At 33.3% G+C, this 57,671-nt stretch carries 54 protein-coding genes, 2 tRNA genes, 3 pseudogenes, 1 riboswitch and 1 other annotated feature (2 of these 61 cut by a window edge); of the genes and pseudogenes, 23 read left to right on the top strand and 36 right to left on the bottom strand.

What is annotated here, in order from left to right; all coding sequences use genetic code 11:
* Window positions 1-668, bottom strand: partial view of a hypothetical protein gene (locus tag LQ675_RS13495; protein ID WP_000613217.1) — the 5' portion only. Its footprint begins 382 nt before the window's first position; the window shows 668 of its 1,050 coding nt (coding positions 1-668); its start codon is at window positions 666-668; the stop codon falls past the left edge of the window.
* Window positions 669-804: 136 nt separating this feature from the next.
* On the opposite strand from LQ675_RS13495, the gene ssb reads away from it, so the two are divergent.
* From ssb to LQ675_RS13420, 16 genes and pseudogenes are all read left to right on the top strand, one after another.
* A complete protein-coding gene (gene ssb / locus LQ675_RS13490; RefSeq protein ID WP_000659554.1) occupies window positions 805-1,089 on the top strand; it encodes a cassette chromosome ssDNA-binding protein in 285 nt (94 codons plus the stop codon).
* Window positions 1,089-2,876: a cassette chromosome replicative helicase gene (gene cch1, locus LQ675_RS13485; RefSeq protein ID WP_000181743.1), complete on the top strand. Its 1,788-nt coding sequence runs from the start codon at window positions 1,089-1,091 to the stop codon at window positions 2,874-2,876. The genes ssb and cch1 overlap by 1 nt, the downstream gene beginning before the upstream one ends.
* An 89-nt stretch (window positions 2,877-2,965) precedes the next feature.
* Entirely contained in the window at window positions 2,966-3,241 is a 276-nt protein-coding gene (locus tag LQ675_RS13480) for a hypothetical protein (protein WP_001791132.1), read from the top strand.
* A gap of 192 nt (window positions 3,242-3,433) precedes the next feature.
* On the top strand, window positions 3,434-4,780 hold the full coding sequence (gene ccrA, locus LQ675_RS13475) for a cassette chromosome recombinase CcrA (RefSeq protein ID WP_000816499.1): 1,347 nt from the start codon (window positions 3,434-3,436) through the stop codon (window positions 4,778-4,780).
* A gap of 20 nt (window positions 4,781-4,800) precedes the next feature.
* Window positions 4,801-6,429, top strand: coding sequence for a cassette chromosome recombinase CcrB (ccrB, locus tag LQ675_RS13470; RefSeq protein WP_001186596.1), 1,629 nt, complete (start codon window positions 4,801-4,803; stop codon window positions 6,427-6,429).
* A gap of 470 nt (window positions 6,430-6,899) precedes the next feature.
* On the top strand, window positions 6,900-7,250 hold the full coding sequence (locus LQ675_RS13465) for an SAUGI family uracil-DNA glycosylase inhibitor (RefSeq protein WP_000171449.1): 351 nt from the start codon (window positions 6,900-6,902) through the stop codon (window positions 7,248-7,250).
* Window positions 7,251-7,334: 84 nt separating this feature from the next.
* Complete coding sequence (locus tag LQ675_RS13460) at window positions 7,335-7,646, top strand: DUF960 family protein (RefSeq protein WP_000833212.1); 312 nt, start codon at window positions 7,335-7,337, stop codon at window positions 7,644-7,646.
* Window positions 7,647-7,664: 18 nt separating this feature from the next.
* Window positions 7,665-8,186 (top strand): DUF1643 domain-containing protein, encoded by a 522-nt coding sequence (locus LQ675_RS13455; protein WP_000836008.1) that lies wholly within the window; start codon window positions 7,665-7,667, stop codon window positions 8,184-8,186.
* 1 nt (window position 8,187) lies between these two features.
* The gene (locus tag LQ675_RS13450; protein WP_001077283.1) at window positions 8,188-8,394 is read left to right on the top strand and encodes a hypothetical protein; all 207 of its coding nucleotides are present in this window, start codon (window positions 8,188-8,190) and stop codon (window positions 8,392-8,394) included.
* Entirely contained in the window at window positions 8,387-8,710 is a 324-nt protein-coding gene (locus LQ675_RS13445) for a JAB domain-containing protein (RefSeq protein WP_000088091.1), read from the top strand. The genes LQ675_RS13450 and LQ675_RS13445 overlap by 8 nt, the downstream gene beginning before the upstream one ends.
* A 118-nt stretch (window positions 8,711-8,828) precedes the next feature.
* Window positions 8,829-8,909, top strand: a pseudogene (locus LQ675_RS15095) (site-specific integrase); the annotation flags it as partial.
* The gene (locus LQ675_RS13440) at window positions 8,905-10,797 is read left to right on the top strand and encodes a site-specific integrase (protein ID WP_002485298.1); all 1,893 of its coding nucleotides are present in this window, start codon (window positions 8,905-8,907) and stop codon (window positions 10,795-10,797) included. The pseudogene LQ675_RS15095 and the gene LQ675_RS13440, both read left to right, overlap by 5 nt.
* Window positions 10,798-10,803: 6 nt before the next feature.
* Window positions 10,804-11,181 (top strand): DUF6262 family protein, encoded by a 378-nt coding sequence (locus LQ675_RS13435; RefSeq protein WP_002485300.1) that lies wholly within the window; start codon window positions 10,804-10,806, stop codon window positions 11,179-11,181.
* Window positions 11,182-11,418: 237 nt separating this feature from the next.
* Complete coding sequence (locus LQ675_RS13430) at window positions 11,419-11,784, top strand: ArsR/SmtB family transcription factor (protein ID WP_000159127.1); 366 nt, start codon at window positions 11,419-11,421, stop codon at window positions 11,782-11,784.
* The gene (locus LQ675_RS13425) at window positions 11,777-14,191 is read left to right on the top strand and encodes a cadmium-translocating P-type ATPase CadA (protein WP_000378485.1); all 2,415 of its coding nucleotides are present in this window, start codon (window positions 11,777-11,779) and stop codon (window positions 14,189-14,191) included. Before LQ675_RS13430 ends, LQ675_RS13425 begins: the two co-directional genes overlap by 8 nt.
* 80 nt (window positions 14,192-14,271) lie before the next feature.
* A complete protein-coding gene (locus LQ675_RS13420; protein ID WP_000562107.1) occupies window positions 14,272-14,889 on the top strand; it encodes a CadD family cadmium resistance transporter in 618 nt (205 codons plus the stop codon).
* 273 nt (window positions 14,890-15,162) lie between these two features.
* Here the strand turns inward: LQ675_RS13420 and LQ675_RS13410 are convergent.
* Window positions 15,163-15,800: pseudogene (locus LQ675_RS13410) on the bottom strand (sulfite exporter TauE/SafE family protein); the annotation flags it as partial.
* Complete coding sequence (cstR, locus tag LQ675_RS13405) at window positions 15,800-16,060, bottom strand: persulfide-sensing transcriptional repressor CstR (protein ID WP_000220507.1); 261 nt, start codon at window positions 16,058-16,060, stop codon at window positions 15,800-15,802. The pseudogene LQ675_RS13410 and the gene cstR, both read right to left, overlap by 1 nt.
* A gap of 135 nt (window positions 16,061-16,195) precedes the next feature.
* On the opposite strand from cstR, the gene LQ675_RS13400 reads away from it, so the two are divergent.
* Window positions 16,196-17,260, top strand: a complete 1,065-nt coding sequence (locus LQ675_RS13400) for a DsrE/DsrF/DrsH-like family protein (protein ID WP_000438836.1) — start codon at window positions 16,196-16,198, stop codon at window positions 17,258-17,260.
* A gap of 32 nt (window positions 17,261-17,292) precedes the next feature.
* Window positions 17,293-18,627 (top strand): annotated as a pseudogene (cstB, locus tag LQ675_RS13395) (persulfide dioxygenase-sulfurtransferase CstB).
* A 113-nt stretch (window positions 18,628-18,740) separates the two neighbouring features.
* Here the strand turns inward: cstB and LQ675_RS13390 are convergent.
* Complete coding sequence (locus tag LQ675_RS13390; protein ID WP_000427807.1) at window positions 18,741-19,889, bottom strand: ROK family transcriptional regulator; 1,149 nt, start codon at window positions 19,887-19,889, stop codon at window positions 18,741-18,743.
* Window positions 19,890-20,208: 319 nt separating this feature from the next.
* Here LQ675_RS13390 and psm-mec point away from each other — a divergent pair, with 319 nt between their 5' ends.
* Window positions 20,209-20,277, top strand: coding sequence for a phenol-soluble modulin PSM-mec (psm-mec, locus tag LQ675_RS13385; protein ID WP_014532405.1), 69 nt, complete (start codon window positions 20,209-20,211; stop codon window positions 20,275-20,277).
* An 84-nt stretch (window positions 20,278-20,361) separates the two neighbouring features.
* Here psm-mec and mecI read toward each other — a convergent pair whose 3' ends face one another.
* Together mecI and mecR1 are read right to left on the bottom strand one after the other, a co-directional pair.
* Entirely contained in the window at window positions 20,362-20,733 is a 372-nt protein-coding gene (gene mecI / locus LQ675_RS13380) for a mecA-type methicillin resistance repressor MecI (protein ID WP_000369214.1), read from the bottom strand.
* Complete coding sequence (gene mecR1, locus LQ675_RS13375) at window positions 20,733-22,490, bottom strand: beta-lactam sensor/signal transducer MecR1 (RefSeq protein ID WP_000952923.1); 1,758 nt, start codon at window positions 22,488-22,490, stop codon at window positions 20,733-20,735. Before mecR1 ends, mecI begins: the two co-directional genes overlap by 1 nt.
* A 96-nt stretch (window positions 22,491-22,586) precedes the next feature.
* On the opposite strand from mecR1, the gene mecA reads away from it, so the two are divergent.
* Window positions 22,587-24,596 carry a PBP2a family beta-lactam-resistant peptidoglycan transpeptidase MecA gene (gene mecA, locus LQ675_RS13370; protein ID WP_063852655.1) on the top strand — a complete coding sequence of 670 codons (2,010 nt, stop codon included), beginning with the start codon at window positions 22,587-22,589 and terminating at the stop codon, window positions 24,594-24,596.
* A 45-nt stretch (window positions 24,597-24,641) separates the two neighbouring features.
* On the opposite strand, the gene LQ675_RS13365 is transcribed toward mecA, so the two are convergent.
* The 3 genes from LQ675_RS13365 to LQ675_RS13355 all read right to left on the bottom strand — a co-directional run bounded on the left by LQ675_RS13365 (window position 24,642) and on the right by LQ675_RS13355 (window position 27,216).
* Window positions 24,642-25,070 carry a MaoC family dehydratase gene (locus tag LQ675_RS13365; protein ID WP_000872606.1) on the bottom strand — a complete coding sequence of 143 codons (429 nt, stop codon included), beginning with the start codon at window positions 25,068-25,070 and terminating at the stop codon, window positions 24,642-24,644.
* 96 nt (window positions 25,071-25,166) lie between these two features.
* Window positions 25,167-25,910, bottom strand: a complete 744-nt coding sequence (locus LQ675_RS13360) for a glycerophosphoryl diester phosphodiesterase (RefSeq protein ID WP_000958858.1) — start codon at window positions 25,908-25,910, stop codon at window positions 25,167-25,169.
* A 916-nt stretch (window positions 25,911-26,826) separates the two neighbouring features.
* A complete protein-coding gene (locus LQ675_RS13355; protein ID WP_020444595.1) occupies window positions 26,827-27,216 on the bottom strand; it encodes a hydroxymethylglutaryl-CoA synthase in 390 nt (129 codons plus the stop codon).
* 35 nt (window positions 27,217-27,251) lie between these two features.
* Here LQ675_RS13355 and LQ675_RS13350 point away from each other — a divergent pair, with 35 nt between their 5' ends.
* Window positions 27,252-27,926, top strand: a complete 675-nt coding sequence (locus LQ675_RS13350) for an IS6-like element IS257 family transposase (protein WP_001106057.1) — start codon at window positions 27,252-27,254, stop codon at window positions 27,924-27,926.
* A gap of 31 nt (window positions 27,927-27,957) precedes the next feature.
* Here LQ675_RS13350 and LQ675_RS13345 read toward each other — a convergent pair whose 3' ends face one another.
* The 10 genes from LQ675_RS13345 to LQ675_RS13300 all read right to left on the bottom strand — a co-directional run bounded on the left by LQ675_RS13345 (window position 27,958) and on the right by LQ675_RS13300 (window position 36,780).
* A complete protein-coding gene (locus tag LQ675_RS13345; RefSeq protein WP_001282728.1) occupies window positions 27,958-28,197 on the bottom strand; it encodes a hypothetical protein in 240 nt (79 codons plus the stop codon).
* 414 nt (window positions 28,198-28,611) lie between these two features.
* Complete coding sequence (locus tag LQ675_RS13340; RefSeq protein ID WP_000566670.1) at window positions 28,612-29,868, bottom strand: MrcB family domain-containing protein; 1,257 nt, start codon at window positions 29,866-29,868, stop codon at window positions 28,612-28,614.
* A 321-nt stretch (window positions 29,869-30,189) separates the two neighbouring features.
* A complete protein-coding gene (gene rlmH, locus LQ675_RS13335; RefSeq protein WP_025906271.1) occupies window positions 30,190-30,669 on the bottom strand; it encodes a 23S rRNA (pseudouridine(1915)-N(3))-methyltransferase RlmH in 480 nt (159 codons plus the stop codon).
* Between the two features lie 296 nt (window positions 30,670-30,965).
* The gene (locus LQ675_RS13330) at window positions 30,966-31,748 is read right to left on the bottom strand and encodes an MBL fold metallo-hydrolase (RefSeq protein ID WP_078354894.1); all 783 of its coding nucleotides are present in this window, start codon (window positions 31,746-31,748) and stop codon (window positions 30,966-30,968) included.
* Between the two features lie 40 nt (window positions 31,749-31,788).
* Window positions 31,789-32,580, bottom strand: coding sequence for a two-component system regulatory protein YycI (locus tag LQ675_RS13325; RefSeq protein WP_048542836.1), 792 nt, complete (start codon window positions 32,578-32,580; stop codon window positions 31,789-31,791).
* Window positions 32,580-33,902, bottom strand: coding sequence for a YycH family regulatory protein (locus LQ675_RS13320; protein ID WP_058590705.1), 1,323 nt, complete (start codon window positions 33,900-33,902; stop codon window positions 32,580-32,582). Before LQ675_RS13320 ends, LQ675_RS13325 begins: the two co-directional genes overlap by 1 nt.
* Window positions 33,895-35,736, bottom strand: a complete 1,842-nt coding sequence (gene walK / locus LQ675_RS13315) for a cell wall metabolism sensor histidine kinase WalK (RefSeq protein ID WP_048542839.1) — start codon at window positions 35,734-35,736, stop codon at window positions 33,895-33,897. Before walK ends, LQ675_RS13320 begins: the two co-directional genes overlap by 8 nt.
* Before the next feature lie 9 nt (window positions 35,737-35,745).
* Window positions 35,746-36,447 (bottom strand): response regulator YycF, encoded by a 702-nt coding sequence (gene yycF / locus LQ675_RS13310; protein ID WP_025906262.1) that lies wholly within the window; start codon window positions 36,445-36,447, stop codon window positions 35,746-35,748.
* A gap of 167 nt (window positions 36,448-36,614) precedes the next feature.
* Window positions 36,615-36,687: transfer RNA gene (locus LQ675_RS13305), tRNA-Asp, on the bottom strand.
* A gap of 18 nt (window positions 36,688-36,705) precedes the next feature.
* Window positions 36,706-36,780, bottom strand: a tRNA-Glu gene (locus LQ675_RS13300).
* Window positions 36,781-36,887: 107 nt separating this feature from the next.
* Between LQ675_RS13300 and LQ675_RS13295 the strand changes: the two genes are divergently transcribed.
* A complete protein-coding gene (locus LQ675_RS13295) occupies window positions 36,888-37,772 on the top strand; it encodes a YitT family protein (RefSeq protein WP_048542842.1) in 885 nt (294 codons plus the stop codon).
* 716 nt (window positions 37,773-38,488) lie between these two features.
* Here the strand turns inward: LQ675_RS13295 and LQ675_RS13290 are convergent.
* The 16 genes from LQ675_RS13290 to hutP form a co-directional block, all read right to left on the bottom strand.
* Window positions 38,489-38,626, bottom strand: a complete 138-nt coding sequence (locus LQ675_RS13290) for a hypothetical protein (protein WP_153654248.1) — start codon at window positions 38,624-38,626, stop codon at window positions 38,489-38,491.
* Between the two features lie 313 nt (window positions 38,627-38,939).
* Window positions 38,940-40,226 (bottom strand): adenylosuccinate synthase, encoded by a 1,287-nt coding sequence (locus LQ675_RS13285; protein WP_058590706.1) that lies wholly within the window; start codon window positions 40,224-40,226, stop codon window positions 38,940-38,942.
* Window positions 40,227-40,512: 286 nt separating this feature from the next.
* Window positions 40,513-41,913 (bottom strand): replicative DNA helicase, encoded by a 1,401-nt coding sequence (dnaB, locus tag LQ675_RS13280; RefSeq protein ID WP_025906258.1) that lies wholly within the window; start codon window positions 41,911-41,913, stop codon window positions 40,513-40,515.
* A gap of 100 nt (window positions 41,914-42,013) precedes the next feature.
* A complete protein-coding gene (rplI, locus tag LQ675_RS13275) occupies window positions 42,014-42,460 on the bottom strand; it encodes a 50S ribosomal protein L9 (RefSeq protein ID WP_088592633.1) in 447 nt (148 codons plus the stop codon).
* Entirely contained in the window at window positions 42,460-44,424 is a 1,965-nt protein-coding gene (locus LQ675_RS13270; protein WP_048542851.1) for a DHH family phosphoesterase, read from the bottom strand. Before LQ675_RS13270 ends, rplI begins: the two co-directional genes overlap by 1 nt.
* Window positions 44,425-44,438: 14 nt before the next feature.
* Window positions 44,439-45,356: a DUF2232 domain-containing protein gene (locus LQ675_RS13265; protein ID WP_232179695.1), complete on the bottom strand. Its 918-nt coding sequence runs from the start codon at window positions 45,354-45,356 to the stop codon at window positions 44,439-44,441.
* An 81-nt stretch (window positions 45,357-45,437) separates the two neighbouring features.
* Window positions 45,438-46,406 carry a homoserine O-acetyltransferase MetX gene (gene metX / locus LQ675_RS13260; RefSeq protein WP_058590792.1) on the bottom strand — a complete coding sequence of 323 codons (969 nt, stop codon included), beginning with the start codon at window positions 46,404-46,406 and terminating at the stop codon, window positions 45,438-45,440.
* 71 nt (window positions 46,407-46,477) lie between these two features.
* A riboswitch (SAM riboswitch) is annotated at window positions 46,478-46,579 on the bottom strand.
* Window positions 46,580-46,645: 66 nt separating this feature from the next.
* A complete protein-coding gene (locus LQ675_RS13255) occupies window positions 46,646-46,972 on the bottom strand; it encodes an AzlD domain-containing protein (protein WP_058590709.1) in 327 nt (108 codons plus the stop codon).
* Entirely contained in the window at window positions 46,969-47,613 is a 645-nt protein-coding gene (locus LQ675_RS13250; protein WP_058590793.1) for an AzlC family ABC transporter permease, read from the bottom strand. Before LQ675_RS13250 ends, LQ675_RS13255 begins: the two co-directional genes overlap by 4 nt.
* 412 nt (window positions 47,614-48,025) lie before the next feature.
* A complete protein-coding gene (locus tag LQ675_RS13245; RefSeq protein WP_048542856.1) occupies window positions 48,026-48,541 on the bottom strand; it encodes a YceI family protein in 516 nt (171 codons plus the stop codon).
* Window positions 48,542-48,665: 124 nt separating this feature from the next.
* The gene (gene serS, locus LQ675_RS13240) at window positions 48,666-49,943 is read right to left on the bottom strand and encodes a serine--tRNA ligase (RefSeq protein WP_078354847.1); all 1,278 of its coding nucleotides are present in this window, start codon (window positions 49,941-49,943) and stop codon (window positions 48,666-48,668) included.
* 63 nt (window positions 49,944-50,006) lie between these two features.
* Window positions 50,007-50,202, bottom strand: a binding site (T-box leader).
* Window positions 50,203-50,250: 48 nt separating this feature from the next.
* Window positions 50,251-51,492, bottom strand: a complete 1,242-nt coding sequence (hutI, locus tag LQ675_RS13235) for an imidazolonepropionase (protein WP_058590711.1) — start codon at window positions 51,490-51,492, stop codon at window positions 50,251-50,253.
* On the bottom strand, window positions 51,485-53,152 hold the full coding sequence (gene hutU / locus LQ675_RS13230) for a urocanate hydratase (protein ID WP_058590712.1): 1,668 nt from the start codon (window positions 53,150-53,152) through the stop codon (window positions 51,485-51,487). Before hutU ends, hutI begins: the two co-directional genes overlap by 8 nt.
* A 17-nt stretch (window positions 53,153-53,169) precedes the next feature.
* Window positions 53,170-54,480 carry a YjiH family protein gene (locus LQ675_RS13225; protein WP_078354849.1) on the bottom strand — a complete coding sequence of 437 codons (1,311 nt, stop codon included), beginning with the start codon at window positions 54,478-54,480 and terminating at the stop codon, window positions 53,170-53,172.
* Between the two features lie 27 nt (window positions 54,481-54,507).
* A complete protein-coding gene (gene hutH / locus LQ675_RS13220; RefSeq protein ID WP_048542867.1) occupies window positions 54,508-55,992 on the bottom strand; it encodes a histidine ammonia-lyase in 1,485 nt (494 codons plus the stop codon).
* A gap of 93 nt (window positions 55,993-56,085) precedes the next feature.
* The gene (hutP, locus tag LQ675_RS13215; protein ID WP_078354850.1) at window positions 56,086-56,523 is read right to left on the bottom strand and encodes a hut operon transcriptional regulator HutP; all 438 of its coding nucleotides are present in this window, start codon (window positions 56,521-56,523) and stop codon (window positions 56,086-56,088) included.
* Window positions 56,524-56,745: 222 nt separating this feature from the next.
* On the opposite strand from hutP, the gene LQ675_RS13210 reads away from it, so the two are divergent.
* Window positions 56,746-57,555, top strand: a complete 810-nt coding sequence (locus LQ675_RS13210) for an NAD(P)H-hydrate dehydratase (RefSeq protein ID WP_048542870.1) — start codon at window positions 56,746-56,748, stop codon at window positions 57,553-57,555.
* Window positions 57,556-57,627: 72 nt separating this feature from the next.
* On the opposite strand, the gene gyrA is transcribed toward LQ675_RS13210, so the two are convergent.
* Window positions 57,628-57,671, bottom strand: partial view of a DNA gyrase subunit A gene (gene gyrA, locus LQ675_RS13205; RefSeq protein ID WP_078354851.1) — the end only. 2,557 nt of this gene lie beyond the right edge of the window; 44 of the gene's 2,601 nt are visible here — the last part of the coding sequence; its start codon lies beyond the right edge, outside the window; its stop codon occupies window positions 57,628-57,630.

Here is a 57,671-nt window from a genome sequence, read left to right as displayed (position 1 = left end):
TGGCCAGTTTTCTTTTGTCCTTTAAATGCCTTCAAATATAATTCTATTAAATAAAATAATTCATTTAAAAAAGCCCATGCATATTCCTTTTCTAAAGCAACATAACTAATTAATTGATTAGTAAGATTATAATACTGAATCTCATTATGTAAATATTCCCAATGCTTCTCCATCTTTGTATATGATATTTTTCCTCCTAACCGTACATACTCATTTTCTTTTTTGGATCGATTATAGAGAATATTTGGCTTTGTAACCAATCTTTTTTGCGTCTTGTTTATATCTGCTAATGCTTTTGAGGTAATAGATGGGTCATAACTCAAATGTTCATCTACTTTCTTTATCGCAAGTAGTGATTTTAATTGTTCTTCATTTATAAATGGTTTAAGTTTAAATTCATTGTTTTGACTATTGATATACGTCATAGTATTTAAATTTCTATAAATTTTATTCATACTTCTAAATTCTGAGTCATCTAACAAATAATCAAAATTAGGGTTAAAGTGTTTTTGTATAAATGAAACTCTATGCATCTTTTGGTGTTCATTTAAATCGCTTAAACTTCTTAATAACAATAAGTCTTCATAAACCTCACCTGATATATCAAACTTTAGACAATCTACTAAACTGCCATACTTGTCAATAATTTCTTCTATCGTAGGTATCATATATACCCCCCTCCCTATTTTTTGTTCCGCGTCTAATTAAAATGCTTCATTTATGCTTATTATAGCAATCAACCATTGAGGTGTTAAGCATCTACAGTATTGATTGACTAATAAGACTTATTTGGAGGAACTTATGATGAAAGAAAAAGAATTTTATACACTAAAACGTGCTGTTACAAGCATCGCATTTAATTTACCTGTAGGCACCATGTTTATGTATCACGATTTGAATGTGAGGGCTAATGTTTTGTGCTCGACTGAAATTCAACAAGATGTTGGTCGTTGGTTTGCACATTTTGTAAAATATACACCTAACCTTCCATTCATTGTAGTTGGAAAAAAAGGTTCATCTTTGCTCTACCTTAAAACTGCACCAAATCCGATGAATCATCAAAATAACTGGAAAGGTGGTAACAACTAATGACTAACATCATCTTTAGTGAATATCCATACTGGCTTACTGAAGATTCATGGTATGAAGTTATACCACCGAAAGGTAAAAATGATCAGCAAAAGTCCATACGCTTATCTAGTCCAATTTTAATTAAAAACAAGTTTCTTGACCCCAAATCTGGGGTTGAGAAACTAGTTATTTCCAACGGACAAAATATTGAACGTATTGAAACATCAGATATTTTAACATCGCAAAAGTTACCTTCACTAATCATGTATGGCTTCAGCATCAATGAGAAGTACATTAAATCATTAAGCAATGCACTACAATTAATGCGCCAATCACTGCCTCTGTCATCGTTGTATACGGGTGTCGGTGTGTTAAATACTGATAAAGGTGTCGTCATTTCATTAGATGAACCATATCTTTCAAAAGAAATTACACAGTCGCAGGCGGATGAAATCATTTGTGAAACACAGTACGATCTACAACCTAAAGGCACTTTTGAAGACTGGTGGCAAATGTATCTTGATGAAGTAAAAGGAAACTTGTTACTCGAACTTGCTGTAGTGTTTGGTATTTCTTCATTAGTAACTGCGTTTTTAAAAACAAAACATGAGGTTGAATTCGCAGGTACGATTTTCTCATTTACGGGAAATTCAAGCACGGGTAAATCAACTGCAGCGGCTTTAGGAGTCTCAATAACCGGCAACCCTACTAAAGGTAGTAATACGCTGTTTAGATCATGGAATGGCACTAGAAACGCGCTTGAAGGATATCTAAGTAACAACTATGGTGTACCTATTGTATTGGACGAACTGTCATCTGCAACCTTTAAAGATACAACTGGTTTGCTCTATTCAATTGCCGAAGGTCAAGGAAGACAACGTTCTAATATACACGGAGAAGTCAAGTCACTAAAAAACTGGGGAACCTCAGTAATTAGTACTGCCGAACACAGTATTTTCAATAATAGTGCACGTAATGATGGTTTGAATGTACGTACCATTGAAATATCTGAAGCTTTTACAACTAACGCTGACAACGCAGATACTATTAAAAAAGCAACATCAGCTAATTATGGTCATATCATGCCATTAGTAGCTGAATATCTACTCAATCGTGAACAAGAAGTCATTAAATGGTTCCAAAATGAGCACCTAAGGTTCAAAACTCAACTAGAAAAGGAAACCAGCAATACAGGAATTCGGATGTTCAAACGCTATGCAACCATTACAACATCAGCACGTATATTGGAACGTGTCATTGCCACACCTGTTGATTTGAATGCTGTAAGGGACTATCTTATTAACTATCATTTAGATTCTGTTAGTGAGCGAAGCCTAGCTGATAAAGCAATTGAAGTCATTGTCCAATTTGTAGCACAAAATCGTGGTAAGTTTTCTGACGACACTAGGTTATCAACGCTTATTGAAAATTATGGAATGATTTCACTTGAAGATGATCATATCCAGGTGAAAATGATTGCCTCGGTTTTTAAAAATATGTTAAAAGAACATAATTTCCAAGATACAAATAATGTCATTGATGCACTGAGGGATAAAGATTACATCCAGTCAGACGCCAATCGTAAAACAACAAAACGTAGTGTCAAAGACAAAGAAGGCAAACCAAAAACCATCGTATTTTATCATCTTAAGCTTGATAAATCATACGCTCCTATTTTTGGTCTATCTGAAAAAAGTAAATTCAATATACCCTTATCATTTATCTCTGAACACCAACATCCAATACTACGAGACATGATTTCAAAAGCAAGAGAATGGGATAAAAACGGTGATATTGACTTTTAAAGCTTAAAATATGTTATTAAATAAATTTGCTACAACACCTATTTAAAGGTGTTGTAGCACAAATATTAAATCAATGGAGGAATTGTACTATGAATACAGTAGCACTAGCTCACGAAATTGAAGATGAAAGATTTGAATACTTAGAAAGCACACCCCTAGATACTGTGAAGGAATGCTGTAAACAAGAAGGTCGTCAAATAAGTAACACTTACACTGAGGAGTACAAGTTAATAAATGACATTTTGGAGAAAGTAATCAAACCTACGTCCATTGTTGCATATGGAGAATATGAAGATTACATTCATTTAAAAAAATTTGCTCAAAGAAGAATATCGAATTCGTTACTACTTTTGAGATGCAACTAAAGAATTGTTGTTAATACTATGAATAATGAGGTGATATACATGGACGAATTAATCATACTATTAGCCGATCTGGTTATTGAAGAAATCAATCACGCTGATGACTAATAATACCGCCCAACACCCGACTGGTGTTGGGCTTATCTATAATTTCGTTCATAAATATATATTATCTCTTTGAAAGGAGGAAATACTATGAAACGAGCCATTGGTTATTTGCGCCAAAGTACAACGAAACAACAATCACTCCCAGCTCAAAAGCAAGCAATAGAATTATTAGCTCCAAAGCACAATATTCAAAATATCCAATACATTAGTGATAAGCAATCAGGCAGAACAGATAATCGAACAGGCTATCAACAAGTCACCGAACGCATCCAACAAAGACAATGTGACGTATTATGTTGTTATCGCTTGAATCGACTTCATCGCAACTTGAAAAATGCATTAAAACTCATGAAACTCTGTCAAAAATATCATGTTCATATTCTAAGTGTTCATGATGGCTATTTTGATATGGATAAAGCGTTTGATCGCCTAAAACTCAATATATTCATGAGTCTGGCTGAACTTGAATCCGATAATATTGGAGAACAAGTCAAAAATGGACTTAGAGAAAAGGCAAAACAAGGTAAACTCATAACGACCCATGCGCCTTTCGGTTATCACTATCAAAATGGTACTTTCATCATTAATAATGATGAATCACCTACCGTCAAAGCTGTATTCAATTATTATCTTCAAGGATATGGCTACAAGAAGATTGCACAATATTTAGAAGACGATAATAAACTTATTACCCGCAAGCCTTATCAGGTACGAAATATAATTATGAACCCAAATTATTGTGGTCGTGTCATCAATCAATATGGTCAATATAACAATATGGTACCACCTATTGTTTCGGCAACGAAATATGAACATGCTCAAGCAATCCGTAATAAGAAGCAACTTCACTGTATACCTTCAGAGAATCAGCTGAAACAAAAGATCAAATGTCCTTGTTGTGACTCAACACTGACAAATATGACAATAAGAAAAAAACATACATTGCGATATTATATTTGTCCTAAAAATATGAATGAATCTCGCTTTGTCTGTTCATTCAAAGGAATAAATGCACAAAAATTAGAAGTTCAAGTCTTAGCTACATGTCAGAACTTCTTTCAAAACCAACAGCTCTATTCAAAAATTAATAATGCAATTCATCAACGCCTCAAAAAACAAAGAGTGATAGAAGCTAAAAGTACGCTAACTCAAGAACAACTGATAGATAAACTTGCCAAAGGTATGATTGATGCTGAATCATTCAGAAAACAGACTCATTTGATGAATCAAAAGCACAAAACCATATCCTCCATAAGTGATAATCAGTTACAAACATCACTACAAAAGGTTATACAGAAAAGTTTCACGTTAAACATGCTGCATCCCTATATTGATGAAATTCGCATTACAAAAAATAAAGCCCTTGTTGGGATCTATTTCAAAAATGAACCATTGAACATTGTGAACCAAACCTCGCAATCATCGATTGCTTAATCAGAAAGGATGAAAAAATCATGCAACAACTCAAACAAAAACGTGTCGGTATCTATGTTCGTGTATCAACGGAAATCCAAAGTACTGAAGGCTATAGTATCGATGGACAAATCAATCAAATTCGAGAATATTGTGATTTCAATAACTTTGTTGTTGTAGATGTATACGCGGATAGAGGTATCTCTGGAAAATCTATGAACCGACCAGAACTACAACGTTTGTTAAAAGATGCGAACGAAGGTCAGATTGATTCTGTTATGGTCTACAAAACAAACCGACTAGCACGTAACACTTCTGACTTACTCAAAATTGTTGAAGACCTTCATCGTCAAAATGTCGAATTCTTCAGCTTATCTGAGCGTATGGAAGTCAATACAAGCAGTGGTAAATTGATGCTACAAATTCTAGCGAGTTTTTCAGAATTTGAAAGAAATAATATTGTCGAAAATGTATTCATGGGTCAAACCCGACGCGCTCAAGAAGGCTATTATCAAGGCAATTTGCCGCTGGGCTATGACAAAATACCGGATAGCAAGCATGAACTCATGATAAACCAACATGAAGCGAATATTGTCAAATATATATTTGAGTCATATGCTAAAGGCCACGGATATCGTAAAATTGCGAATGCACTCAATCACAAAGGATACGTGACTAAAAAAGGAAAGCCTTTCAGTATTGGTTCAGTGACCTATATCTTATCTAATCCATTCTATGTTGGTAAAATTCAATTCGCAAAGTACAAAGATTGGAATGAAAAGCGTCGTAAAGGGCTGAATGATAAACCAATAATAGCTGAAGGTAAGCATTCCCCTATTATTATTCAAGACTTATGGGATAAAGTCCAATTACGTAAAAAACAAGTCAGTCAAAAACCTCAAGTCCACGGTAAAGGAACTAATCTATTAACAGGTATCGTTCATTGTCCACAATGTGGTGCACCAATGGCAGCTAGTAACACAACGAACACATTGAAAGATGGTACCAAGAAGCGAATACGTTATTATTCTTGCAGTAACTTCCGAAACAAAGGCTCAAAAGTATGTTCTGCGAATAGCGTTAGAGCTGATGTGATTGAGAAATACGTCATGGATCAAATACTCGAAATTGTCAAAAGTGATAAAGTCATTAACCAAGTCTTAGAACGTGTCAATCAAGAAAATAAAGTCGATATTGGTGCATTGAACCACGATATCGCTTATAAACAACAACAATACGATGAAGTCAGCGGGAAACTCCATAATTTAGTTAAAACCATTGAAGATAATCCGGACCTAACATCTGCATTGAAAGCAACTATTCATCAATATGAAACACAACTCAATGACATTACAAATCAAATGAATCAACTCAAACAGCAACAAAATCAAGAGAAACTATCTTATGATACGAAACAAATCGCTGCCCTATTACAACGAATATTTCAAAATATAGAATCAATGGATAAAGCACAACTCAAAGCATTATATCTTACAGTCATTGACCGTATTGATATTCGTAAAGACGGTAATCATAAAAAACAGTTCTACGTTACACTAAAACTCAATAATGAAATTATTAAACAACTTTTCAATAATACCCCTCTCGACGAAGTGCTCCTCAGCACTTCGTCTTTATTTTTGCCTCAAACGCTCTTTCTTCAAATCTAATATCTATGTACTGTCCTTTCGTCATTCAATAACACCCATCTAACGAATCTTTTCAACATACTAACAAGTCACAACTCAATGTGAAGCTTATATTGTATGACGAAAGAACATCCCAAAATAAAATATGAACGGGATAGCAATGGGATTTGATAAATACATGTAGGATAAGGATTACGCAAGCGTAATCCCGAAATCCCATTATTATTTATAAATAAATAATATAAAAAGAAAAAGTAAGTCGTACTGACACCACCAAATCCAAATGATATATAAATATATCGCTATATTTCCTGAGAAATGAGCGGGATAATGGGATTTCCTTGTCATATCAACAATTGTGATAATTTTCTATTGGGATATTTTCTTAATAACAATGGGATTCACAAACGAAACAAAATTTTTTTGAAGCATATATTATCTATATGGTGTATTACATGTATACATCAAAAACATTATAGGAGGTCATAACCATGACACTAGAAAAACAACTCAAAGAGTATATAACTAACTTATTCAATCTGCCAAAGGACGAAAAATGGGAATGTGAATCTATCGAGGAAGTGGCAGATAATATCCTTCCTGATCAATATATCAGACTTGGTCCGCTTACCAACAAAATCCTTCATACGTATACTTACTACTCTGACACACTTCATGAAAGGCATATATACCCCTTTATCCTCTACTATCAAAAACAACTTATTGCGATTGGTTATATTGATGAAACAAACGATATGGACTTCTTATATCTTCATAACACAGTTATGCCACTACTAGATCAAAGACACTTACTTGAAAAGGAGAATTATAATAATGAATAAATGGATACACATAGCTCAGATAAGCGTCACAGTCATTACAGAAGTTATTACAATAATGAAAGATATAGAAAAGGAGAAATGAGCATGAAACGTTATATTACACGTAGTATTGCCAATTACTTGCCAGCAATGTTGCAGCAACAGTTATGGAAACTTGTAGCGCAACGCGAAAACGAACAATTCAAGGAACTAGAAGAGATTGATTACTTTCATATATTCCAGTTCAATATGCATAATAGTCAATTATATATCAAACATAAGCAAGAACGTCCAGAGTACGTAAAAATTCATAAGGCAAATTATTCAAAAGCTATCAATATTAATAAGGTCTACATTATCCGAGAAGATGATGTAGACCTTTCTTATTACGTCATGTTGTTACCTGAAGAATATTAAATAAAGGAGTTAGATAAAATGAAATCAATCAAAAGTGTATTAGAAACTGAAGCGATATTTAGTCAGGATAAAATGCATCGTTATCTTCTCAAGAAAACTTGGGATATTGATAAAGAAGTACTTACAATTATAACGATGTATCCTCATTATGATGGTGTTATCAACGTTGACCTTACAACACAACTTATTGTCAATAAAGTAGCTGAAAAAGATGAATATGGTGGCGTTAATTTTATAAATCTTTTTTCAAATATTGATACCCCCATTAATTTAAAACATATCGAAAACAGCCATGACAAGCACACGGATATTCACATTATGAAAGCTGTCAAAGAAGCCGATAGTGTTTTATTGGCTTGGGGTTCCTACGGAAAAAAACCTCTTGTGGAAAATCGAGTGAATGAAGTATTAGACATGTTAAAACCTCACAGTAAGAAAATCAGTATATTAACAAATCCTCAAACAAATGAAATCATGCATCCATTAAATCCATACGCTAGAAAGGCATGGACAATTAAACCATTAAAGGAGACTAAATAGAATGAATCAAACATGGAAAGAAGTATACCAATATTTAATGCATCAACCACACATCGATGTTATTAAAGGCATTATCGCCTTTTCATCAAACAAAAAAAATAATTCAGAATTAGATGAGCTATATTCCATTTATATGAATGATGATTCTATCACATCCATTGTTCACCCTGACTTAATAGAAAGTATAGAGCTTATCCATAATGAGTAGAAAAAGAATAGATGTTGTCAAAGTCCAAATGGTTAAAGAAGATACACTTTGGTATTTAAAAAGACGTATTGAAGAACCAAAAGACGCTGCTGATATTATGCGTGACTTCATAGGAAATGCTGACCGAGAACACTTCATTTTAATTTGCTTGAATAGCAAAAATGAACCTACACATATTGAAACCGTCTCTATAGGAACCATTAATTTTGCGGTTATACATCCTCGAGAAATATTTAAAACAGCCATATTAAGTAACGCAACGGGTATGATTATTGGCCATAACCACCCAAGTGGAGACATATTAACCATAGTATAATAAATAATAGTAGTTAAAGTAGTTCAGGAGGAGATGTTAAAGGGAGATTTTACTTTAAATAAAAATTAACAAGGTTTATAATTTGTAGTACTTAAAGTGTTTAAAGAGGGGGGCGCGTGTGAGGGTTCAAAGGATAGAAGTGGAGAATAAGCCGTATCCATTGTATTTATTACTAGATAAAGAATACCAGCTAAATGAATGCTTCTAGTAAAAGGAAAATTATCAGTCAGAGTGAGATCAGCAAAAAAATAGCTGTAATGAATGAAGAAATGCAAGGGTTTTGGGCTAATAATAGTTGGGATATAAGAAAATGTCCACATCCTTCTGCCATAGAATTAAGTAAGAATCCTGCTTTAAGAAATCGTTGGGTTCGTTTTGAACGTGTTAAAAATCTGTGGTTAAGAACAGAATTGAAATATTTTTATTTTTACCATTTAAACAATGGAATATGGAATGCAAAAACTGTCTGGATTAGAAAAGGAACAGTAATTAATAAAATGTTGGATTTTTTAGATTTAAAGTATCCCAGCATTACTTCAATTACTGAAGTTCCTATTGATAAAGCAATGACGGAGTATAGAACATATTTGACAAAACAGGGTGTTAGAATTACCACCACTAATTATAAGATTACTGCTAATCAAGAAAAAACACCTGTAAAAGCTAATTCTTACTATGTTACTAATCTTAAACAATTTATTGAGTTTTATGAGGATTTTTATTTTGATGGAGAGGAGTGGGATAAAGACGTTTGGGATAGACGAAACTTACCTTTGCCAGATGATAAGGTTAACCCAACACAATATGAATATACAATTAACTTTAAAGGGTTTCGGAATACATATTTTAAACAGCTTGTAAAAAGATATTGTAAGTTAAGATTGAACATGGATAGCTTTTCCTATGTAAGTGATATTGCCCAAAAACTTAAAGAGTTCTTTAATTTTCTGGACATAAAGTTTAAACACGTTCAGAGAGTACACCAATTAACGAGAGTGGAAATTGAAGCATATTTAAGTGAACTAAACATGATGGGGATAAAACCTAGTACAATAACTGGGAGGATCTCTATATTGGAAGGACTATTTAGTACCCTTCATAGGCTAGAATGGGATGATGTTCCTTCCAAATTATTAATTTATCCCGAGGACTATCCGAAAATACCAAGAGCAAAACCTCGCTTTATAGACGAATTCGTTCTAGAGCAATTGAACAGTCATCTTGATAAATTACCCGAATATATAGCTACGATGACTATGATTGTTCAAGAATGTGGAATGAGGATAAGTGAATTGTGCACCTTGAAAAAAGGCTGTTTATTAGAGGACAAAGATGGAGATTACTTTTTAAAGTATTATCAATGGAAAATGAAAAAGGAGCATATAGTTCCAATATCTAAAGAGGTAGTTTTACTTATTAAAGTTCGGGAAGATAAAGTTTCAGAGGAATTTCCAGATAGTGAATACCTCTTTCCAAGAAAAGATGGATCGCCATTAAAACAAGAAACATTTAGAGGCGAATTAAATAAATTAGCTTATGAGCAAAATATAGTGGATAAATTAGGCGAGATTTATAGATTCCATGCCCATGCCTTTCGCCATTCAGTAGGAACAAGAATGATTAACAACGGGGTGCCCCAGCATATTGTGCAGAAATTTTTGGGACATGAAAGCCCAGAAATGACAAGCAGATACGCTCATATCTTTGATGAAACTCTAAAAAATGAATTTACTAAATTTCAAGAAAAACTGGTTACCAATAATGGAGATGTGCTCAATCTAGATGATGATAGTGAAGTCGATGATGTAGAGCTTCAATGGTTCAAGAAAAATATAAATGCACAAGTGCTTCCAAATGGTTATTGTAGATTGCCAGTAATAGCAGGTGGTTGTCCACATGCGAATGCATGCTTAGATTGCACTCACTTCTGTACCAGTAAGCAATTCTTACCACAGCACGAAGAACAGTTAGAGCGTACAGAAGAGTTATTAACCATAGCAAAGGATAAACAATGGCAAAGACAAATAGAGACTAATAGCCGTGTTAAAGAGCGTTTAGAACAAATCATTGGAAGTTTAACGGGGTAATTATCAATGAATAAACAAGTTAGAAATACAACAGAAATTGTACGTTTGGCGAAGCAGAAATCACAAAAGACAAGAGAAAAAGTAGACAAAGCGATTTCTAAATTTTCGATTGAAGGTAAAGCTATTAATTTTAATTCAATAGCAAAGGAAGTTAATGTTTCTAAATCATGGCTTTATAAGGAACACGATATTAGGCAAAGAATCGAATCCCTTCGTGAGCGTCAAATAACATCAAATGTAGTCTCAAAACCCAAGAAAAGTTCTCGTTCGGAGGAAATCCTTATAAAAACCTTAAAAAGAAGAGTTATGGAATTAGAAAAAGAAAATAAAAAATTACAGAACCAAATTCAAAAATTATATGGAGATCTGTATAATAAAGAGTAGTTTTTATTATTAATCTGTAGACAGATTGTGAAAGGATGCACTTAAACTAACGGGGCAGTTATGTTTAAGATACTTTAAAATTTGGTTAAAATCTCCGAAAGGATTGGTTTCTAACATTAGAAACCAATCCTTTTTAATATTAATTATATATCATTCAAACAATCATTTGACTATTTGTTTATAGTGGGATATATTATAATCATCAAACAAACAGTCATTTGAATAAGGAGGGTAATTATGACAAAAGATATGTGTGAAGTTACCTATATTCATGAAGATAAGGTAAACAGGGCTAAAAAAGACCTTGCTAAACAGAATCCTATGGATGTAGCGAAAGTTTTTAAGGCTCTATCAGATGATACAAGAGTTAAAATTGCTTATGTTTTGTCTTTAGAGGGAGAGTTATGTGTTTGTGATGTAGCTAATATCATTGAATCTTCAACGGCTACGGCATCCCATCATTTAAGATTATTGAAAAATTTAGGTATAGCAAAATACCGTAAAGAAGGAAAATTAGTCTATTATTCACTAGATGATGAGCATGTTAAACAGCTTGTAGAAAAAGCTTTCTTGCATCAAAGGGAGGTTGCTAGTATTGGATAGTTCAACAAAAACATTAACAGAAGATAAACAGGTTTACCGTGTGGAGGGTTTCTCGTGTGCGAATTGTGCTGGGAAGTTTGAAAAAAATGTAAAAGAACTATCAGGGGTGCATGATGCTAAAGTCAATTTCGGAGCTTCCAAAATTGATGTCTTTGGCAGTGCAACCGTTGAAGATCTGGAAAAGGCTGGTGCTTTCGAGAATCTTAAAGTGGCACCAGAGAAGGCTAGAAGAAGGGTCGAACCAGTGGTAACAGAAGATAAAAATGTTTACCGTGTGGAGGGATTTTCTTGCGCAAACTGTGCTGGGAAGTTTGAAAAAAATGTAAAACAACTAGCTGGAGTTCAGGATGCAAAAGTGAACTTTGGCGCTTCTAAAATTGATGTATATGGAAACGCATCGGTTGAAGAGCTTGAAAAAGCAGGTGCTTTCGAGAATCTTAAGGTAATTCCTGAAAAACTGGCGAATCCATCGATACAAGCGGTCAAAGAAGACACTAAGGCTCCTAAAGAAGAGAAAATACCGTTTTATAAAAAACACAGCACATTGCTGTTTGCCACATTACTGATTGCTTTTGGTTACCTTTCTCACTTTGTAAATGGAGAAGATAACCTTGTAACGTCCATGTTATTTGTAAGTTCGATTGTAATTGGCGGATATTCACTATTTAAAGTTGGTTTTCAAAATTTGATACGCTTTGATTTCGACATGAAAACCCTGATGACCGTTGCAGTTATTGGAGCTGCCATCATTGGTGAATGGGCAGAGGCATCCATTGTTGTCATTCTCTTTGCAATCAGTGAAGCACTTGAACGTTTTTCTATGGATAGAGCAAGACAGTCCATTCGTTCATTGATGGATATTGCCCCAAAAGAAGCACTTGTTAGGCGGAATGGTCAGGAAATAATGATCCATGTGGACGATATTGCCGTGGGTGATATTATGATCGTCAAACCAGGGGAGAAAATTGCCATGGATGGGATCATTATAAATGGTGTGTCGGCTGTCAACCAGGCTGCTATAACAGGAGAATCTGTCCCTGTTGCCAAAACGGTAGATGATGAAGTATTTGCAGGCACGCTTAACGAAGAGGGACTACTTGAAGTAAAAATCACCAAATACGTAGAGGATACAACTATCTCCAAGATTATTCATCTGGTTGAGGAAGCACAAGGGGAGCGCGCTCCAGCGCAAGCATTCGTAGATAAATTTGCGAAATATTATACGCCGATCATTATGGTTATTGCGGCGCTCGTTGCAGTCGTTCCACCTTTATTCTTTGGTGGAAGTTGGGATACTTGGGTTTATCAAGGATTAGCGGTACTTGTAGTTGGATGTCCGTGTGCATTAGTTATTACTACTCCAATCTCGATTGTCTCGGCAATTGGAAATGCAGCTAAAAAAGGTGTGTTGATTAAAGGCGGTGTCTATCTAGAGGAATTAGGAGCCATTAAGGCAATCGCATTTGATAAAACAGGAACACTGACAAAAGGTGTACCAGTGGTAACAGATTTTAAAGTGTTAAATGATCAAGTGGAAGAAAAAGAGCTGTTTTCCATTATTACAGCTTTAGAATATCGATCACAACATCCACTTGCTTCAGCAATAATGAAGAAAGCAGAGCAAGATAATATTACTTATTCCGATGTTAGAGTGAAGGACTTCACTTCTATTACAGGTCGGGGCATTCAAGGGAATATAGATGGAACAACCTATTACATTGGCAGTCCAAGGCTTTTTAAAGAATTAAATGTTTCCGATTTTAGCCTTGAGTTTGAAAATAAAGTGAAAGTTTTACAAAACCAAGGGAAAACGGCCATGATTATTGGAACGGACCAAACAATCCTCGGCGTGATTGCTGTAGCAGATGAGGTCCGCGAAACAAGTAAAAATGTGATTCTAAAACTTCATCAGTTAGGAATCAAGCAAACAATTATGCTGACAGGTGATAATCAAGGTACCGCAGAAGCAATCGGTGCTCATGTAGGCGTTTCTGATATTCAGTCCGAATTGTTGCCACAGGATAAGTTGGACTATATTAAAAAAATGAAAGCCGAGCATGGTAATGTAGCTATGATTGGCGATGGCGTCAATGATGCTCCTGCACTTGCTGCATCCACTGTTGGCATTGCAATGGGCGGTGCTGGAACAGATACTGCCATCGAGACAGCTGATATTGCATTAATGGGAGATGATTTAAGTAAGCTTCCATTTGCAGTAAGACTTAGCAGGAAAACGCTAAATATCATCAAAGCGAACATCACGTTTGCCATCGGAATTAAGATAATTGCCTTACTATTGGTTATTCCAGGCTGGCTAACCCTTTGGATTGCGATTCTTTCCGATATGGGAGCCACTATTTTGGTAGCATTAAATAGTTTGCGACTGATGAGAGTGAAGGATAAATAGGTACTATATGTGTGCAATTTACGGAAGGACTTTTCATTTTGAAGAAAAGTCCTATCCCTAAAATATTTGGAGATGATAAAATGATCGCGACGATACTGACGGCTACTGCGGTATATGTAGCAACAGGAATTGATTATCTCGTCATATTAATTCTTTTGTTTTCGCAAGTAAAAAAAGGTCAGGTAAAACATATTTGGATAGGACAATATATAGGGACTGCAATTGTGATAGGAGCAAGTCTTTTAGTTGCACAGGGGGTTGTAAATTTAATTCCTCAGCAATGGGTTATCGGACTACTTGGACTTTTACCACTTTACCTAGGCGTGAAAATATGGATTAAAGGAGAAGAGGATGAAGATGAAAGTAGCATTTTATCTTTATTCTCCTCTGGAAAATTTAATCAGTTATTTTTGACGATGATTTTCATCGTATTGGCTTCCAGTGCGGATGACTTTTCCATTTATATACCGTACTTCACGACCTTAAGTATGTCTGAAATCTTTATTGTCACTATTGTCTTTCTAATTATGGTTGGAGTTTTGTGCTATGTCAGTTACCGTCTAGCTTCCTTCGATTTTATATCGGAAACAATTGAGAAATATGAACGTTGGATTGTACCAATTGTATTCATTGGGCTAGGTATTTATATATTGTTTGAAAATGGAACATTCAATGCTCTGATTTCATTTCTTCTTTGAAGTGGCGAATCCAAACCATAAAGTAAAGTATAAAGAGGTTATCCTATTGATTGGGATAACCTTTTTATATTTAACTAATTATCATTTACGTTAAACACATGTACTTAAAGTAAGAACATTGATTTAAACCATTTTTTTCATAATTTACTCTTGATAAGATCCGACACCTTCTCCAGGAGATATCAAAATAACTCAGAGAATAAAAGAGATTAGTGAAATGATGGGCATTATATTATATGACCACATAATATTTTCAGAAAATGATCATCATTCAATTATCAAAAAAATTGCACTTTCTACTGGTATATATCCTTGCATTAATTTTATAAAAAATGCCCCTACTGAAGATATAAAAGCAATTGCTATGCTATTGTTCACTACCGTATTCATTGGTAATTTAAATAATGCTAATAATACAGGAATGATGATAAATGCTCCACCTGCACCCACAATTCCCGAAATTACACCAATTCCAAATCCAACTATAATAAATAGCAAAGGTTTAGATTTCGTCTCTTGTGTAGTAGGTTTAACTTTAATAAACATCAATATTAAAGCAAGTATGGCGATTATTACATATACCGTATTTACAAAAGTAGCATTAAACAAACTAGCTAAAATTGCCCCTAACATGCTTCCAATCAACATACCCCTCCCATATATATAACAAGTTTAGGAGAGAAAGCTGGTTGTTTTCTTGCATTTAATGATCCACTAAGTGTACTGAAAAATACTTGACTAGAGGTAAGTCCCGAAGCAATATATGCACTATACGCAGGTATACCTATTAATGGTGGCAATATAAGAATAGCTGGGTAAATAATAATTGCGCCCCCAATACCTATTAATCCAGATATAAATCCACCCAGTACGCCAATTAGCAACATAATAGTCATATTTGCTATATCCATTATTTACTTTTAACTAATAAATTAACTGCTTCATTAATTAATTCTTGAGAACTTTCATTATTTTCTTCTGCTGTTTTAACGCATTCTATTAAATTTTCACTAATTATAATCCCCATTAAACGTTGTATAGAACCTTTAGATGCACTAAGTTGCGTAATTATATCTTTGCAATCTTTTTCTTCTTCCATCATTTTTACGACACCATTTAATTGACCTTGTATTCTATTTATACGATTAATCATTTTTTTATCATAAGTCATATTCATTTCCTCCACATAAATTGATTAAGTTAATAATAATAAATTAAAACAAAATTGTCAAATACCCCTATAGGTATTTGGCAAATGATTCTATCCGTTTTATTATACCCTCATAGGTATTTATAGGAGGTAAGTATGGAACAATACAAAGAAGTACACATTAATTCATTAAACAAAGAAGAATTAGAAAAATTGGCAAAAATGGGTCAATTGATTGATGTTAGAACAAAAGAAGAATATGAATTAGGACACATTAACGGTTCAACTTTACACCCAGTAGAAGAGATTAAATCATTCAATAAGAATAGCAACAAAACGTATTATATACATTGTAAAAGCGGTAACCGAAGCACTAAAGCTTGCGATTATTTAGCCAAACAAGGTTATGATGTCGTGAATTTAAAGGGTGGATATAAAGATTATGAAGCAAAGAACTTCAATAGTGCTCCTTTAATAGAAAAAGATATTGAAATCAAAGAGAATCGTAAACAATTTGATTTTAGAGGTCTTCAGTGCCCTGGACCTATTGTTAATATCAGTAAAGAAATTAACAATATTTCAACGGGTGAGCAAATCGAGGTAACAGTTACAGATCCTGGTTTCAATAGTGATATTAAAAGTTGGGCGAAACAAACAGGGAATACCCTTGTAAATCTTACTGAAGAAGCAAATGTAATTAATGCAATTATTCAAAAAGAAAAGCCAAAAGAATTTGAAATCAATGACACTGCTACAGGTACAACAATTGTTTTATTTAGCGGTGAGTTAGATAAGGCAGTAGCAGCAATGATCATCGCAAATGGCGCTAAAGCAGCAGGTAAAGATGTAACTATTTTCTTTACTTTTTGGGGCCTCAACGCATTAAAAAAAGCGCAATCAACTCGCGTTAAAAAGAAAGGTATTTCCAAAATGTTTGACCTTATGTTACCTAAGGATCCAATACATATGCCATTATCAAAAATGAATATGTTTGGACTAGGTAATATTATGATGCGTTATGTAATGAACAAGAAAAATGTTGATTCTTTATACTCACTTATCGATCAAGCAATCGATCAAGATATAAAGTTAATTGCTTGTACCATGAGTATGGATGTTATGGGAATTTCAAAAGAAGAATTAAGAGATGAAGTCGATTATGGTGGCGTAGGTACTTATATTGGACATACTGAGCAAGCAAATCATAACTTATTTATCTAATCAATAAAATCTATTTTAAAAAGGAGTTTTTTTTGTTTTTCAAACAATTTTATGAAGACAATTTTTCACAAGCATCTTATTTAATTGGATGTCAACGTACAGGAGAAGCAATGATTATTGACCCTATACGAGATTTAACAAAATATTTAAAAGTTGCAGATAAAGAAGGATTCACAATTACTAAAGCTGCAGAAACACATATTCATGCTGATTTTGCTTCAGGTATTAGAGATGTGGCAAATAAATTGAATGCAAGTATATACGTATCTGATGAAGGTAAAGATGAATTTAATTATAAAAATATGCCTAAACAAACACATTTCGTTAAGCATCAAGATATTATCTATTTAGGAAAGATTAAATTAGAAGTCTTACACACTCCAGGCCATCCCCCTGAGAGTATTAGTTTTTTACTTACTGACGAAGGTGGGGGTTCCAGTATACCAATGGGATTATTTAGCGGTGACTTCATCTTTGTTGGTGATGTAGGTAGACCAGATCTATTAGAAAAAGCTGTAAATGTTGAAGGTTCTACAAAAATCGGAGCAAAACAAATGTATCAGTCCATACAATTTGCTGCAACATTACCAGACTATATTCAAATTTGGCCAGGTCATGGTGCAGGGAGTCCTTGTGGTAAAGCGCTAGGTTCATTACCTACAACTACTTTGGGTTATGAGAAAATAAACAACTGGGCTTTTAATGTTAAAGATGAAACTTCATTTATCGAAACTTTAACACTCAATCAGCCAGCTCCACCACACCATTTTTCACAAATGAAAAAAATAAATCAATTTGGTATGCAAATGTACCAACCATATAATGTTTACCCTAGTTCAAGCAATACACAAACTGCTTTTGATCTTCGAAGTAAAGAAGCATTCCATGGTGGTCATATGCATGGAACTATCAATATTCCTTTTAATAAAACTTTTATAAATCAAATTGGTTGGTATTTAGATTATGACTAAGATATTGAATTAATTGGCGATAAATCTACCGTTCAACAAGCTATTCATGCTTTACAATTAATTGGTTTTGAAAATGTAAAAAGTTACCGTTTGCCACAAACAAATATCGTCACATCATCTATTCATAGTTCTGAAATGACTGGTGAAGAACATAATGTATTAGATGTTCGTAATGATGATGAATGGCGTAAAGGTCATTTAAAACAAGCAATTCATATTCCTCACGGTAAACTTTTAAATGAAGATATACCTTTCGATAAAAATGACCTAATTTATGTACATTGTCAATCAGGTGTTAGAAGTTCAATAGCGGTAGGAATATTAGAATATAAAGGATTTACGAATATTGTTAACGTTAGAGGTGGCTATCAACATTTACCAGCATTTTTAAAATAGTTTTCTTCTGCAATAGAACTATAAAAATCCCTCAATCCGAAAATTCAATTCGGATTGAGGGATTTTTTTATAAAGACAATTACGAACTTTGATTATTCATTTGAATTAGTTTTTTATGCTTTTATATCTAAGTAAATATCATTAATCTGTAGTACTTTTTGGATAATTGCTAATGTACCACCTAGCAAAGTTGCAAATTTGACATTAGATGTTAACTTTATTTGAATTTCGTTACGTGAATATTGTTTGAACTGGTTCTTAATTGCTTCTAATATTTCAGGCATTTCATTGAACAATGGACAGTTAATGTAAATTGCATTCGGATTAAACTGGGTGTTTAAATTATGTATTAAAACAGCAATTTTATTTATAAATTGTTCCATTTCTTCAACTACGACTGGATTTTTTTCATTATAAAATTGAATTAATTTGCTAAGCGTCATCTTCTCATTTAGTTGATTACTTAAATTATGCAGTAAAGCTTCTTGTGAAAAAATATCTTCAATCTTATGAAAGATCTCCACATTATCGCTAACTTTTGAGACAAGTGTTTTTCCAATTTCACCCGCTTCCCCATTTGCACCACGATACAATTGATTATTAATAATAAGCCCAGCACCAATACCTTTATGTATACTTAAAGCAATAAGATTATTGTAGGATAAATTATGATTAAAATTACGTTCATATAACGCTGAAAGATTCGCTTCATTTTCAACTACGACTGGAACATTAGTAATTTCTTTTATTTTCTTAGCAATTGAAATTCCTTCAGTTTCATGGAATGGTAAATATGTCACATGCTGCTCATTATCCACAACTCCATGTATAGAAACAGACACACCTAATAGTCCGTTATAAGTATCAAGTTTCTCCTGAATATCAATATGTTTTTTTATTATGCTTAATATACTACTAACCTTTTCATCAGGTAAATCATAAGATTCATGCTTAATGACATTACCATCAAAATAATTGTACATCACTTCAACAGAACTATAAGTTAAATCCAAAGAAATAAAATAACCATAAAGATGATTAACCTTCAGAAGAATAGGTTTTCTACCACCACTCTTCGTGCTATCACCCTCACCAACCTCATTAACAAGAGATTTATACTTTAACTTATTCAAAATACTAGAAATCGTTGCCTTATTAATCTCAAGATTTTTAGATATTTGAGTACGCGAAATATTATGATGGTTATAAATTTCCCTTAGCACTCTTTTTTCATTATCATTTATATTTAAAATATTTTCCATAATTGCCTACCCCATAAGTTATTTTGAATTTAGTTTATAGTTTATCATGTATTTTTATACCAACTATTTTAACATAAATTAAATTAAACCTTAGAACAACTTAAAACCTCACTTAGGTTATCATCTTCGTTCTTTTATTTTTTTTATTATTTCAATAAATTACGTATTTCCAATATGACGATTTTTTATGCAAAGTCGTTGTATGTTTTTCAAATTTTTGACATTTATGCAATCTAAATAGCCAATTAGGGAATTTTTAACATTTTTTATTTGTTTGATATTATACTTAATGTATCTTAAATAGAAAGAGGGTATGCATATGGATTTCACTGGTGTTATTACAAGCATTATTGATTTAATCAAGACTTGCATTCAGGCTTTCGGTTAATTTTTTCAACTAAAAAACAGAGGAAATATTCAACGACTTGATTGTTTCCTCTGTTTTCTATGTATTGTTGTAAACACAACAATTTTATTTTTTATTCAATATATTTCTCAATTCTTCTATTTCATCTTGTGATAGATCTTCTTTTTCTACAAAGTTTAAGACAAGTGAATTGAAACCGCCTTTGTATACTTTATTGATAAAGTTTTTAGATGTTTTATATTTTATATCACTTTCTTCTACAAGAGAGTAATATTGAAAAATTTTATTGTCTTTTTTACGATCTATAAATCCCTTTTTATACAATCTCGTTATAAGTGTACGAATGGTTTTTGGACTCCAGTCCTTTTGCATTTGTATTTCTTCTATTATATTATTCGCACTTGCATATTTTTTCATCCAAATGATATTCATAACTTCCCATTCTGCAGATGATATTTCATACGTTTTATTATCCATTATATTAACTCCATTTCTTTTAAAATACGCTCAGAAATTTGTTGTGCTTTTTCGCCATTCGCATTGTCTTCGCCTTTTAAATGTGTAGCAAAATAATACGTATTATCTTTCGTTTCAACATAACCTACGAACCATCCATTTGCTTCTTTGTGATTCACGATTCCTGTTCCAGTTTTACCTACATATTTATAAGTATCTTTTTGTTTCAAAGTCATACTATTTTCAACTTTTTCAATAGCCTTATTATCAAAATGCATGTTATGTTGTTTCATATTTTTCAACAAATTAACCTGTTCTATTGCAGAAATTTTTAATGAAGATTCATTCCAATAATTTTCATTCCCTGATATTTCTTCATTACCATATTCAATTAGATCTAAATAAGATTTAACCTCATCTTGTCTTAAATGTTTGTTTAAATTTTCGTAATACCAATTTACTGAATATTTCATTGAAGAATTTAAATTTTGATCTTGGTTCCATTCTTTAAATGGATATTGATGTTTATCCCATTGTTGTTCAGTATGATTTAATGAGAGTAAATTTTGGTCGAATGCCATTAACGCTAAATAAATTTTGTAAGTAGAATTAGGTGAATATCGTTGTTTACTTTCTGGTTCATTATAAATAGAATAAGCTTGCTCCCGTTCATTATAAAGCACAAAACTTCCATCAAATCCTTTGAAATACGGAGCTAGTTGATTTAATTTTTTATATGATACATTTGTTTCATATTTGTCTTGTTGAACATGTGCAGATAGTAACGGTGCTTGTATTAAAAGCGATATACTACATACAATATACGCAACAATACGCTTGTTTCGATTAGGTTTAGGCATTGAATCATAAAGTGCAATATACTTAACACGTTCTTTAATATTTGAATTAAAACCTAGTAAATATTGTGCTGCCACATTATTTATGTGCTGAGATTTTAAAATAGAGCATTTTAATATCGATTCACCATAACGTATATGTTCATGGCGATTCAAAATTTTTAAAACGTTTCTATCACATACTTTTTCACAGTCATTGTCCATCATTGTTTTACTTATATATAGTGCAGGATTAAACCAGAATATCATTTTAAAAACAACATAAAGCTGGTTGAATATTAAGTCATGACTTTTCACATGTGATAGTTCATGTAGAATAATATATTCAATTTCTTTGTCATTCATGGTTTCGACTACGACAGTTGGTAGTACAATTTGGGATTTCACTAAACCAAATACCATCGGATTATCAATGTTTGAACTATAACTAATTGTTATATGCTTTTTGTAGAACTGCATCTTACTTTGACATACTTTAAGTCGTTCATTAAGATATGACGATTCCAATGACGAACTTTTAATAACATCAATTTGTCGGAATGCCTTAATCATATAAAATAAGCACAACAAACTACCAAATACCCATATCAAAAGAATCATATACGTTATATTTGAGGTCTCAAACTGATTAACATTAATTGCTAAGTCTTTCGTAACAGATGATTGTTGACCATCTAACATATGACTAACCGAAGAAGTCGTGTCAGATACATTTCGATTCATCATATCTTTTGAAAATGTAAAATTCGATATTTTGTAAAATGGTATTAATGGAATTAACGTGGAGACGAGCACTAATAACCAAATCTTATGTGACATAATATTTTGAGTATATTTTATATAGAGCATTCTCACTAAAAAAATTACACATATCGTGAGCAATGAACTGATTATACTTAACATTAAAAAAGATGATAACACCTTCTACACCTCCATATCACAAAAATTATAACATTATTTTGACATAAATACTACATTTGTAATATACTACAAATGTAGTCTTATATAAGGAGGATATTGATGAAAAAGATAAAAATTGTTCCACTTATTTTAATAGTTGTAGTTGTCGGGTTTGGTATATATTTTTATGCTTCAAAAGATAAAGAAATTAATAATACTATTGATGCAATTGAAGATAAAAATTTCAAACAAGTTTATAAAGATAGCAGTTATATTTCTAAAAGCGATAATGGTGAAGTAGAAATGACTGAACGTCCGATAAAAATATATAATAGTTTAGGCGTTAAAGATATAAACATTCAGGATCGTAAAATAAAAAAAGTATCTAAAAATAAAAAACGAGTAGATGCTCAATATAAAATTAAAACAAACTACGGTAACATTGATCGCAACGTTCAATTTAATTTTGTTAAAGAAGATGGTATGTGGAAGTTAGATTGGGATCATAGCGTCATTATTCCAGGAATGCAGAAAGACCAAAGCATACATATTGAAAATTTAAAATCAGAACGTGGTAAAATTTTAGACCGAAACAATGTGGAATTGGCCAATACAGGAACAGCATATGAGATAGGCATCGTTCCAAAGAATGTATCTAAAAAAGATTATAAAGCAATCGCTAAAGAACTAAGTATTTCTGAAGACTATATCAAACAACAAATGGATCAAAATTGGGTACAAGATGATACCTTCGTTCCACTTAAAACCGTTAAAAAAATGGATGAATATTTAAGTGATTTCGCAAAAAAATTTCATCTTACAACTAATGAAACAGAAAGTCGTAACTATCCTCTAGAAAAAGCGACTTCACATCTATTAGGTTATGTTGGTCCCATTAACTCTGAAGAATTAAAACAAAAAGAATATAAAGGCTATAAAGATGATGCAGTTATTGGTAAAAAGGGACTCGAAAAACTTTACGATAAAAAGCTCCAACATGAAGATGGCTATCGTGTCACAATCGTTGACGATAATAGCAATACAATCGCACATACATTAATAGAGAAAAAGAAAAAAGATGGCAAAGATATTCAACTAACTATTGATGCTAAAGTTCAAAAGAGTATTTATAACAACATGAAAAATGATTATGGCTCAGGTACTGCTATCCACCCTCAAACAGGTGAATTATTAGCACTTGTAAGCACACCTTCATATGACGTCTATCCATTTATGTATGGCATGAGTAACGAAGAATATAATAAATTAACCGAAGATAAAAAAGAACCTCTGCTCAACAAGTTCCAGATTACAACTTCACCAGGTTCAACTCAAAAAATATTAACAGCAATGATTGGGTTAAATAACAAAACATTAGACGATAAAACAAGTTATAAAATCGATGGTAAAGGTTGGCAAAAAGATAAATCTTGGGGTGGTTACAACGTTACAAGATATGAAGTGGTAAATGGTAATATCGACTTAAAACAAGCAATAGAATCATCAGATAACATTTTCTTTGCTAGAGTAGCACTCGAATTAGGCAGTAAGAAATTTGAAAAAGGCATGAAAAAACTAGGTGTTGGTGAAGATATACCAAGTGATTATCCATTTTATAATGCTCAAATTTCAAACAAAAATTTAGATAATGAAATATTATTAGCTGATTCAGGTTACGGACAAGGTGAAATACTGATTAACCCAGTACAGATCCTTTCAATCTATAGCGCATTAGAAAATAATGGCAATATTAACGCACCTCACTTATTAAAAGACACGAAAAACAAAGTTTGGAAGAAAAATATTATTTCCAAAGAAAATATCAATCTATTAACTGATGGTATGCAACAAGTCGTAAATAAAACACATAAAGAAGATATTTATAGATCTTATGCAAACTTAATTGGCAAATCCGGTACTGCAGAACTCAAAATGAAACAAGGAGAAACTGGCAGACAAATTGGGTGGTTTATATCATATGATAAAGATAATCCAAACATGATGATGGCTATTAATGTTAAAGATGTACAAGATAAAGGAATGGCTAGCTACAATGCCAAAATCTCAGGTAAAGTGTATGATGAGCTATATGAGAACGGTAATAAAAAATACGATATAGATGAATAACAAAACAGTGAAGCAATCCGTAACGATGGTTGCTTCACTGTTTTATTATGAATTATTAATAAGTGCTGTTACTTCTCCCTTAAATACAATTTCTTCATTTTCATTGTATGTTGAAAGTGACACTGTAACGAGTCCATTTTCTTTTTTTATGGATTTCTTATTTGTAATTTCAGCGATAACGTACAATGTATTACCTGGGTATACAGGTTTAATAAATTTAACGTTATTCATTTGTGTTCCTGCTACAACTTCTTCTCCGTATTTACCTTCTTCTACCCATAATTTAAATGATATTGAAAGTGTATGCATGCCAGATGCAATGATACCTTTAAATCTACTTTGTTCTGCTTTTTCTTTATCTATATGCATATATTGAGGATCAAAAGTTGTTGCAAATTGGATAATTTCTTCTTCTGTAATATGAAGGCTTTTTGTTTTGAATGTTTCTCCTACTATAAAATCATCGTATTTCATATATGTCTCTCTTTCTTATTCAAATTAATTTTTTAGTATGTAACATGTTAAAGGTAAGTCTACCGTCACTGAAACGTAAGACTCACCTCTAACTTTCTATTGAGACAAATGCACCATTTTATCTGCATTGTCTGTAAAGATACCATCAACTCCCCAATTAGCAAGTTGGTTTGCACGTGCTGGTTTGTTTACAGTCCATACGTTCAATTCATAACCCGCTTCTTTTACCATTTTTACTTTTGCTTTAGTAAGTTTGGCATCTTCAGTGTTTACTATTTTAGCATTACAGTAATCTAAAAGTGTTCTCCAGTCTTCACGAAACGAAGTTGTATGGAATATAACTGCTCTGTTATATTGTGGCATGATTTCTTCTGCAAGTTTAACAAGCACAACATTAAAGCTTGAAATGAGCACTTCTTGATTCTGATTTAAGTTTGTTAATTGTTCTTCCACTTGCTTAACCATACTTTTAGAAAGTGCTAGTCCATTCGGTCCAGTAATACCTTTTAATTCTACATTTAAATTCATATTATATTCATTTGCTATTTTTACTACATCATCGAAAGTTGGCAAATGTTCATCTTTGAATTTTTCACCAAACCAAGATCCTGCAGAAGCATCTTTAATTTCATCATAATTCAATTCAGTTATTTCCCCGGACATATTTGTAGTCCGTTCTAAATAATCATCATGAATGATAATCAGTTGTTCATCTTTTGTAATTGCAACATCTAACTCCAACCAGTTTATACCTTCTACTTCTGAAGCAGCTTTAAATGATGCAATTGTATTTTCCGGAGCTTTACTAGGTAATCCTCTATGTCCATATACAGTTAGCATATTACCTCTCCTTGCATTTTTATTTTTTTAATTAACGTAACTGTATTATCACATTAATCGCACTTTTATTTCCATTAAAAAGAGATGAATATCATAAATAAAGAAGTCGATAGATTCGTATTGATTATGGAGTTAATCTACGTCTCATCTCATTTTTAAAAAATCATTTATGTCCCAAGCTCCATTTTGTAATCAAGTCTAGTTTTTCTGTACCCCTTATCTGCAATTTTACTTAGGATTGCTTTTAACTTACCTCTTATCTGCAATTTTACTTAGGATTGCTTTTAACTTACCCCTTATCAGCAATTTTACTGAGAACTGCTTTTAACGCACCTCTTATCTGCAATTTTGCCTAGAACTGCTTTTAACTTACCTCTTATCTGCAATTTTACTGAGAACTGCTTTTAACTTACCCCTTATCAGCAATTTTGCATGGAATTGCTTTTAACGTACCTCTTATCTGCAATTTTACTTAGAACTGCTTTTAACAAACCTCTTATCTGCAATTTTACTTAGAACTGCTTTTAACGTACCTCTTATCTGTAATTTTACTGAGAACTGCTTTTAACAAACCTCTTATCTGCAATTTTACTTAGAACTGCTTTTAACAAACCTCTTATCTGCAATTTTACTTAGAATTGCTTTTACTATTCCTCTTATTAGTATAATCTCAGTAAGAATGCGTATAAAAATGAAAATTACAACCGATTTTGTAAGTGCTGACGCCTGAGGGAATAGTATGTGCGAGAGACTAATGGCTCGAGCCATACCCCTAGGCAAGCATGCACGTACAAAATCGTAAGATAAAAAAATAAGCATATCACTGTAAACTTTAAAAATTCAGTTTAGTGATATGCTTATTTATTTCGAGTTAGGATTTATGTCCCAAGCTCATCAAGCACAATCGGCCACTAGTTTATTTCTCTATCTTATATGTTCTGATATGGTCTTCTATACTGTATAAGTATACTTTTGAATATGGATCTTGTGTCAATTCACGTTCGAAATCAAATTCTTGATTATCAAATCTGTTAAAGAATGTTTCGTATTCTTCGACTGATAATTGCTCTCTAGATTCTAGCATATTTAAGTGTTTCTCTTTATCTAATGCTTTGTCATATCCTTTAACGATTGAACCACTAAAGATTTCTCCTACTGCTCCTGAACCATAACTAAATAGACATACTTTCTCTTCTGGTTGGAATGTGTGGTTCTGTAATAACGAAATTAAACTTAAGTATAATGATCCTGTATAAATGTTACCAACATCTCTATTCCATAATACGGTTCTGTTGCAAAGTTGAATTTATAGTATAATTTTAACAAAAAGGAGTCTTCTGTATGAACTATTTCAGATATAAACAATTTAACAAGGATGTTATCACTGTAGCCGTTGGCTACTATCTAAGATATACATTGAGTTATCGTGATATATCTGAAATATTAAGGGAACGTGGTGTAAACGTTCATCATTCAACGGTCTACCGTTGGGTTCAAGAATATGCCCCAATTTTGTATCAAATTTGGAAGAAAAAGCATAAAAAAGCTTATTACAAATGGCGTATTGATGAGACGTACATCAAAATAAAAGGAAAATGGAGCTATTTATATCGTGCCATTGATGCAGAGGGACATACATTAGATATTTGGTTGCGTAAGCAACGAGATAATCATTCAGCATATGCGTTTATCAAACGTCTCATTAAACAATTTGGTAAACCTCAAAAGGTAATTACAGATCAGGCACCTTCAACGAAGGTAGCAATGGCTAAAGTAATTAAAGCTTTTAAACTTAAACCTGACTGTCATTGTACATCGAAATATCTGAATAACCTCATTGAGCAAGATCACCGTCATATTAAAGTAAGAAAGACAAGGTATCAAAGTATCAATACAGCAAAGAATACTTTAAAAGGTATTGAATGTATTTACGCTCTATATAAAAAGAACCGCAGGTCTCTTCAGATCTACGGATTTTCGCCATGCCACGAAATTAGCATCATGCTAGCAAGTTAAGCGAACACTGACATGATAAATTAGTGGTTAGCTATATTTTTTTACTTTGCAACAGAACCGAAAATAATCTCTTCAATTTATTTTTATATGAATCCTGTGACTCAATGATTGTAATATCTAAAGATTTCAGTTCATCATAGACAATGTTCTTTTCAACATTTTTTATAGCAAATTGATTAAATAAATTCTCTAATTTCTCCCGTTTGATTTCACTACCATAGATTATATTATCATTGATATAGTCAATGAATAATGACAAATTATCACTCATAACAGTCCCAACCCCTTTATTTTGATAGACTAATTATCTTCATCATTGTAAAACAAATTACACCCTTTAAATTTAACTCAACTTAAATATCGACAAATTAAAAAACAATAAAATTACTTGAATATTATTCATAATATATTAACAACTTTATTATACTGCTCTTTATATATAAAATCATTAATAATTAAACAAGCCTTAAAATATTTAACTTTTTTGTGATTATTACACATTATCTTATCTGCTCTTTATCACCATAAAAATAGAAAAAACAAGATTCCTAAAGAATATAGGAATCTTGTTTCAGACTGTGGACAAACTGATTTTTTATCAGTTAGCTTATTTAGAAAGTTTTATTTAAATTACAGTTTCTATTTTTATTAGATCACAATTTTATTTTAGCTCTTGTTCAAGTAATCATTTTTCGCCAAAAACTTTATACTGAATAGCTTCTACATTAAATACTTTGTCAATGAGATCATCTACATCTTTAAATTCAGAATAATTTGCATATGGATCTATAAAATAAAATTGTGGTTCTTTACCGGAAACATTAAATATTCTTAATATTAAATATTTCTGCTTATATTCTTTCATAGCAAACATTTCATTTAGCGACATAAAAAATGGTTCCTCAATACTAGAAGATGTAGATGTTTTAATTTCAATAAATTTTTCTACAGCTTTATCTGTATTTGTTGGATCAAAAGCTACTAAATCATAGCCATGACCGTGTTGAGAGCCTGGATTATCATTTAAAATATTCCTAAACTGTTCTTTCTTATCTTCGTCTATTTTATTATCAATTAGCTCATTAAAGTAATTTAGCGCTAATTTTTCTCCAACTTTACCGGTTAATTTATTCTCTTTATTTGATTTTTCAATTTCTGAATCATTTTTAGTAGTCTTTGATACACCTTTTTTATATTTTGGAATTATTCCTTTAGGTGCTTCCACTTCCTTGAGTGTCTTATCTTTTTGTGCTGTTCTAATTTCTTCAATTTCGCTGTCTTCCTGTATTTCGTCTATGCTATTGACCAAGCTATCATAGGATGTTTTTGTAACTTTTGAAGCTAATTCATTAAATAGTTCTAAAAATTTCTTTAAATCCTCTAGCATATCTTCTTCTGTGAATCCTTCATTCAAATCATAATATTTGAATCTTATTGATCCATGAGAATATCCTGATGGATAATCATTTTTTAAATCATAAGATGAATCTTTATTTTCTGCGTAATAAAATCTTCCAGTATTAAATTCATTTGATGTAATATATTTATTGAGTTCGGAAGATAAAGTTAATGCTCTTTGTTTTGCAGCATTTTTATCCCGCGGAAACATATCACTTATCTTTGACCATCCTTGATTCAAAGATAAGTATATGCCTTCTCCTTCCGGATGAAAAAGATATACCAAATAATATCCATCCTTTGTTTCTTTTGTTATATTCTCATCATATATTGAAATCCAAGGAACTTTACTATAGTTCCCAGTAGCAACCTTCCCTACAACTGAATATTTATCTTCTTTTATATGCACTTTTAACTGCTTGGGTAACTTATCATGGACTAAAGTTTTATATAGATCACCTTTATCCCAATCAGATTTTTTAACTACATTATTGGTACGTTTCTCTTTAATTAATTTAAGGACCTGCATAAAGTTGTCTATCATTTGAAATTCCCTCCTATTATAAAATATATTATGTCTCATTTTCTTCAATATGTACTTATTTATATTTTACCGTAATTTACTATATTTAGTTGCAGAAAGAATTTTCTCAAAGCTAGAACTTTGCTTCACTATAAGTATTCAGTATAAAGAATATTTCGCTATTATTTACTTGAAATGAAAGACTGCGGAGGCTAACTATGTCAAAAATCATGAACCTCATTACTTATGATAACCTTCTTAAAAACATAACAGCAATTCACATAAACCTCATATGTTCTGATACATTCAAAATCCCTTTATGAAGCGGCTGAAAAAACCGCATCATTTATGATATGCTTCCCCACGCATTATTTTAAACGCTCTATACACTTGTTCCATCAGGATGACTTTCATCATTTGGTGTGGGAAGGTCATTTTGCTGAATGATAGGGCGTAGTTGCTGCGTTGTAATACTTTTTGATGCAGTCCGTTTGATCCGCCGATGATAAATGTGATGTGTGAATTGCCTCTTGTCATGAGGTTATCGATTTCTTTACTGAGTCCTTCGCTTGTTAACATTTTTCCTTGTATTTCCAGGGTAATAACGTAACTGTCTTGTTTGATTTTAGACATGATTCTATCCGCTTCTTTTTCTTTCACAATCTCTATATCTTTATCGCTCATATTATCAGGTGCTTTTTCATCTGCTACTTCGATGAGTTCTGTCTTTGTATATGCACCTAAGCGTTTGTTATATTCATCTACGGCTTGTTTCCAGTATTTCTCTTTTAGTTTTCCTACCGTTATGATTGTTATCTTCATTTTTATCCACCTTTATTCATCTTGTTAAAAGTTATCCACATGTTATTAACTTATACACAGTTTTCTTTATTATTATATCAACAATTTTAATTTTTTGTACGATTTCTAAATATTAAGTCGTTTATTTTTATACATTTTATTATGATTTATCCACGGATTTATATACATTGTGGATAAAACGGTGGATAACTACCTATATTATTCACAGTTTGTGGACATTTGTGTATAACTGTGGGTATATATGTGCACAAACTAAAAAGATATCCCCAACTCAATAATTGGGGATATCTTTTTTTTTAAATATAGTATATTGGTGTTGCTTTTTCTTTATCTGTATCACATAAAATGACTTCTTTATTTGTATCAATATCATGTTCGTTTAATACTTGACCGACACTCATTCTTGCTAAATCTTTCATGTTGTTGTCTTGGCTTAAGTGTGACAGATAGATACGTTTCGTGCTACCTGTTATAACATCACACATTGCATGTGCTGCATCTTCGTTAGATACGTGACCCATGTCGCTTAATATACGTTGTTTCGTCTTCCATGGATATTTGCCCATTCTTAACATATCCACATCGTGATTACTTTCGAATACAAAGGCATCACTTCCGTGTATCATGCCTTTCATGCGATCTGACACATAACCTGTATCTGTAATCATCGTTAACTTTTTATAGTCGTTATTAAAGATATAGAACTGTGGGTCTATTGCGTCATGTGACACGCTAAATGATTCGATATCCATACCTGCTAAAGTCTTTGTTTCATAAGGTTCAAAGTGAAATTTTTGATCTAGTGGTATATTTTTATCTTTAACTTCTATCATTTGCCATGTCTTTTTGTTCGCATAGATAGGTAGTTTATACTTTCTTGCGAGTACACCTAACCCTTTTATGTGATCGATATGTTCGTGGGTTACTAAAATACCTTCTAAGTCGCTGATGTTACGGTCAATTTGTTGAAAAAGACCTTCTATTTTCTTTCCTGTTAAGCCAGCATCGACAAGTAGGCTTCCTTTATCTGATTCTATATAAGTGGCATTTCCTGTACTGCCACTTGCGAGTACGCTCATTGCGATCACAAGTGTTCATCTCCTTTAATTACTGCTTCTCTTACGATTCTTCTAATATGGTAGATTCTGGTTTAATAGCATCGATATACAATGTCTTCGTATCTGTTTTACCGTCTTTTTCGGATTTAATTTTAACTTCCCATGACGGTACAAGTACTTGTCCACCTATTTCTTTAACGACACTGTAGTAACCTAACCTTACAGACTCTACTTTATCACCTTTTTTAAGGTATGTGTTGTAATACAATGTCTCTAAAGCTGTCTTCGCATCTGCTATTTTGCGTTTATTATTGTTGTCGCCATTTCCTGGTTTAAGTTTGTCTAAATACGTTTGTGTATATGACTTAGCTTTATCATTATCCATATCTATGACGATTTGTCCTTTGTTGTTGTTGAGTATTGGTAAATCTTCATAGTTTTGTTCATAGACGACTTTGTTTTTATCTGTGTTGTTCTTTTTATATTCGTAATCTTTACCTTTAAAAGCATCTTTGTTAATAAAGCTCTTAAATGATGTTTGTTTACTATCTTTATCTAAATCTGCACTGACGTCTTTGTTGATTTTCGTGTCTTTTTCACTTAATGAATAAACACCTTCAAGTTCATCTGAATCGAATGATTTACTACTACCTGTTATGGCTTGCATCTTCTTATCTCGATATTCTGGTAACTGCGGGATGTCTATGCCTTCTTTAGCAAAATTAACATCTGATTGTGCGTTTGATTCTTGAACAATAGAATTATTTACTTTATTAAAGTATACAACGACTAATCCTATATTAATGAGAATAAACACAATGATGAAGAGTGACTTAGCATGTTTCCAATCCATTAAGAAAGCCCTCCATTCTCGTACCGTTTCCATTCACCGTCATATTTTACATACCATTTCGGTGTAAATTCAATCGTGTCTTGTAAGTTATTAATTTCGTCTTTTGGTAATGATAAATCATAACCAATTGCTAAATTCGTAACTTTGTTAAAATCAATCGAACCATTTGAAGCTAGGTTAAATCTAACTTCTTCTGATGAAGGTAATCCATCCGCTTCTTTTTTAGACGGTACGGCTACTCCTGTTGTAATAAGACCGCGATTATATTCATTAATCGTATCTCTACCCCACACCGCTTCTATTGAAGATAACTTATCATCATTAAACACTGGATAATTATTTAAGAACATTTGATAGTCTATTTTACCAGACTTTTGATCCGTACTAAATAGACGGAATTCATCTGTATATCCTGCATGTTCATTAATAAATTTAAATGAATTTGTAATCGATTTTGACATATCTTTTTGACGATTTTCATCTTCTGATAAATTCGTATAACGATATGTTTGTTTCTCTTCATTCACGGTAGAAATCCCCGTATTGTTATTATAAGTTGAGACGTTATGTTCATTACTACGCGCAATCACCGAATCACCGAGAATAACGTCATTTAATTCAGATACGGATATTTTGTTAGAAACGTAACGGTAAATATTCATATTATCCGCATTCTCTGGTGCATAAATTTGATTGATTTCATTCGTAGTCGTCTCATTTGTAATCATGCCTGTATAAGGTTTCAAATCAGGTGCTGCTTCTTTATTCACCTTATCAAATTGCGTGCTTTTAATATTTGTCTGTAGTTTAACAGCCTTTTGTTTATTCTCACTTAAAAGATACACAACAGCTTCTTTCGTTGATTTCGTATCTACAAGTATTCGGTCAAAATTAATATTAGGATAATAGTTCATATTCATGCCTAATACTTGGTTCAAATACATTTCACTCGGAATGCTATCGGGGAAGTCTAAAATCGTATATCGTTCAGATAAATCTTCAAGTTGAACAACTGACTCACTGCTTAAAATATCAACTTTCTTCACTTCTTTACTCAACAATTGATCAGTAATCTTCTTGATATCTTTCACGTTAGACGTCCCTTTCACGTCCGTGCCATTTCGATTAATCATTCTAAATGGCATAATCACACTATCAATAGGCTTACTAATTTTAGGTCCAATAGAAGGTGTTTCTGTATTCACATCTGTTTCTAAATCTGTCAGTTCAGGTGTAAATGTCCATACACGGTATGTCATAAACACACTGATAAGCACAAGGATTATGAGGATAGTAGATTTAATCAGTTCTCTATTACGCATCCCAATCACCAAACTCATCTTCCATGACTTCACATGGTAATGTTATATAGATGGATGTACCTTGACCTTCTTTACTGCTGGCCCATATTCTACCTTTATGTGCTTCTACGATTTCTTTAGTGATGGCTAAACCTAAACCTGTACCACCCATTTTACGTGCTCTCGCTTTATCTACTCTGTAGAAACGATCAAAGATTTTATCTACTTTATTCACCGGGATACCAATACCATTATCTTTAATTTGTATTGTCATTCGGTTATATAAAGTATTTTGTTTCACATGAAACTCTACACGTTTATGAGATTCTTGTGAGTATTTAATCGCATTTGTAATAACGTTATCAAACACTTGTGTCATCTTATCTGGATCAATTTCAACGAATAAACCTTTAACAGGTATGTCTCTAATAAATGTCACGTTCTTACCTTGTGTCATTTCATGTCTATTAATGATTTTGTTAATAAACATATTAAAATCAATCAATTCAGAGTTCATTTGATCACTTGAACTGTCCATTTTAGAAAGTTGTAATAAGTCATTAACAAGACGAATCATACGGTCTGTTTCTTCACGTGTAACATTTAAGAATGTTGGTGCAACTTCGGGATCTCGCCATGCTCCTTCTTCTAATGCTTCTATATAACTTCTCATAGATGTTAGTGGCGTACGCAATTCATGTGAAACATTCGCAACGAATTCACGTCGTTCATTTTCTAAAATGTGCTGCTCCGTAACGTCATGTAATACGGCAATATAACCATTGATAAATCCTGTATCTTGAATAATTGTACTGAAGTTAACACGCGCGATAATACCTTCTTCACTATTAATATCAATAATGAAACTATCATTATTCTCTTGTAAGTCATCTAATGAATAATCATCATCAATATTTAGAATATCTAATATATGTTTCGCTTCTACATCGGCACGTTCTAGACCTAACATTTTAAGCGCCATTTCATTAATAATACGTACGCGACCGCGTCTATCAGTAGCAAGGACACCATCGCTCATATGTGTGATAACCGAGTCTAGACGACGCTTTTCACTTTCAGTATTAGCTTGTGCTTCTTGTACACGTTTAGATAAGTTGTTAAATGACAGCGCAAGTTCACCGATTTCGTCATTTCCGTATATCTTAACGCGCTGCGTATAGTTACCTTTAGACATCTCTAACGTTTGGTTACGCATATCTGATATAGGTTTCGTAATGGTTCTCGCAATGAAGAAACCGAGCACGATTGTGATCAATAATGAGATTGCTGTACCGATGATGAAGATTTGGTTAATGTTGTTTAACTGTTCGTAAACAGAATCAATATCTGATTCAACATATATATCTCCGACGACTTCACCTTCGTATTCAACAGGTTTATTTTTGATCCATACTCTATTACTATCGGATGAATCATTTTTTAATACGATTTTATCATTAGCTTTTCCTAAAGATAACGCCTTTTGTACAGAGCTATCGTTTACTTTTTGATTGACGGTATTTTGATTAGTAGCTTTAGATGTCGCCACAATAATTTGATCTTGATCAATAAACTTAATCTCATCAATTTCAGTTCTATTGGCATAATCATCTAATATACTTTGTATTTCTTTTTGGAAGTTCCGATTTGGATCTTCTGAGTTGTACGTTTTCTTTATGTTGTAATTAATCTGTTTCACGTGCTGTTCAATATTTGTCTTGAAGTTACGTGTCAGTTCTTTCTCAAGACTATTTGTAAAATATAATCCAATAATTTGCATACCAATAATGATTAATAAAACATAAATAACGACAAGTTTAATGTGTAAGGACTGAAACTTCTTTAGCCAATTCATAATATCAGCCTACTCTTGTGTTTGTAGGAAATAACCCACACCTCTACGCGTCACAATATATTCTGGGTGTGATGCATCGTCTTCGATTTTTTCACGTAGACGACGTATCGTAACATCAACTGTACGTACATCTCCAAAATAATCATAACCCCATACAGTTTGGAGTAAGTGTTCACGCGTCATAACTTGTCCAATATGTTTTGCTAAATAATGAAACAATTCAAATTCACGGTGTGTCAATTCGATATCGACACCACGTTTTTTAATTGAATATGCATCAGGATATACGGTAATATCTTTAATGACGATTTCATTTGTTTCTTCGTCTTCTGTTTGCGTTGGTTGAGAATAATGTCTACGTAAGTTTGCTTTCACACGCGCGATTAATTCACGTGTTGAAAAAGGCTTCGTCACATAATCATCTGCACCTAACTCTAACCCTAGAACTTTATCAATTTCTGAGTCTTTTGCTGTTAACATAATGATTGGCATTTCAAATTTCTTACGAACCTCTCTACAAACTTCCATACCATCTCTACCAGGTAGCATAATATCTAGTAATACGATGTCTGGTTCTTCTGCATATATCAAATCTACTGCGTCATTACCGTCATATGCGCAATAAACATCATAACCTTCTTTTTTTAAATTAAATTCAAGTATATCTGCAATTGGTTTTTCATCATCAACGACTACTATTTTTCTAGCCATACATTTACCTCATTTCTTTTTGAAAATAAGTATCTCTAAGCACACAATTGTGCATGATATCCTATACTATAATTTAACACTATTTGTCTATTAATTCTATTGTTTGACGTTAATCTATGATTGAACAACAAAAAAATGCTTATCGTTATTACGATAAGCATTAAAAGCGGTCCCGACGGGAATCGAACCCGCGATCTCCTGCGTGACAGGCAGGCATGTTAACCGCTACACCACGGGACCTTATGTATAAAATTGAGATGGTGACCCCTACGGGATTCGAACCCGTGTTACCGCCGTGAAAGGGCGGTGTCTTAACCGCTTGACCAAGGGGCCTCTATTTAACACAAGATTGATTATAGCATGACTAATATACAGAAGACAAGATTTTATTTTAAATTTTTTATATAATAAATATAGAAGTATTAAAAAGGGATGATAATATGGAACAAGCACAAGCTATTAGAAAAGGACATCGTAAATTACGTAAAGGAGAAATCCTCAAACGATTCATATTTATCACCATCGGCAGTATATTAATGGGGGTAGGGTTAGAATTATTTTTAGTTCCTAACAATCTACTAGATGGTGGCATTGTCGGTATCGCAATTATTTTGAGTCATCTCACCAATTTAAAGCTTGGAATATTTATCTTTCTACTAAATATTCCGTTTTTCTTTTTAGGATACAAGCAGATTGGTAAGACATTCACGATTTCTACAATTTACGCAATTACAATATTATCTATTACAACAGCCTACTTACATCATTTTGATCCTTTTATTAAAGAAGCGTTTTTAGTAACGATCTTTGGAGGCGCAATTATTGGTTTAGGCGTAGGTCTCGTAATACGATATGGAGGATCTTTAGACGGATCTGAAATCAGTGCTATCTTAATCAGTAGTAAAGCACCATTTTCAGTAGGCGAAATTGTCATGTTGATTAACTTCTTCATATTTACAGCTGCAGGATTTGTATTCACTTGGGAATCAGCGATGTTTTCCGTTATTGCTTATTTTATAGCTGCTAAGATGATTGATGTAACCGTTCAAGGATTTGATGAATCAAAAGCCGTATGGATCATCAGCGATACATATAGAGATATCGGAGAAGCCATCAATGACCGACTTGGTAGAGGTGTGACATATCTGAATGGAGAAGGCGCATATACAGGCGAAGATAAAAAAGTCGTATTCTGTGTCATCACACGATTAGAAGAATCCAAACTAAAAGATATCGTAACAGAAATAGATAACACCGCATTCCTATCAATTGGTGATGTGAGCGAAGTAAAAGGTGGACGCTTTAAGAAAAGAGAAATACATTAAATCACAGTAAAATGCATAAGAATTTATGATTTCAAAGTATAGATAGACGTCTATGATTGCGGACAGTCTTAATTAGGAAGCCTGATTAAGTTAGTGTCTAGAGCGCAGTTGGTAGACAACCTTGAAATGATAAGTTTTTATGCTTTTTTTGTTGGGGGTGGATGTATGGTGAGAGTCGGGCGATGTATGAGGGACGACGGGTTAGGATTGAGTTGGGTCAAGGTGAGGTTGATTTAGGGTTCGCGGAGAATCTCTTGGCTTTATTGGGAAGTTAAGCTAAGACTTGGATGATCTCTTGGCTTTATTCAGAAGTTAAGCTATGACTTGAGCGATCTCTTGGCTTTACTCGGGAGTTAAGCTATGACTTGGGCAATCTCTTGGCTTTACTCAGGACTTAAGCTAAGACTTGGACGATCTCTTGGCTTTATTCGGGAGTTAAGCTATGACTTGGGCAATCTCTTGGCTTTATTCAGAAGTTAAGCTATGACTTGAGCGATCTCTTGGCTTTACTCAGGACTTAAGCTAAGACTTGGATGATCTCTTGGCTTTACTCAGGACTTAAGCTAAGACTTGGATGATCTCTTGGCTTTACTCAGGACTTAAGCTAAGACTTTGAACAGAACTCAAAAATATAAAACTTAATGAGTCTATTATATGTTTCATGTAGTCCCTTAATGACCTTTATTTTTTCTGATTGTTGCTTCCATATATATCGGTCAAGGCCTGTAACTTTTTTGATAGGCTATACCTGCCTTTAACGTCTCATTTTCATTTCTAAGTCTTTCAAGTTCTTCGCGTTCATTTTCATTTAAAGGTAAATTTTTATTATTTGATTTAGTTCGTTTTTTAGCCATAGTTTAAGATCCTCCTTTTGTTTATTATCTTGTCTAAATTTTAAAACAGATAATTTAAATTCGCTAGTATAAACAGTATTTCTACTTTTTACACTCCCAAACAATCAATTATGTACATTTTTACATTGACATTTAACTCACATGTTCATCAATCTCGTGAGTTTATTTCACCTTTAACTCACATCTGCCCCCAATCTCGTCCGTTTCCCTAAACACCCCCAACAACTCAACTCACTCCAAACCTTACAACACCTTTTCCCAATATGAAAAAACCAGCAGATACGCTACATATCTGCTGGTTTCTCTTTATTTATTAGTCCCATAAGTTTTCTAGTAGGTTTGTTTGGTTTCTATCTGGTCCTACTGAGAAGATAGAAATTTTAACATTACATAATTCAGAGATGCGTTCTAAATAACGACGTGCGTTATCTGGTAATTCTTCTAGTGAACGGCATCCTGTGATGTCTTCTTCCCAACCTGGTAGTTCTTCAAAGATTGGTTTACAACGTTCTAATTCGTTTAAGTTTGCTGGATATTCAGTGATTTCAACACCATCAATTTCGTATGCTGTACAGATTTTAACTGTTTTTAATCCTGTTAATACGTCAATTGAGTTGATTGATAAATCTGTAATACCACTTACACGGCGTGAGTGACGTAGAACTACTGAGTCAAACCAACCTACACGACGTGGTCTTCCAGTTGTTGTACCGTATTCACGACCTACTTCACGGATATGGTGACCATCTTCATCAAATAATTCTGTTGGGAATGGACCGTCTCCTACACGAGATGTATAAGCTTTACATACACCAATTACTTTAGATACGTATGTTGGACCAACACCGCCACCTACTGTAACGTTACCTGCAATTGGATTACTTGAAGTAACGAATGGATATGTACCGTGGTCGATATCTAACATAACACCTTGAGCACCTTCGAATAATACTTTTTCATTGTTTACGAAAGCATCATCTAATAATTTAGCTGTGTCTGTTACATAATCTTTCAAACGTTGTCCTGCTACATAGTAAGTTTCAAAAATTTCTTCAAAAGTGAAACCTTCAGCGTTGAACATTTTTTCGAATAATTCATTTTTATATTCAAGATTTTCTTTTAAGCGTTTTTCAAATGTTTCTTTATCTAATAAATCAGCCATACGGATACCGATACGTTGTGCTTTATCTACATAAGCTGGACCGATACCTTTTTTAGTTGTACCAATTTTGTTATCACCGCGTTTTTCTTCTTCTAATTCATCTTGTTTAAGATGATATGGTAAGATGACTTGCGCACGGTTTGAAATTCTTAAATTGTCTGTTGCAACTCCGCGTTCATTTAAAGCATCTAATTCTTTCAATAAAGCTACTGGATCAACAACTACACCGTTACCGATAACACTTGATTTCTCTTGATAAAAAATACCTGATGGTACTAAATGTAATTTATAAGTTTCCCCATCAAATTTAATTGTGTGACCTGCATTGTTACCACCTGAAAAACGTGCAATAACGTTTGCATCCTCTGCTAAGAAATCTGTGATTTTACCTTTACCTTCGTCTCCCCATTGCGTCCCAACGACTACGATTGATGACATGTGAGCACCTCCGTTTTTTCTCATTAACCATTAAGTATTCTATCAGTACTATCCTTAAATTGCAAACTAAAAACGAACATTGATTACGAGTGTCAAATTACAATTCTTATTCATACCGGAATTGCTAAAAAACACCTTAACCACAGTATTTAAAAGGATTATAATCGTTTTATTCATTTTCAAAAACACAAACTTAAGCACATAAGTGTTACTTTACACAAAACAAAAGACGTACATTTTTGCTTAATATGCAATAAATGTACGTCTTTTAGCTCAAAAACTTTTTTTATCCAAATTCCATTCCAGCATGTTGATAGTCAATATCGGTGAATTTGTTATATTGTTTCATGAAGTGTAGTTTAACGGTTCCTGTTGGGCCGTTACGTTGTTTAGCGATAATGATTTCAATTTCACCATTCTCGTCTTGTGCACCCGCATCGACCGCTTCTCCGTCTTCATCTTCGCCACCTCTTGAATAATAATCATCTCTATATAAGAAAGCAACAATATCCGCATCTTGCTCAATCGAACCAGATTCACGAATATCACTCATCATTGGTCTCTTATCTTGTCGTTGTTCAACACCACGAGATAACTGACTTAACGCAATAACAGGACATTCTAATTCTCTTGCGATTGCTTTAAGCATACGAGAAATTTCTGATACTTCTTGTTGTCTATTATCTGAGCTACGAGAACCACTACCTTGAATTAATTGTAAGTAGTCAATCATGATCATATCTAATCCATGTTCTTGTTTGAGCCTACGACATTTAGCACGAATATCCGTAATTCGGATACCTGGTGTATCATCGATAAATATTTTCGTTCTTGATAGTTTACCTACTGCAACTGTAAACCTGCTCCAGTCTTCCTCGGTCATTGAACCTGTACGTAATCTATTTGAATCTACATTTCCCGTACTACATATCATACGTGTAGCAAGTTGATCAGCACCCATCTCTAAAGAGAAAATACCAACTGAATACAAATCTTGGTGTGTTGCAACTTGTTGTGCGATATTTAATGCGAAGGCAGTCTTACCTACTGATGGACGTGCTGCAATAATGATTAAATCATTTCGGTTAAACCCTGCTGTCATTTGGTCTAAATCTCGATAACCAGTTGGTATACCTGGTGTTTGTCCATTATTTTGATCGAGCTGTTCGGCATTATCAAACACAATACTTAATACATCTTTAATATCTTTGAAGCCTTCCGTACCTCTTGAAGCAGAAATCTCTAAAATTCTCTTTTCTGCATCTCCTAACAATGATTCTAAATCAAGCTCAGGATTATACCCATCTTCAGCAATACTATCCGCCACACGAATGAGTTGGCGTTTCACTGCATGTTTAAACACAATATCTATGTAGAAATGTATGTTTCTTGTTGTTGGGACATTATTTGCTAATTCTGCTAAATAGGCTGGACCGCCCGCTTCTTCTAATAATGATTCTGCTGCTAACTGATCCATCAATGTAACAGAGTCAATTTCTTTATTCTGTTCATTTAGCATTAACATCGCTCTAAATATGTGTTGATGATTTGCACGATAGAAAGCTTCAGGTATTAATGTTTCACCTGTTGAGTTAATCAGTTCAGGATCAATCAAGATTGCACCGATAACAGATTGTTCAGCCTCTATACTATGGGGCATTTGTTTTGGGTTCATCATATTATCCATACCATCCATACTGATTACTCCTTTCCATTTTTTAATAATTTTTATTATAACGCATTAAAATAGGTCGGTAAATCAAATACCGACCATTTTATTGATGCCTTTATTGTTCAACAACATGTACTTTTAATGTGCCAGAAACTTTATTGTGTAGTTTAATTGGTACATTTGTATAACCTAAACTGTGAATACCATTTGGTAAGTCCATTTTACGTTTATCAACTTTGATTTGGTGTTGTTTATCTAATGCTTGCGTAATTTGTTTCGTACTTACTGACCCAAATAATTTACCGCCTTCACCTGTTTTAGCCGGAATTTTAACTTCTAATTCTTTAAGTTTTTCCGCAAGTGCTTTAGCATCTTCTATTTCTTGTTGTTTGATTTCTTCTTGACGTTTGTTTTGTTGTTCTAATTGTTTTAGGTTTCCAGGTGTCGCTTCTACAGCATAATTATTTTTGATTAAATAGTTTTGGCCATATCCTACTGGTACGTCTTTCACTTCACCTTTTTTACCTTTACCTTTAACATCTTGTGTGAAAATAACTTTCATTATTCTTCCACTCCTTTTTCATCTGATTCAACAACCTGAATTAATGACTCGATTGCTTTTTCTACTGTTGTATTTTTAATTTGTGTTGCAGCATTGGATAAGTGGCCGCCTCCACCAAGCGCTTCCATCGTTAATTGTACGTTAACTTCTCCTAATGAACGGGCAGAAATACCAATTGTATCTTCTGACCTTCTTGCTACTACATAAGATGCTTCTACACCTTCTAAGCCAAGCAACTCATCTGCTGCTTGTGCAACTGTAACGGGGTGATACGTTTCATGATCTTCACCATGCGCAATTGCGACACCACCGTGGAATAATTTAACCGTCTTAATTAAGTCTGAACGTTTAATATACGTATCGATATCGTCTTTTAAGAAGTGCTGGCAAAGAATGGTATCTGCACCATGACTTCTTAAAAAGCTCGCAGCATCAAATGTTCTTGATCCTGTTCTTAATGTGAAATTACGTGTATCCACAATAATACCGGCTAACATAATCGTTGATTCGATTCTCGTTAAACGATGTTCTGTTGGTTGATATTCTAACAACTCTGTAACAAGCTCAGCTGTTGAACTTGCATAAGGTTCCATATAAACAAGTAATGGACTTGAGATGATACTTTCGCCTCGACGATGGTGGTCAATAACGACTTTTCTATTTGCTTTATTAAGCAAGTTCTCATCAATTACAAGTTCAGGTTTATGTGTATCCACGACAACGAGTGTTGTACGAGGTGTCATTTCATGCCAAGCTTCTTCTGATGTAATAAATCTTTCTTTCAAATCAGGCTTCTCGTCTATTTCAGCCATCACACGTTCTAATGTACTATCAATATCCGAATCGTTTAATACAATATATGACTCAAGATTATTCATCTTCGCAATACGTGATACACCGATTGCTGCACCGATTGCGTCCATATCTGGTGATTTATGACCCATAATGATCACTTTGTCGCCTTCAATTAAGATATCTCGTAACGCATGGGATATCACACGCGCACGTACTCTCGTTCTTTTTTCCATCGGGTCAGTCTTACCGCCGTAGAATCTCACGTTACCATTACTATTTTTAATGGCTACTTGGTCACCACCACGGCCGAGTGCTAAGTCTAAACTTGATTGTGAAAGTTCACCTAGCTCAATTAAGTTCTCACTACCTTCACCAATACCGATACTCAGTGTTAATTGGTGACCGATGTCTCTTGTCTTATCTCTTAAATCATCTAATAAGTTGAATTTCAACGTTTCGATATCTTCTAATATACTCTTGTTTAATAACGCTATAAATTGATCAGCACTATAACGTTTAATAAACAATTGATAACGTGATGACCAGTCATCTATAACACTTGTAATCAGACTATTGATTTCTGAACGTTGAGAGTCATTCATGTTCTGTGTAATTTCATCAAAGTTATCTAAGAAAATAGTTGCTATGATTGGTTTTTCATTTTCATATAATTCATATACACGGGAAGATTCAGTAATATCAAACAGATAAATAGACTGTTCATCTTCAGTATAAGTGACTTTATATTTGTATGATCCTTCTTCAATCTCTACTTCTGAAGTATTTTCTAATCTTTTTAAGATATTCGGAAATACTTCGTTAATTGGTTCGTCTAAAACGTCTCGTTCTAATCGTTTATTAACAAAATTATTAATCCATTCGATATGGTCATTTTTGTCTAATAATATGACGCCTATTGGTAAGTCACTGACTGCACTTGTTTTACTTTTCGTAATTCTACCGGCTAAACTCCCAATATATAAATCTAATTTCAAAAAGCTCTGTCTAACAAAAAATATGCTTACTGCAATTAGAATTATCGTAGCAACCGTCGAAATAATCGCCCAAAATATTGAATTAAAAAAACTGAATACGACTAGCACCAAAGCTAATATCATCATAATAATGTACGGAAATATTAGGGCTTTTTTAACAGATTGACGGTTCATAAACTCACCTCAATTTACTTTTTTATACGTTGTTTCAAGTTAAACCAAATATCCATTAATCCGAATAAGTACGCAAATGGTTTAAATATAAATGCCAATACAAAGATGATGACACCTACTATAATTGGTAATTTTTTAACTTTTACAAATAAATGGAACAACGATAATGCTTGTATAAATATAACCCATTCTAACACAAATTGTAAGTTAGTGACTATGCCATACGCCACTACATTATCTTTCGTGACAAACAAGCTCACAAGTACTGTAATCACAAAAACGAATGCAACGCTTCTGTTGATTTGCCACATAAATAATGGTCTGAACACAGGTGTTGCGACTTTGAATTTTCTTAAAATCGGAAACGTCACAACTAAATTCACAAGCACAAATAAGAATACCCATAATACTATATACCCAGGAATGCTCGCTTGTAATATTTCTAATGAAACTTGTAAAGATTCTTCAATTTCAGTTGTTATATTACCACCCATTTGAAAATACGACACTAATACATCATGGTACTGATTAAAGAACTTGCTCGTTAAAGGTAAGTTTCCCGTAATTTGTAAAATTAACACACTACCTATCGTTAAAATACTCATAAATGTTGTCACTAAGTACAAAATACGTTCTTTAGATGTACGCTCAATAAGTAACTGCCCAATAAATACACTCATAAAAATAACAAGTGTCATGGCAGTTAATAAGAATACATGATTAAATAACACAGTTGCACATAACGTTATGACAACCGTCACAAAAAAGGACGGTTTAGAGCGATACCAAAGAATCGTTCCTGGTATCGTAATAAATGGTATGATCAATATTGCTAATAATGGTACAAAGTTTATAATAGCGGCACTTAGAACTAGTATAAGTGTTGCTATGATTGTCGCTTTTATATCGACTTTAAAAGACAAATTTTTCACTTCCCAATCTAAATTAAACATCTTTCTCTATTTTACAGATTTTTATCCTTTAAAACAATGTAGGTGACTTTTAAGTTGATATCAGCGTGCTTTAAATTTATATAATTTTAAGAAATGATAAACGTTAGGTGCCCAATCTCCAAAATTCAATAAAAACCCATCATGGCCCACGTTGTCTGGCACATAGAAATGTCTATGATACTTAAAGAATCGACCTAAAGCTCTCACTTGGTCATCTGGATATAATAAATCATCCGCAAATCCTAATGTTAATACTTTCGTTTCTAGTTGAAGTAGACGTTCCTCAACATCATCTCGTCCTCTAAATATGTCGTGACTGTCTAAAACATCTAACAATGTTAAATAGCAGTCTTTGTTAAATACTTCTTTAAATTTATTGCCTTGATATTTTTGGTAGCTTACAACATCATCTGCAGAAAATCTTGATTCGTAATCTTTACTTGAACGATACGTTAAAAAGCCAAGTTGTCTTGCGATGCTTAAACCATCTTGTCCGTTCATATGAATGACTTGTCTTGCAATCTCATTAAACGCTCTACTATATGATGAAGTCTTCTCTGTAGCAGCTAATATGACTGCTTTTTTCACTTCAATCGAACCGTCATAAAGCATTTCTAACGTTTGCATACCACCTAAAGAGCCACCAATTAATACATCAATTTTTTCATAGCCAAATTGTTTCAATCCTAATATGTTTGCTTTCGCAACATCTCTCATCGTCAAATGTTCCGGGAAATTTGGAGTATTCAATCTTGAACTTGATCCATAAGGACTGCCAATTACATTAAATGTTATAAATTGATAATCATTAATTGAAAGGTAACCGCCATCTATAATTTCACGCCACCAACCTGCATGCTCATCATCACCATATGTTAAATGGTTGCCTGTTAGCGCATGACAAACTACAACGAGTGGCTGGCCTTTATAACCCACATACTCATATTGAAGTTTCAAGTTATCAATCACTTCACCAGATTCTGTTTCAAAATGTCCAAGATCTACTATGCCTGTTTCTCGAGAAATAATCACATTAAAACCCCCCTCTTATTTAAATTGAAAGACTTCTTACTCGTCAAAGAAGTAAGAAGTCCTCATCATCCTTATTATGCGAGTATACTCGTTGGTAGTAGCACCGTATCTATTATGACCGGTTGCTGAAGTGTCGTCGGGCCAATTCCCTCAACTTCTCTGAATAAGCTTTGCTATGTAATTTATATTAAGAATACTAGAAATGAGCATTTCTTTCAATAAGTTAACGAATGAAATTAAAAGACTAATCTCACAATCGCCATAATAAACATACCAGCTATAACTGTAATCGTTAAACTTTTAAATATGAGTGCTATTAGAATTGTTGGTATCGCGACTATAATACTCTCAAAATTTAACGTAAACCCCGCATTGCCTTCTTGATTTAACATGCCTTCTAGTATTAATGCCGTAAAGAGACATACCGGCACATATTGTAACCACTTGATCACACTTTCAGGTAAGTCCGCTTTTGATAACAATACAAATGGAGAAACACGGATAATCCAAGTTAAAACAAAACAACTTATCGTAATTAAAATTAAATACATCGATATACTCATTTATCAAACACCACCCCTACGACAGAAGCAATAATTGTCGACACAATAATGGATAAATAAGTTGGCATAAATAATGTCAGAATAAGCATGCATACAATCGTTAATAATATTAAATAAAGATATACTAAGACTTTGCTTTTATGTATCGTTTCAAACTGAGCAATTAATAAAAATATAAACATCGCTGTTAAAGCATAATCGAGGCCAAACATTTCAGGTTTAGGTATTAAGTTACCGACTAAACCGCCAATAATAGATGTGACAATCCATAATAAATAAGCTGAAATATTTAAACCATGCATCCAAGTCGCATTGAGCGATTTCTCTTTCACATATTTCGTAATCGCAACACCGAATGACTCATCCGTTACAAGTGTGCCTATTCCTATATTCGACCAAAAACCATTTCCTTTAAATGCTGGGACTAAAGCCAAACTTTGAAGAAACATTCTTGAGTTAACAAAAAATACCGTCAATAGAATTGCTGAAATAGGGGAGTGGATGGCGACCAACGCACATATAATAAATTGAGCAGCACCCGCATAGACAAAAATAGACAACAATGCAATTTCCAAAATAGATAAACCAGATGAAATACCGACGATACCAAAAGCTAATGCAACACTAAAGTATCCAAGCATAGTTGGTATACAATCTTTAACACCTTGAAGGAACAAACCTTTATTCGTAATACTCGTACTTGTCACAACGATGCCTCCAATCTACAGTTAAAGGTAAGTCTAACGTTTGTCTAACCTCAATCTTACTTACCTCTAAAGAATTTTAATATGTATTAGTTTTATCATACCTATATTACTTTATCAATAACACTTGATTAAATATTCGGAAAATAATTAATCAATTTGATACTGGATTAATCATTTGGGCTTAGATGGCCATAGATGATCAAGTCTTCGTGCGTTATACCTTGATTTTGTACCTTAGCGCACGATATCTCTCAGTCTTCGTGCACTTATATTTATATCTCAAACCATATAAAAAACAGCAGAAATTCAATTGAATGAATTTCTACTGTTTGATTATCTATATAAATTATTCACTTAAACCGAATTCTGCACTTGCCTCGAATTTAACATCTCTACCGATCATCACGCCACCAGTTTCTAATGCTTGGTTAAATGATACGCCGTATTTTTCGCGGTCGATTTTACCAGTTACTGCGAAACCTGTTACTGTTTCACCATTTAATGGGTTTTTACTTACGCCGTTGAAATCAACGTCAAATGTTTCTTCGTGTGTTACGCCAGCGATTGTTAAATCACCTGTAATTGAATCTTCACTGATTGATTTTGATTCAAATGTAATATTTGGATTTTCATCTGCACTAAAGAAGTCAGCTGATTTTAAGTGAGCGTCACGGTCAGCGTTTTTAGTATTGATTGAATCTGCTTTTATTGTAACTGTTGCTTTTAATGTAGAAAGGTCATTAATATCTCCTGATACTTCTACGTTATAATCTTCAAAAGTACCTTTAACGCGAGATACCATTAAATGTTTTACTGTAAATTCTAAACTACTGTGTGCTTTGTCGAAATTGAAATTAGTCATCTGTCAAAACTCCCTTTATTTATTTTGTATACTTAGTATATCAAATATAAAAAGTATATTCAAGCATTAAATCAAAAAAAGAGTAACCAATATATGATTACCCTTTTTGTGAGATTTAACTCACTTATAATTCAATTGTTTTTAAGCCGCCCATAAATGGTACTAATACTTCAGGTACAGTGATTGTACCGTCTTCATTTTGGTAGTTTTCAACGATTGCAGCAAATGTACGACCTACTGCTAATCCACTTCCGTTTAGTGTGTGTACGTATTCTGGTTTCGCATCTTTGCTTCGTTTAAATCTTATATTTGCTCTTCGTGCTTGGAAATCTGTCATATTTGAACATGAACTGATTTCTTTATAATCGTTGTAACTTGGTAGCCATACTTCTATATCATATGTTTTAGAACTTCCAAATCCAATATCCCCTGTACATAAGTTCACAGTTCTGTATGGTAATTCTAAAGCTTGTAAAATATTTTCAGCGTGTTGAGTTAATTCTTCTAGTGCTTTAAATGAATCTTCAGGTCTTTCATATCTCACCATTTCAACTTTATTAAATTGGTGTAATCTAATTAAACCTCTTGTATCTCTACCTGCTGATCCAGCTTCGCTTCTGAAACATGCAGATTGCCCTGTAAATTTAATTGGGAATTGTTCATCTTGTAACACTTCATCACGATAGAAGTTTGTTAAAGGTACTTCAGCAGTTGGAATTGTATATAATCCTTCTTTTTCTACTTTAAATAAATCTTCTTCAAATTTAGGCAATTGGCTAGTACCAAACATAGAATCTGCGTTTACAAGTTGAGGCACCATCATTTCAGTATAACCATGTTGCGTTGTATGCATTGTTACCATGAAGTTCATAAGTGCTCTTTCAAGTTGTGCACCTTTGCCTGTTAAGAATACGAAGCGTGCACCTGATACTTTAGCAGCTCTTTCAAAGTCTGCCATCTTAAGATTTTCAACTAAATCCCAGTGCGCTTTAGATTCAAAATCAAATTGACGTGGTGTACCCCATTTACGTACTTCTACATTATCATCTTCATCTTTACCGACTGGTGTTTCATCACTAATTAAATTAGGAATTCTTACTAATCTGTACGTAACATCTTCATTTAATTGATTTAAATTTTGGTCGATTTCTTTAATTTGATCGCCAACTTGACGCATTTCTAAAATAACATCGTCTGCATTTTCTTTATTGCGTTTCTTCTGCGCAATTTCACCGCTTACTTTATTACGACGTGATTTAAGTTCTTCTGTTTGAGCAATGAGTTCACGGCGTTTTTTGTCTAATTCTAAAATTTCATCGATGACCTTTGGATCGTCACCTCTTTTGGCTACTTTATCTTTAACAAATTCCGGTTCAGACCTAATTAATCTTATGTCTAACATAATATTTCCTCCCTCTTATACTATAATTGTTTAAGAAAAAAGCACCACGTTCCTCGTTGTTACACAAGGGACGTGGTGCTTACGCGTTGCCACCCTATTTAACAGTTATTAAAAACTGCACTCTAAGTCATATAACGGTTTCTACCGATTGTTCTTCTTAAAAGGATAGATTCGTTTAAGTTTCATGACTTGTTTACACCAACCACAAGCTCTCTATACATGTACGCTTAAATTACTTATTCCTAAACAATATAGTTATTAAATTAACATAAATATATCAAATTGATATCATATTTTCAAGCTATACTTATGATTCAGTCAAGAGACCTGTGTTTTCATAGACTTTTTTGCCGTTAATGATGACTGTTTCGGCATGATTTACACCGTAATGATATGGTAAATATTCATGGTTTGGAATATCCCATACAACTACATCAGCTTGATCGCCAACTTCAAGTGTACCTGCTTCTGCATCAATTGCTTTAGCTGCATTAACTGTAACAGCATTCCAAATTTCATTAGGCGTAAGCTTAAGCTTTAATGCCGCAATACTCATTACAAGTTGAAGATTGTCCGTAACACAGCTACCTGGATTGAAGTCTGTCGCAATTGCAACAGCACCATTATGATCAATCATACCTCTTGCATCTGCATATTGATCTTTACCTAAATAGAACGTTGTGCCTGGCAATAATACAGCTACAGTGGCACTGTCTTTTAACGCTGCCTTATCTTCTTCACTAGAAGCTACGAGATGGTCTGCAGATATTGCACCTTCATCTATCGCTAACCCTAGTCCACCAAGTGGATCGATTTCATCAGCATGAATTTTAACTTTTAAACCTTTATCTTTTGCTGCTTGCATATAACGTCTTGATTCATCAATTGTGAACACACCTGTTTCACAGAAGATATCCGCGAAGTCAGCTTTATCTTTCACATCATCTAATAAATCAATCATTTCTTGTAAGAATGTTGCATTGTCTTTCGCATCTTTAGGCACTGCGTGTGGTCCTAAAAATGTATGTTTCATTCGAATCGGTAAGTCTTGCGCTAATTGATGTGCCACATTTAATTGTTTTAATTCAGTTGCTTTATCTAAACCGTAACCACTTTTAGCTTCTACAGTTGTCGTACCGAATTGAATCATTCTAATAATTTCTTTTTTAGATTTTTCGTATAGTGTTTCTTCACTTGATTCACGAGTCGCTTCAACCGTACTTAAAATACCGCCACCTTGTTTCAAGATATCAAGATAACTTACCCCTTGTTGTTTAAGTGCCATTTCATGTTCTCTAGATCCACCAAACACTAAGTGTGTATGTGCGTCTACTAAGCCTGGTGATACGACTTTATGAGTGGCATCAATGACTTCTTTAGCTTCAAATTCTTCAGTATGATCACCTGCATAAACGACTTTACCTTCATTTATAACAACTGTGCCATTCTTGATAATATTTAATTCATTTAAAGCTTTCCCTTTAAGAGGTCCGTCAGTTTTCTTCGGTAAAATTAATTCGCCTATATTTTGGATTATGATATCATTCATGGTTATCTTTCTCCTTTAACATTGGAATATCTACGTTTCTTTCTTTTGCAGTATCAATTGCAATGTCATATCCTGCATCAGCATGTCTTGCTACACCCATACCTGGATCAGTTGTTAATACTCTGCCTAGTCTTCTATCAGCGCGTTCACTACCGTCTGCTACAACGACCATACCAGCGTGTAATGAGTATCCCATACCTACACCGCCACCATGGTGAACTGAAATCCAAGAACCACCTGCAGCTGTGTTTACAAGTGCATTTAAGATTGCCCAGTCACCTACAGCATCTGATCCGTCTTTCATTGATTCTGTTTCTCTATTTGGTGATGCTACTGAACCTGAATCTAAGTGGTCACGTCCAATAACGATTGGTGCTGATATTTCACCTTTTCTAACAAGTTCATTTAATGCTAATCCCATTTTTGCACGTTCGCCGTAACCAAGCCATGCAATTCTTGAAGGTAAGCCTTGGAAAGCAATTTTTTCACTTGCCATATCCAACCAGCGCATTAATTTTTCGTCTTCAGGGAAGAGTTCGCGCATTAATTCGTCTGCTCTTTCAATATCTTTAGGGTCGCCACTTAAAGCAGCAAATCTAAATGGTCCTTTACCTTCACAGAATAATGGACGGATATATGCAGGTACAAATCCTGGGAAATCAAATGCATTTTCTAAACCTTCATCAAATGCTACTTGTCTAATATTATTACCATAGTCAAATGCAACAGCACCATTTTTTTGGAATAATAACATTGCTTCTACATGTTTTCTCATAGATGCTGAAGACAATTCTACGTATTTTTTAGGGTCACTTTCACGAAGTTTATCCGCTTCTTCAAGTGAATATCCTTCAGGCACATAACCGTTTAATGGATCATGTGCAGAAGTTTGGTCAGTCACGATATCAATTTTAAATCCCCTATTTAAGATTTCATGATGAATTTCAGCAGCATTACCTACTAAACCTATTGATAAAGGTTTACCCGCTTTTTTAGCTTCTTCTGCTTTTTCTAAAGCTTCATCTAATGAATCTGTCATAACATCGCAATATCTTGTTTCGATACGTTTTTCAATTCTAGACGGATCGACGTCTACACAGATAGCGACCCCACCATTCATCGTTACAGCTAATGGTTGCGCACCACCCATACCGCCTAATCCAGCTGTTAACGTAATCGTACCTTTTAATGATCCTCCAAAATGCTGGTTCGCACATTCAGCAAACGTCTCGTAAGTACCTTGAACAATACCTTGAGAACCGATATAAATCCAGCTTCCAGCAGTCATTTGACCGTACATCATAAGCCCTTTTTTATCTAATTCATGGAAATGTTCCCAGTTAGCCCATTTAGGTACTAATACAGAGTTTGATAATAATACACGAGGTGCTTCTTCATGCGTTTTGAAAACAGCAACTGGCTTACCAGATTGAACAAGCATCGTTTCATCATTCTCTAATCTTCTTAACGTATCAACAATCGCGTCGAAACTTTCCCAGTTACGCGCAGCTTTACCAATACCACCATATACAACTAACTTCTCAGGATGTTCCGCAACCTCAGGATCAAGGTTGTTGTATAACATTCTTAGAACCGCTTCTTGTTCCCAACCTTTACACTCAATTTCTAAACCTTTTTTCGCTTTAATTGCTCTAGACATATCTCATTTCCCCTTTTCTAAAATATTAATAAACTAAATGGTATTGCAATTAATAAAGTAAGTGCAACACGGATAAACCAAATCACTACTAACTTCCATATTGGAATTTTGATATCTGTTGCTAAAATACAAGGTACCAAAGCAGAGAAGAATATAATTGCTGAGATACTTGTAATTGCTGTAACAAACTTCACTTCAATTGATGCTTTAACAACTAGAAGAGAAGGTAAAAACATTTCTATAATTGAAATCGTTGAAGCTTTTGCTAATAACGGTTTATCATCTATTGGAAAAATATAAATAAATGGATAAAATATATAACTTAGCCAATCAATAATAGGTGTGAAATTAGCTAATACTAAACCTAGAAATCCGATTGATAGGATAGAGGGTAGTATAGCCATTGTCATCTCTATACCATCTTTTAAATTGGTCATGATATTTTTAAATAATGTTAATGATTGGTGTGATTGTCTTTTTGCTTCTGTATAAGCTGTTTTAATATAACTACCTTGGACTTTTACTTCTTTTTGACCTTCTTGGTTATTGTAATATGCTTCCGATTCTCTTGAAATCGGTGGTAAATGTGCAGAAATTGCAGTCACAGCAAATGTAATAACTAATGTCGACCAAAAGAATAAATTCCACATATCCATTATATTTAGTGTCCTTGCGACAATTACCATAAATGTTGCTGACACTGTAGAAAATCCAGTCGCAATGATAACTGCTTCTTTCTTGTTATACATGCCATCTTTATACACTCTATTTGTGATCAATAAGCCTAATGAGTAACTTCCAACGAATGAAGCTACTGCATCAACAGCAGACTTTCCAGGTGTCTTAAATATTGGTCTCATAATAGGTTGCATAAAGACCCCAATAAATTCTAAGAGTCCATAACCTACTAAAAATGATAATGCAATGGCACCTACAGGAATCAATATACTTAGTGGTAACATTAACTTTTCAAATAAGAATGGCCCATAGTTAGGCTGAAATAATAGTTTCGGTCCTATATTAAAGACGTACATACACCCTATTATTGCACCGATGATTTTCACGACAACTAAAATAAAATCTGTCACTGACTTTTTAAAATCCATTCTTATGATAGGTAATATTGCGCCAATTAATATAATGATTAAAGCATAATAAGCAGTATATCCTCCTAATAATGAACGCAATGATAAATGTATATGGTCTACTAGTATCGTATTATTCTTACCAATCGTTATAGGAACAAAAAATAATATAATTCCTAATAAACTAAATACATAAAACCTCCACATATCCTTACCTTTGTTGTTTAGTTGTTGATTATTCATCACAAAACCCCTTTGTTTGTTAAATGATTATCTTAAATATTCACAAACTTTCTCTATATCATGATGGAATACTCTATCTTGTGTTATTGAAGGAACAATCGCTCTTAATTCATCGTATTTCTCTTTTGTCTTAGGCGACAGTTTCTCTACCCCTTTAATTTCTACAGCTTGTAAAGCGATGATACACTCTATTGAAATGACTCTTCTTACATTTTGGATTATCTGATAAGCATGCCTAGCACCAATCGTTCCCATTGATACATGGTCCTCTTGGTTTGCAGATGATGGTATTGAATCAACGCTTGCTGGATGTGCTAATGTCTTATTCTCTGAAACGAGTGATGCTGCTGCATATTGCATAATCATAGCACCACTTTGTAATCCTGGCTCTGGACTTAAGAATGCTGGTAAGCCTCCATTGAGTTGTGGATTAACTAATCTTTCAAGTCTTCTTTCTGATACATTCGCTAACTCAGCGACACCTATTTTTAAGAAATCAACGGCAAATGCAATGGGTTGCCCGTGGAAGTTACCACCTGATATTACAAGAGTTTCATCATCATTATCAAAAATCAACGGATTATCATTAGCTGCATTCATTTCAAATTCTAATTTTTCTTTTACATAATTCAGTACTTGGAAGCTTGCACCGTGAATTTGAGGTATACATCTCAATGTGTATGCATCTTGCACGCGCACTTCACCTTGTTTAGTTGTTAATTTAGAACCTTCTAACCAATTTCTCATACGCTCTGCTACTTCAACTTGTTCGTTAAAGTTTCTTACGATATGCACATGTTCATCATATGCGTCTACAATACCGTTCAGTGCTTGATGCGTTAAAGCAGCAATCCATTCTGCATGATGCGCAATATTTTCAGCTTCAATATATGCAATCACACCTTGAGATGTCATAGCTTGTGTACCGTTTATAAGGGCTAATCCTTCTTTTGCTTGTAATGAGTGTGGCTCTAATCCTACTTCGTGTAAGACTTCTTTCGCATTTCTTGTTTCACCTTTATAATGGACATCTCCTTCGCCAATTAAGGCTAAAGCTAAATGAGATAATGGCGCTAAATCTCCTGAAGCACCTAATGATCCTTGCTCAGGTATGACAGGGATAATTCTTCGATTAATAAATTCTACAAGTAACGCTACAAGTTGCTCAGTAACACCTGAATGTCCTTTTAACATAGTATTTAACCTTAAAACCATCATGATTAATGACACATTATCAGGAAATGGTTTACCTGTACCACAAGAATGAGAACGAATTAAATTGACTTGTAAATCGTTATATTTTTCTTGTTCTATTAGCACATCACTAAATAATCCGAAACCAGTCGTAATACCATAAATCGTTTCTTTATTTTTAATGATTTTTTCAACTGTTTCACGACTTTTTCTGACATTAACTAATGCCTCTTCTGAAATGGATATTTGACCATTTTCTTTTAAGAATTGTTTAATGTCTTGAATTGTTAATTCTTTACCATTCAATACTAAATTCACTGAAAACACTCCTTTTTAGGACACAAAAAATACAACAAACCTAAATTTGTTGCACCTTTCTTCTATCTAGTATCTAATAGGTGTTTCTATGTCTTATATATGATTAATACCTAATCCAATTGTTTCATGCTCTTTACCTTTAATAGGTGCGCCGATTGTGCCATATAAACTCACAGCTATCCATTCACCTTCTGTTTTATCTTGATAAGGATAACCTCTTACTATTGAAAATTTCAAACCAACCGTTCGCATAATTTCACCAATAGATAATTCACCTCTTGTAATACCATTCACCGCTTCTAAAATCGCATGGTATAACGCGTGTGTTTCTCTATACTGACTTTCCGAAATAATCCCTTGTCTTCTAGCTGCTGTTTCAACAGATGAAATAATTTTATTTAATGACATCGTACCAATTTTGCCTACAATAAATCGCATGTCATGACATTGAGGCATTAACTGCTTTGCTGTTTGTTCATCTGTGATTGTTAATAACGTAGCATACTTGCCAATTGATATTTGTTCAGTCATGTGAAAGCTCCTATCTTATCTAATAACTAATGTCTATATTTATTTTAAGTATACGCTTTCAGAAATTTTCTGACAATACTTTTTAGAACATCCATAACTCAGTGATTGATTAATATATTAGTCTGTTAAAGTAATTTCTTTGTGATCTTTTAGAAAATACACTGTTCAATTTCAACTTTAAGTGGCATAATAAATCGTACAATTATTTGAAGGTGGGTTAATATGAAGACTATTTCATCTGTCACAATTCCAAAAAGAGAACAAGAATCTCACAAAGGGGATTATGGTAGGATATTATTAATCGGAGGTAATGCTAATTTAGGTGGGGCTATTATTTTAGCAGCTAGGGCATGTGTTTTTAGTGGTAGTGGGCTTATAACCGTTTCTACACATTCATCAAATTTTGCTGCATTACATTCAAGATGTCCTGAAGCAATGGTTTCAGATATCACTGATTTAAAAAAGCTTTCCAAATTAATTGAGCAATCGGATTGTATATTAATTGGTCCAGGTCTCGGTTTAGATTTTAAAGGGAATAACACATTAACATTTCTATTTCAGAATATTCAGCCACACCAAACATTAATTATTGATGGAGATGCTATTACAATTTTAAGTAAGTTAAAGCATACTTTACCTGAATGTGAGATTATCTTTACACCTCATCAAAAAGAATGGGAAAGACTGAGTAATATCCCGATTGAAGAACAAACATATGAAAACAATAAAGAAGCGGTTGATGCTTTAAATGCAACAGTCGTATTGAAAAAACATGGTACTGAATTATTCTTTAAAGATCATGAATATAAATTATCTATCGGTACACCTGCTATGGCAACAGGTGGAATGGGAGATACGTTAGCAGGTATGATCACAAGTTTCGTTGGACAATTTGAGTTAGAAGAAGCGGTTATTAACGCAACTTATATTCACAGTTATATTGGTGAAAAGCTTTCTAAAGATATGTATATCGTACCGCCATCCAAACTTATAGATGAAATTCCATATGCTATGAAATCATTCGAAGCATAAATATTTAAAATAAAAAAGCATATCACGCTACTGATGATGATCAGTAAGATTGTGATATGCTTCTTTTATATATTATTCTTCGTTATTATCTTGTTCTTCGATGTCTTCATTCACAC

Source organism: Mammaliicoccus sp. D-M19 (genome assembly GCF_022386695.1).
GTDB classification, from domain to species: Bacteria; Bacillota; Bacilli; order Staphylococcales; family Staphylococcaceae; genus Mammaliicoccus; species Mammaliicoccus sciuri.
This window is presented reverse-complemented; position numbering and strand designations above follow the sequence as displayed.

Coding starts and splice junctions, on each gene's coding strand:
- LQ675_RS13445 (WP_000088091.1), top strand. CDS start 8,387: ATGAGTAGAAAAAGAATAGATGTTGTCAAAGTCCAAATGGTTAAAGAA.
- LQ675_RS13325 (WP_048542836.1), bottom strand. CDS start 32,580: ATGGATTGGAAACATGCTAAGTCACTCTTCATCATTGTGTTTATTCTC.
- dnaB (WP_025906258.1), bottom strand. CDS start 41,913: ATGGATAATATGATGAACCCAAAACAAATGCCCCATAGTATAGAGGCT.
- LQ675_RS13420 (WP_000562107.1), top strand. CDS start 14,272: ATGATCGCGACGATACTGACGGCTACTGCGGTATATGTAGCAACAGGA.
- LQ675_RS13330 (WP_078354894.1), bottom strand. CDS start 31,748: ATGAGCGTACTCGCAAGTGGCAGTACAGGAAATGCCACTTATATAGAA.
- LQ675_RS13400 (WP_000438836.1), top strand. CDS start 16,196: ATGGAACAATACAAAGAAGTACACATTAATTCATTAAACAAAGAAGAA.
- hutP (WP_078354850.1), bottom strand. CDS start 56,523: ATGACTGAACAAATATCAATTGGCAAGTATGCTACGTTATTAACAATC.
- LQ675_RS13270 (WP_048542851.1), bottom strand. CDS start 44,424: ATGAACCGTCAATCTGTTAAAAAAGCCCTAATATTTCCGTACATTATT.
- serS (WP_078354847.1), bottom strand. CDS start 49,943: ATGTTAGACATAAGATTAATTAGGTCTGAACCGGAATTTGTTAAAGAT.
- LQ675_RS13360 (WP_000958858.1), bottom strand. CDS start 25,910: ATGCTAACTGTATATGGACATAGAGGATTACCTAGTAAAGCTCCGGAA.
- yycF (WP_025906262.1), bottom strand. CDS start 36,447: ATGGCTAGAAAAATAGTAGTCGTTGATGATGAAAAACCAATTGCAGAT.
- rlmH (WP_025906271.1), bottom strand. CDS start 30,669: ATGAAGATAACAATCATAACGGTAGGAAAACTAAAAGAGAAATACTGG.
- LQ675_RS13345 (WP_001282728.1), bottom strand. CDS start 28,197: ATGAGTGATAATTTGTCATTATTCATTGACTATATCAATGATAATATA.
- ccrB (WP_001186596.1), top strand. CDS start 4,801: ATGCAACAACTCAAACAAAAACGTGTCGGTATCTATGTTCGTGTATCA.
- LQ675_RS13225 (WP_078354849.1), bottom strand. CDS start 54,480: ATGAATAATCAACAACTAAACAACAAAGGTAAGGATATGTGGAGGTTT.
- rplI (WP_088592633.1), bottom strand. CDS start 42,460: ATGAAAGTTATTTTCACACAAGATGTTAAAGGTAAAGGTAAAAAAGGT.
- cstR (WP_000220507.1), bottom strand. CDS start 16,060: ATGACTTATGATAAAAAAATGATTAATCGTATAAATAGAATACAAGGT.
- LQ675_RS13245 (WP_048542856.1), bottom strand. CDS start 48,541: ATGACTAATTTCAATTTCGACAAAGCACACAGTAGTTTAGAATTTACA.
- LQ675_RS13390 (WP_000427807.1), bottom strand. CDS start 19,889: ATGGAAAATATTTTAAATATAAATGATAATGAAAAAAGAGTGCTAAGG.
- LQ675_RS13295 (WP_048542842.1), top strand. CDS start 36,888: ATGGAACAAGCACAAGCTATTAGAAAAGGACATCGTAAATTACGTAAA.
- LQ675_RS13210 (WP_048542870.1), top strand. CDS start 56,746: ATGAAGACTATTTCATCTGTCACAATTCCAAAAAGAGAACAAGAATCT.
- LQ675_RS13480 (WP_001791132.1), top strand. CDS start 2,966: ATGAATACAGTAGCACTAGCTCACGAAATTGAAGATGAAAGATTTGAA.
- LQ675_RS13430 (WP_000159127.1), top strand. CDS start 11,419: ATGACAAAAGATATGTGTGAAGTTACCTATATTCATGAAGATAAGGTA.
- LQ675_RS13350 (WP_001106057.1), top strand. CDS start 27,252: ATGAACTATTTCAGATATAAACAATTTAACAAGGATGTTATCACTGTA.
- LQ675_RS13465 (WP_000171449.1), top strand. CDS start 6,900: ATGACACTAGAAAAACAACTCAAAGAGTATATAACTAACTTATTCAAT.
- walK (WP_048542839.1), bottom strand. CDS start 35,736: ATGAATTGGCTAAAGAAGTTTCAGTCCTTACACATTAAACTTGTCGTT.
- LQ675_RS13440 (WP_002485298.1), top strand. CDS start 8,905: ATGAATGCTTCTAGTAAAAGGAAAATTATCAGTCAGAGTGAGATCAGC.
- LQ675_RS13365 (WP_000872606.1), bottom strand. CDS start 25,070: ATGAAATACGATGATTTTATAGTAGGAGAAACATTCAAAACAAAAAGC.
- LQ675_RS13250 (WP_058590793.1), bottom strand. CDS start 47,613: ATGCTTGGATACTTTAGTGTTGCATTAGCTTTTGGTATCGTCGGTATT.
- LQ675_RS13290 (WP_153654248.1), bottom strand. CDS start 38,626: ATGGCTAAAAAACGAACTAAATCAAATAATAAAAATTTACCTTTAAAT.
- LQ675_RS13450 (WP_001077283.1), top strand. CDS start 8,188: ATGAATCAAACATGGAAAGAAGTATACCAATATTTAATGCATCAACCA.
- LQ675_RS13460 (WP_000833212.1), top strand. CDS start 7,335: ATGAAACGTTATATTACACGTAGTATTGCCAATTACTTGCCAGCAATG.
- LQ675_RS13435 (WP_002485300.1), top strand. CDS start 10,804: ATGAATAAACAAGTTAGAAATACAACAGAAATTGTACGTTTGGCGAAG.
- hutU (WP_058590712.1), bottom strand. CDS start 53,152: ATGTCTAGAGCAATTAAAGCGAAAAAAGGTTTAGAAATTGAGTGTAAA.
- cch1 (WP_000181743.1), top strand. CDS start 1,089: ATGACTAACATCATCTTTAGTGAATATCCATACTGGCTTACTGAAGAT.
- mecI (WP_000369214.1), bottom strand. CDS start 20,733: ATGGATAATAAAACGTATGAAATATCATCTGCAGAATGGGAAGTTATG.
- LQ675_RS13255 (WP_058590709.1), bottom strand. CDS start 46,972: ATGAGTATATCGATGTATTTAATTTTAATTACGATAAGTTGTTTTGTT.
- hutI (WP_058590711.1), bottom strand. CDS start 51,492: ATGAATGATATCATAATCCAAAATATAGGCGAATTAATTTTACCGAAG.
- ssb (WP_000659554.1), top strand. CDS start 805: ATGAAAGAAAAAGAATTTTATACACTAAAACGTGCTGTTACAAGCATC.
- LQ675_RS13340 (WP_000566670.1), bottom strand. CDS start 29,868: ATGATAGACAACTTTATGCAGGTCCTTAAATTAATTAAAGAGAAACGT.
- LQ675_RS13285 (WP_058590706.1), bottom strand. CDS start 40,226: ATGTCATCAATCGTAGTCGTTGGGACGCAATGGGGAGACGAAGGTAAA.
- LQ675_RS13320 (WP_058590705.1), bottom strand. CDS start 33,902: ATGCGTAATAGAGAACTGATTAAATCTACTATCCTCATAATCCTTGTG.
- ccrA (WP_000816499.1), top strand. CDS start 3,434: ATGAAACGAGCCATTGGTTATTTGCGCCAAAGTACAACGAAACAACAA.
- LQ675_RS13455 (WP_000836008.1), top strand. CDS start 7,665: ATGAAATCAATCAAAAGTGTATTAGAAACTGAAGCGATATTTAGTCAG.